Source organism: Marmoricola sp. RAF53 (genome assembly GCF_052114005.1).
Classification (GTDB): Bacteria; Actinomycetota; Actinomycetes; order Propionibacteriales; family Nocardioidaceae; genus Marmoricola.
The window spans coordinates 279,690-336,450 of sequence record NZ_JBFRDX010000001.1 but is presented as its reverse complement, the minus strand read 5'-3'; the positions used below and the strand labels follow the sequence as shown (position 1 = coordinate 336,450).

Annotated in this window: 52 protein-coding genes (2 of these 52 only partly in view); 27 read left to right on the top strand and 25 right to left on the bottom strand. The window is 71.5% G+C overall.

What is annotated here, in order from left to right; translation table 11 throughout:
- Together AB4Y76_RS01615 and AB4Y76_RS01610 are read left to right on the top strand one after the other, a co-directional pair.
- Positions 1–284, top strand: partial view of a LytR C-terminal domain-containing protein gene (locus AB4Y76_RS01615; RefSeq protein WP_441921739.1) — the 3' portion only. 235 nt of this gene lie to the left of the window's left edge; only the last 284 of its 519 coding nucleotides appear in the window; its start codon lies off the left edge, out of view; it ends in the stop codon at positions 282–284.
- A gap of 61 nt (positions 285–345) precedes the next feature.
- Positions 346–1,092, top strand: a complete 747-nt coding sequence (locus AB4Y76_RS01610) for a hypothetical protein (protein WP_441921738.1) — start codon at positions 346–348, stop codon at positions 1,090–1,092.
- Between the two features lie 241 nt (positions 1,093–1,333).
- On the opposite strand, the gene AB4Y76_RS01605 is transcribed toward AB4Y76_RS01610, so the two are convergent.
- Positions 1,334–2,830 carry a potassium/proton antiporter gene (locus tag AB4Y76_RS01605; RefSeq protein ID WP_441921737.1) on the bottom strand — a complete coding sequence of 499 codons (1,497 nt, stop codon included), beginning with the start codon at positions 2,828–2,830 and terminating at the stop codon, positions 1,334–1,336.
- A 107-nt stretch (positions 2,831–2,937) separates the two neighbouring features.
- Here AB4Y76_RS01605 and AB4Y76_RS01600 point away from each other — a divergent pair, with 107 nt between their 5' ends.
- The 3 genes from AB4Y76_RS01600 (at position 2,938) to AB4Y76_RS01590 (ending at position 6,590) form a co-directional block, all read left to right on the top strand.
- Positions 2,938–4,389 carry an FAD-binding protein gene (locus tag AB4Y76_RS01600; RefSeq protein ID WP_441921736.1) on the top strand — a complete coding sequence of 484 codons (1,452 nt, stop codon included), beginning with the start codon at positions 2,938–2,940 and terminating at the stop codon, positions 4,387–4,389.
- A gap of 141 nt (positions 4,390–4,530) precedes the next feature.
- Positions 4,531–5,736, top strand: coding sequence for a pyridoxal phosphate-dependent aminotransferase (locus tag AB4Y76_RS01595; protein WP_441921735.1), 1,206 nt, complete (start codon positions 4,531–4,533; stop codon positions 5,734–5,736).
- Entirely contained in the window at positions 5,733–6,590 is an 858-nt protein-coding gene (locus AB4Y76_RS01590; protein WP_441921734.1) for an MOSC domain-containing protein, read from the top strand. Before AB4Y76_RS01595 ends, AB4Y76_RS01590 begins: the two co-directional genes overlap by 4 nt.
- Here the strand turns inward: AB4Y76_RS01590 and AB4Y76_RS01585 are convergent.
- Both AB4Y76_RS01585 and AB4Y76_RS01580 read right to left on the bottom strand, forming a co-directional pair.
- Positions 6,587–7,498: a polysaccharide deacetylase family protein gene (locus AB4Y76_RS01585; protein WP_441921733.1), complete on the bottom strand. Its 912-nt coding sequence runs from the start codon at positions 7,496–7,498 to the stop codon at positions 6,587–6,589. The genes AB4Y76_RS01590 and AB4Y76_RS01585 overlap by 4 nt on opposite strands.
- A gap of 13 nt (positions 7,499–7,511) precedes the next feature.
- The gene (locus AB4Y76_RS01580) at positions 7,512–8,111 is read right to left on the bottom strand and encodes a TetR/AcrR family transcriptional regulator (RefSeq protein WP_441921732.1); all 600 of its coding nucleotides are present in this window, start codon (positions 8,109–8,111) and stop codon (positions 7,512–7,514) included.
- Between the two features lie 55 nt (positions 8,112–8,166).
- On the opposite strand from AB4Y76_RS01580, the gene AB4Y76_RS01575 reads away from it, so the two are divergent.
- Both AB4Y76_RS01575 and AB4Y76_RS01570 read left to right on the top strand, forming a co-directional pair.
- The gene (locus AB4Y76_RS01575) at positions 8,167–9,399 is read left to right on the top strand and encodes a cytochrome P450 (protein WP_441921731.1); all 1,233 of its coding nucleotides are present in this window, start codon (positions 8,167–8,169) and stop codon (positions 9,397–9,399) included.
- 84 nt (positions 9,400–9,483) lie between these two features.
- Positions 9,484–10,059, top strand: a complete 576-nt coding sequence (locus AB4Y76_RS01570; protein ID WP_441921730.1) for a hypothetical protein — start codon at positions 9,484–9,486, stop codon at positions 10,057–10,059.
- A gap of 88 nt (positions 10,060–10,147) precedes the next feature.
- On the opposite strand, the gene AB4Y76_RS01565 is transcribed toward AB4Y76_RS01570, so the two are convergent.
- The 10 genes from AB4Y76_RS01565 to AB4Y76_RS01520 form a co-directional block, all read right to left on the bottom strand.
- The gene (locus AB4Y76_RS01565; protein WP_441921729.1) at positions 10,148–10,894 is read right to left on the bottom strand and encodes an enoyl-CoA hydratase-related protein; all 747 of its coding nucleotides are present in this window, start codon (positions 10,892–10,894) and stop codon (positions 10,148–10,150) included.
- A 109-nt stretch (positions 10,895–11,003) separates the two neighbouring features.
- Entirely contained in the window at positions 11,004–12,170 is a 1,167-nt protein-coding gene (locus tag AB4Y76_RS01560; RefSeq protein WP_441921728.1) for an acyl-CoA dehydrogenase family protein, read from the bottom strand.
- On the bottom strand, positions 12,167–14,152 hold the full coding sequence (locus AB4Y76_RS01555) for an ATP-binding protein (RefSeq protein ID WP_441921727.1): 1,986 nt from the start codon (positions 14,150–14,152) through the stop codon (positions 12,167–12,169). Before AB4Y76_RS01555 ends, AB4Y76_RS01560 begins: the two co-directional genes overlap by 4 nt.
- An 8-nt stretch (positions 14,153–14,160) precedes the next feature.
- Positions 14,161–15,741, bottom strand: a complete 1,581-nt coding sequence (locus AB4Y76_RS01550) for an acyl-CoA carboxylase subunit beta (RefSeq protein ID WP_441921726.1) — start codon at positions 15,739–15,741, stop codon at positions 14,161–14,163.
- Complete coding sequence (locus AB4Y76_RS01545) at positions 15,738–16,880, bottom strand: acyl-CoA dehydrogenase family protein (RefSeq protein ID WP_441921725.1); 1,143 nt, start codon at positions 16,878–16,880, stop codon at positions 15,738–15,740. Before AB4Y76_RS01545 ends, AB4Y76_RS01550 begins: the two co-directional genes overlap by 4 nt.
- A complete protein-coding gene (locus AB4Y76_RS01540; protein ID WP_441921724.1) occupies positions 16,877–18,643 on the bottom strand; it encodes an acyclic terpene utilization AtuA family protein in 1,767 nt (588 codons plus the stop codon). The genes AB4Y76_RS01545 and AB4Y76_RS01540 overlap by 4 nt, the downstream gene beginning before the upstream one ends.
- Positions 18,640–19,458 (bottom strand): TIGR03084 family metal-binding protein, encoded by an 819-nt coding sequence (locus AB4Y76_RS01535; protein ID WP_441921723.1) that lies wholly within the window; start codon positions 19,456–19,458, stop codon positions 18,640–18,642. Before AB4Y76_RS01535 ends, AB4Y76_RS01540 begins: the two co-directional genes overlap by 4 nt.
- Entirely contained in the window at positions 19,455–20,072 is a 618-nt protein-coding gene (locus AB4Y76_RS01530) for a TetR/AcrR family transcriptional regulator (RefSeq protein WP_441921722.1), read from the bottom strand. Before AB4Y76_RS01530 ends, AB4Y76_RS01535 begins: the two co-directional genes overlap by 4 nt.
- 45 nt (positions 20,073–20,117) lie before the next feature.
- Positions 20,118–20,705 (bottom strand): VanZ family protein, encoded by a 588-nt coding sequence (locus AB4Y76_RS01525; RefSeq protein ID WP_441921721.1) that lies wholly within the window; start codon positions 20,703–20,705, stop codon positions 20,118–20,120.
- A 29-nt stretch (positions 20,706–20,734) separates the two neighbouring features.
- A complete protein-coding gene (locus tag AB4Y76_RS01520) occupies positions 20,735–21,115 on the bottom strand; it encodes a hypothetical protein (RefSeq protein WP_441921720.1) in 381 nt (126 codons plus the stop codon).
- A gap of 151 nt (positions 21,116–21,266) precedes the next feature.
- Between AB4Y76_RS01520 and AB4Y76_RS01515 the strand changes: the two genes are divergently transcribed.
- The 3 genes from AB4Y76_RS01515 (at position 21,267) to AB4Y76_RS01505 (ending at position 23,556) form a co-directional block, all read left to right on the top strand.
- Positions 21,267–21,668, top strand: coding sequence for an RDD family protein (locus AB4Y76_RS01515; protein ID WP_441921719.1), 402 nt, complete (start codon positions 21,267–21,269; stop codon positions 21,666–21,668).
- A 65-nt stretch (positions 21,669–21,733) separates the two neighbouring features.
- On the top strand, positions 21,734–22,747 hold the full coding sequence (locus AB4Y76_RS01510; protein WP_441921718.1) for an ATP-binding cassette domain-containing protein: 1,014 nt from the start codon (positions 21,734–21,736) through the stop codon (positions 22,745–22,747).
- Positions 22,744–23,556 carry an ABC transporter permease gene (locus tag AB4Y76_RS01505; RefSeq protein ID WP_441921717.1) on the top strand — a complete coding sequence of 271 codons (813 nt, stop codon included), beginning with the start codon at positions 22,744–22,746 and terminating at the stop codon, positions 23,554–23,556. Before AB4Y76_RS01510 ends, AB4Y76_RS01505 begins: the two co-directional genes overlap by 4 nt.
- 77 nt (positions 23,557–23,633) lie before the next feature.
- On the opposite strand, the gene AB4Y76_RS01500 is transcribed toward AB4Y76_RS01505, so the two are convergent.
- Positions 23,634–26,768, bottom strand: a complete 3,135-nt coding sequence (locus AB4Y76_RS01500) for a BTAD domain-containing putative transcriptional regulator (RefSeq protein WP_441921716.1) — start codon at positions 26,766–26,768, stop codon at positions 23,634–23,636.
- Between the two features lie 50 nt (positions 26,769–26,818).
- On the opposite strand from AB4Y76_RS01500, the gene AB4Y76_RS01495 reads away from it, so the two are divergent.
- The 4 genes from AB4Y76_RS01495 (at position 26,819) to AB4Y76_RS01480 (ending at position 29,879) form a co-directional block, all read left to right on the top strand.
- The gene (locus AB4Y76_RS01495; protein WP_441921715.1) at positions 26,819–27,391 is read left to right on the top strand and encodes a hypothetical protein; all 573 of its coding nucleotides are present in this window, start codon (positions 26,819–26,821) and stop codon (positions 27,389–27,391) included.
- A 112-nt stretch (positions 27,392–27,503) separates the two neighbouring features.
- Positions 27,504–27,932, top strand: a complete 429-nt coding sequence (locus tag AB4Y76_RS01490; RefSeq protein ID WP_441921714.1) for a Crp/Fnr family transcriptional regulator — start codon at positions 27,504–27,506, stop codon at positions 27,930–27,932.
- A gap of 11 nt (positions 27,933–27,943) precedes the next feature.
- Positions 27,944–29,314: an adenylate/guanylate cyclase domain-containing protein gene (locus tag AB4Y76_RS01485; RefSeq protein WP_441921713.1), complete on the top strand. Its 1,371-nt coding sequence runs from the start codon at positions 27,944–27,946 to the stop codon at positions 29,312–29,314.
- A gap of 28 nt (positions 29,315–29,342) precedes the next feature.
- A complete protein-coding gene (locus tag AB4Y76_RS01480; protein WP_441921712.1) occupies positions 29,343–29,879 on the top strand; it encodes a gamma carbonic anhydrase family protein in 537 nt (178 codons plus the stop codon).
- Positions 29,880–29,908: 29 nt separating this feature from the next.
- Here the strand turns inward: AB4Y76_RS01480 and AB4Y76_RS01475 are convergent, their stop codons facing one another.
- Complete coding sequence (locus AB4Y76_RS01475; protein WP_441921711.1) at positions 29,909–31,342, bottom strand: phytoene desaturase family protein; 1,434 nt, start codon at positions 31,340–31,342, stop codon at positions 29,909–29,911.
- A gap of 4 nt (positions 31,343–31,346) precedes the next feature.
- A complete protein-coding gene (locus AB4Y76_RS01470; RefSeq protein ID WP_441921710.1) occupies positions 31,347–32,981 on the bottom strand; it encodes a DUF3556 domain-containing protein in 1,635 nt (544 codons plus the stop codon).
- Between the two features lie 309 nt (positions 32,982–33,290).
- Between AB4Y76_RS01470 and AB4Y76_RS01465 the strand changes: the two genes are divergently transcribed.
- The 13 genes from AB4Y76_RS01465 to AB4Y76_RS01405 all read left to right on the top strand — a co-directional run bounded on the left by AB4Y76_RS01465 (position 33,291) and on the right by AB4Y76_RS01405 (position 47,266).
- On the top strand, positions 33,291–34,607 hold the full coding sequence (locus AB4Y76_RS01465; RefSeq protein WP_441921709.1) for a PucR family transcriptional regulator: 1,317 nt from the start codon (positions 33,291–33,293) through the stop codon (positions 34,605–34,607).
- Positions 34,608–34,780: 173 nt separating this feature from the next.
- Complete coding sequence (locus AB4Y76_RS01460; RefSeq protein WP_441921708.1) at positions 34,781–35,107, top strand: DUF3817 domain-containing protein; 327 nt, start codon at positions 34,781–34,783, stop codon at positions 35,105–35,107.
- 76 nt (positions 35,108–35,183) lie between these two features.
- Positions 35,184–36,653 (top strand): hypothetical protein, encoded by a 1,470-nt coding sequence (locus tag AB4Y76_RS01455; protein WP_441921707.1) that lies wholly within the window; start codon positions 35,184–35,186, stop codon positions 36,651–36,653.
- 122 nt (positions 36,654–36,775) lie between these two features.
- On the top strand, positions 36,776–38,284 hold the full coding sequence (locus tag AB4Y76_RS01450) for an aldehyde dehydrogenase family protein (RefSeq protein WP_441921706.1): 1,509 nt from the start codon (positions 36,776–36,778) through the stop codon (positions 38,282–38,284).
- On the top strand, positions 38,281–39,024 hold the full coding sequence (locus AB4Y76_RS01445) for a carboxymuconolactone decarboxylase family protein (RefSeq protein ID WP_441921705.1): 744 nt from the start codon (positions 38,281–38,283) through the stop codon (positions 39,022–39,024). Before AB4Y76_RS01450 ends, AB4Y76_RS01445 begins: the two co-directional genes overlap by 4 nt.
- A 112-nt stretch (positions 39,025–39,136) precedes the next feature.
- Complete coding sequence (locus AB4Y76_RS01440; RefSeq protein WP_441921772.1) at positions 39,137–39,985, top strand: 3-hydroxybutyryl-CoA dehydrogenase; 849 nt, start codon at positions 39,137–39,139, stop codon at positions 39,983–39,985.
- Between the two features lie 38 nt (positions 39,986–40,023).
- Entirely contained in the window at positions 40,024–40,374 is a 351-nt protein-coding gene (locus AB4Y76_RS01435) for an MmcQ/YjbR family DNA-binding protein (protein ID WP_441921704.1), read from the top strand.
- A gap of 106 nt (positions 40,375–40,480) precedes the next feature.
- Positions 40,481–42,316 carry a phosphoenolpyruvate carboxykinase (GTP) gene (locus AB4Y76_RS01430; protein WP_441921703.1) on the top strand — a complete coding sequence of 612 codons (1,836 nt, stop codon included), beginning with the start codon at positions 40,481–40,483 and terminating at the stop codon, positions 42,314–42,316.
- A gap of 164 nt (positions 42,317–42,480) precedes the next feature.
- Positions 42,481–42,717, top strand: a complete 237-nt coding sequence (locus tag AB4Y76_RS01425; RefSeq protein ID WP_441921702.1) for a ribbon-helix-helix domain-containing protein — start codon at positions 42,481–42,483, stop codon at positions 42,715–42,717.
- Positions 42,717–43,031, top strand: a complete 315-nt coding sequence (locus tag AB4Y76_RS01420) for a type II toxin-antitoxin system PemK/MazF family toxin (protein ID WP_441921701.1) — start codon at positions 42,717–42,719, stop codon at positions 43,029–43,031. The genes AB4Y76_RS01425 and AB4Y76_RS01420 overlap by 1 nt, the downstream gene beginning before the upstream one ends.
- 28 nt (positions 43,032–43,059) lie before the next feature.
- Complete coding sequence (locus AB4Y76_RS01415; RefSeq protein ID WP_441921700.1) at positions 43,060–44,781, top strand: aminotransferase class V-fold PLP-dependent enzyme; 1,722 nt, start codon at positions 43,060–43,062, stop codon at positions 44,779–44,781.
- Between the two features lie 374 nt (positions 44,782–45,155).
- Positions 45,156–46,439 carry a LamG-like jellyroll fold domain-containing protein gene (locus tag AB4Y76_RS01410; protein ID WP_441921699.1) on the top strand — a complete coding sequence of 428 codons (1,284 nt, stop codon included), beginning with the start codon at positions 45,156–45,158 and terminating at the stop codon, positions 46,437–46,439.
- Between the two features lie 14 nt (positions 46,440–46,453).
- Complete coding sequence (locus AB4Y76_RS01405) at positions 46,454–47,266, top strand: LamG-like jellyroll fold domain-containing protein (protein WP_441921698.1); 813 nt, start codon at positions 46,454–46,456, stop codon at positions 47,264–47,266.
- 54 nt (positions 47,267–47,320) lie between these two features.
- Here the strand turns inward: AB4Y76_RS01405 and AB4Y76_RS01400 are convergent, their stop codons facing one another.
- From AB4Y76_RS01400 to AB4Y76_RS01360, 9 genes are all read right to left on the bottom strand, one after another.
- Positions 47,321–48,304: a hypothetical protein gene (locus tag AB4Y76_RS01400; RefSeq protein WP_441921697.1), complete on the bottom strand. Its 984-nt coding sequence runs from the start codon at positions 48,302–48,304 to the stop codon at positions 47,321–47,323.
- 118 nt (positions 48,305–48,422) lie between these two features.
- A complete protein-coding gene (locus tag AB4Y76_RS01395) occupies positions 48,423–49,787 on the bottom strand; it encodes a glycosyltransferase family 2 protein (RefSeq protein ID WP_441921695.1) in 1,365 nt (454 codons plus the stop codon).
- Positions 49,774–50,784, bottom strand: a complete 1,011-nt coding sequence (locus tag AB4Y76_RS01390; protein WP_441921693.1) for a polysaccharide deacetylase family protein — start codon at positions 50,782–50,784, stop codon at positions 49,774–49,776. The genes AB4Y76_RS01395 and AB4Y76_RS01390 overlap by 14 nt, the downstream gene beginning before the upstream one ends.
- Complete coding sequence (locus AB4Y76_RS01385; protein ID WP_441921691.1) at positions 50,781–52,058, bottom strand: nucleotide sugar dehydrogenase; 1,278 nt, start codon at positions 52,056–52,058, stop codon at positions 50,781–50,783. The genes AB4Y76_RS01390 and AB4Y76_RS01385 overlap by 4 nt, the downstream gene beginning before the upstream one ends.
- Positions 52,055–52,828 (bottom strand): WbqC family protein, encoded by a 774-nt coding sequence (locus AB4Y76_RS01380; RefSeq protein ID WP_441921689.1) that lies wholly within the window; start codon positions 52,826–52,828, stop codon positions 52,055–52,057. Before AB4Y76_RS01380 ends, AB4Y76_RS01385 begins: the two co-directional genes overlap by 4 nt.
- Positions 52,825–53,445, bottom strand: coding sequence for a PIG-L deacetylase family protein (locus tag AB4Y76_RS01375; protein ID WP_441921687.1), 621 nt, complete (start codon positions 53,443–53,445; stop codon positions 52,825–52,827). Before AB4Y76_RS01375 ends, AB4Y76_RS01380 begins: the two co-directional genes overlap by 4 nt.
- A gap of 175 nt (positions 53,446–53,620) precedes the next feature.
- Complete coding sequence (locus tag AB4Y76_RS01370) at positions 53,621–54,652, bottom strand: phosphotransferase (protein ID WP_441921685.1); 1,032 nt, start codon at positions 54,650–54,652, stop codon at positions 53,621–53,623.
- Positions 54,649–55,116 (bottom strand): hypothetical protein, encoded by a 468-nt coding sequence (locus AB4Y76_RS01365; protein WP_441921683.1) that lies wholly within the window; start codon positions 55,114–55,116, stop codon positions 54,649–54,651. Before AB4Y76_RS01365 ends, AB4Y76_RS01370 begins: the two co-directional genes overlap by 4 nt.
- 382 nt (positions 55,117–55,498) lie before the next feature.
- Positions 55,499–56,761, bottom strand: the 3' portion of a protein-coding gene (locus AB4Y76_RS01360) for a response regulator (protein WP_441921681.1). It continues 99 nt past the right edge of the window; only the last 1,263 of its 1,362 coding nucleotides appear in the window; its start codon lies beyond the right edge, outside the window — the gene reads right to left on this strand; it ends in the stop codon at positions 55,499–55,501.

The window sequence follows — 56,761 nt, the reverse complement described above, 5'->3', positions numbered from 1 at the left end:
GCAAGACCCTGGACCTGCTGGAGAACGCCGGCTTCGAGGCGGGCGCGATCGGCAACGCCGACGCCGATGACAACGTCCCCCGCGCCGAGGTCCGCACCACCAAGCAGAACGACAAGGCCGCCCAGCTGGTCGCGCTCGCCCTCGGCAAGAACACCCGGGTCGTCGTCGTGACCGACGACTACGGCCCGGGCGTCGACGTGTTCATCGGCGACCGCTTCGGCGGGCTCGACCCGAAGGCCCCGCGCCGGGTGGCGCTGACCGAGCCCAGGACCACCTGCAAATAACCCGTTGTGCCCCGGGCTCGAGCCGCCCGCTGCGCTCCGCGAACTGGATACGTTGACGCGCATGCGCGTGGGCATCTACATCGACGGGTTCAACCTCTACTACGGCGGCCGTGGGCTCGCCGGCGGACGGGGCGTCGCGGGCTGGCGTTGGCTCGATGTGCGGACCCTGGCCCTGAACGCGCTGTCGGCACGATCCGGGTGGGCGCCGACGACGTCGGCGAGAGTCGTCTACTGCACCGCCCGGATCAAGGCCGACGCGAGCCACCCGGATGCGCCAGGTCCCCGCGAGCAGGACATCTACCTCCGGGCTCTCCGGGCTGCCGGCGCGGTCGATCAGATCGAGATGGGCACCTACGTCAGCCGGGTTGCGACGCTGCCTCTTGCGGTCAGGAACCGCCGCGACAAGCCCGTCCTCTGCCGCCCGGCTTGGCCGATGATGGTCAAGGACGCGACCTGCCAGAACGACATCCCCGACGCGACGTTCATGGCCTCGGTCGCCCGACGTGAGGAGAAGGGCAGCGATGTCAACGTGGCCTCGCACCTCCTCATCGACGTCCTCGACGGAAGCGTCGACGCCGCAGTGGTCATCAGCAACGACAGTGATCTCGAGTTCCCGGTCAAGCAGGCGCGCGAGCGAGTCTCCGTCGGCACGATCAATCCCACGAAGGGCTACACCGCAGGCGCGCTCAACGGGGCGCCGACCGACGGGGTCGGGGGTCACTGGTGGTACCAGCTGACGGCCGATGACCTCTTCGCGGCCCAACTGCCGGCATCCGTGGGGAGGCTGCAGAAGCCCTCGCCCTGGTGACAGCCTGAGGCGTCACCGCGACCGTGAGGCAGCCCTTGCTCGTCTGCGCGACTCACAGCCGCTCCGCAGTGCCCGCTTGTGCCTATACTTCGGTGCATACAGCCCGTCTCCTTCGTGGGACGGGTTTAACTCTTCCCCCGCGGCCCGAGATGCCGAGCCGACGTTCGACGAGATCGGCGCCACCACGTCGCCCAACCGCCGCCGTGGCGGGGGTCTTCGGGACAGGCGCTGCGCGCCTTCCTCAACCTCCGGGGTCGGTGAGCCACTGGGCGAGCCGGCCGGAAAGCGAGACCGCCCGCAACCGTGCCTCCGTCCGCTCGCGCGAGCGCCGGGTGGTGACCACGAGCAGCTCGTCGCCGCGCCGGAGCACGGTCCGGTCCTGCGGGACCAGGGTGGCCCCGTCGCGGACGACCAGCGAGACCGAGGATCCCCTCGGCAGCCGCAGCTCGCCGACCTCGACGCCGTGCATCCGCGACTTCGGCGAGATGGTGACGATGAGCAGGTCGGCCGCGATCCGCTCCAGCGGTGCCGCCTCGACGTCGAGCTCGCGGGGCTCGCTGCGCCGGGCGACCTTGAGCATGCGGGCGACCCTCGGCAGGGTCGGCGCGGTGATCAGGGTGTAGAGGACCACCATCACGAAGACGACGTCGAACAGGTCGTTCGCGTCGGTCACGCCTTCGGCCAGCGGGATGGTGGCGAGCACGATCGGGACCGCGCCCCGCAGCCCGGCCCAGCTGACGAAGGCGAGCTCGCGCAGCGGCATCGGTTGCACCAGCGAGGACACCAGCACCGAGACCGGGCGGGCGACGAAGGTGAGGACCAGCCCCGCGGCGATCGCCAGGCCGACGTGGCCCCAGGTGATCCGGCTCGGCGAGGCGAGCAGCCCGAGCATGACGAAGAGTCCGATCTGGGCCAGCCAGGCCATCCCCTCGGAGAACGACCGCGTGGCCGCCCGGTGCGGCAGGTCGGAGTTCCCGAGGACCAGCGCGGCGACGTACACGGCGGCGAAGCCGGAGCCGTGGATCGTCGCGGCCAGCGCGTAGGCGAGCACGCTCATCGAGAGCACCGCGAGCGGGTAGAGGCCCGAGGACGGCAGCGCGGCCCGGCGCATCAGCCAGGCACCGCCGAAGCCGATCGCGAGGCCGATCACGGCGCCGACGACGAGCTCGAGCAGCACCTCGCCGACGAAGCCGGCGAAGCTGTGGTGGCCGCCCATGCTGACCACCGTGACCAGCACGACCGTGGGGGCGTCGTTGAGGCCGGACTCGGCTTCGAGGACCGAGCTCAGCCTGCGCGGGAGCGGCACCCGGCGCAGGACGGAGAACACCGCGGCGGCGTCGGTCGGCGAGGTGAGCGCGCCGAGGAGGACGGAGAGCTGCCAGCTCATCCCGAAGAGGGTGTGCGCCGCGACCGCGACGATGCCGACGCTGACCGCGACCCCGATCGTGGCCAGGGAGAGGCCCATCGGGAGCACCGGCCGCATCTCCGACCAGTGGGTGGTGAGCCCGCCCTCGGCCAGGATGATCACCAGGGCCGCGAAGCCGAGGGCGTTGGCCACCTCGGCGTCGGAGAAGTCGATCCCGATCCCGGCCTCGCCGAGCGCGACGCCGATGAGCAGGTAGAGCAGCAGGCTGGGCATCCCGACCCGGACCGACGCCCGGACCGCCAGGATCGCGAGGAGCAGCACGCCGCAGCCCGCCAGGAGTCCCTGGTTGAGCGTCTCGACGTCGAGTGTCACGGACGGCACCTCGGCGGTGGGGGCTACGGGCGGTCAGCCTATCTGCACTGGTCCCTGAGCCCACCGAAGGGTAGAACTTGTTCTAGTTTCCGCCTAGGCTGTGCCCCATGACCACTGCGCTGCCCGAGCTCGTCCCTGCCTCCACGCTGCCCGCGGACGTCGAGGAGACCGACGTCGTCGTGATCGGCTTCGGCATCGCCGGCGGTTGCGCCGCCCTCGAGGCGGCCCGGGCCGGCGCGAAGGTCGTCCTGCTCGAGCGCGCGGCGACGTACGGCGGCACCAGCGCGATGTCCGGCGGCCACTTCTACCTCGGCGGCGGCACCGCCGTGCAGCAGGCGACCGGCCACGAGGACTCGGCCGACGAGATGTACAAGTTCCTGATCGCCGTCAGCGAGGACCCGGAACCGGAGAAGATCCGCGCGTTCTGCGACGACAGCGTCGAGCACTTCGACTGGATCGAGGCGCTCGGCTTCCAGTTCGAGCGCTCCTACTTCCCCGGCAAGGCCGTCATCCAGCCCCACACCGAGGGCCTGATGTTCACCGGCAACGAGAAGGTCCACCCCTACCGCGACCTCGCCGTCCCCGCGCCGCGCGGCCACAAGGTCCCGGTCCCCGGCGACACCGGCGGCACCCAGATGGTGATGGACCTGCTCGCCGAGCGCTGCACAGAAGCAGGCGTCGAGGTGCGTTACGAGACCGGCGCCACCAACCTCGTCACCGACGAGTCCGGCACGGTCGTCGGCGTCGCCTGGAAGAAGTTCTCCGAGACCGGCTTGCTCAAGGCGAAGTCCGTCATCGTCGCCGCCGGCGGCTTCGTGATGAACCCCGACATGGTCGCCGAGAACACCCCGGCGCTCGGCGAGAAGCTCTTCGTCCTCGGCAACACCTACGACGACGGCCTCGGCATCCGGCTCGGAAAGTCGGTCGGCGCCGAGCTCAAGTTCATGGACGAGCCGTTCATCACCGCGCCGTTCTACCCCCCGTCGATCCTGGTCACCGGCATCGTCGTGAACAAGGACGGCAAGCGCTTCGTCGCCGAGGACAGCTACCACTCGCGGACGTCGTACCACGTGATGCACCAGCCGGAGCAGAAGGCGTACCTGATCGTCGACTCGGCCCACATCGAGCACCCGTCGATGCCGCTGTGCCCGTTCATCGACGGCTGGGAGACCGTGGAGGAGATGGAGCAGTCGCTCGGCATCCCGGCCGGCAACCTCGCCGAGACGCTCGACTCGTACAACAAGCACGCCCACGACAAGCAGGACCCGGAGTTCCACAAGCACCCGGACTGGGTCGAGGCGCAGGACGAGGGCCCGTGGGGCGCCTACGACCTGACCCTGGGCAAGGCGCTGTACGCCGGCTTCACCCTCGGCGGGATGCGCTGCACCCTGGACGGCGAGGTCCAGCGCGAGGACGGCCAGGTCGTCCCCGGCCTGTACGCCGCCGGCGCCTGTGCCGCGAACATCGCCCAGACCGGCGCCAGCTACGCCTCCGGCACCCAGCTCGCCGAGGGTTCCTACTTCGGTCGCCGGGCGGGTCGGCACGCCGCTTCCCGCTGACGGTTTCCCAAGGGAAGAGGGGATTCCGACCGAACAGCCCGAAGCATCAGGTCGGAAGCGACAGGAACGGGCTGGAAGCCCGCCTGGACCGACGGGGGCCTTCGTGCGTACGGCGGCGACCCGGTCGCCTACCGTGAGCCTGTGACCGTCTCCCCCCAGCGCCTGCACGTGGCCAGTCGCGCGAACGTCCCGCCTTTCCACGTGATGGACCTGCTCGCGGCGGCGCAGGCCCGGCAGGCGAGCCACGGGGACCTGGTGAACTTCGTGGCCGGCCAGCCGTCGACGGGGGCGCCGCGCGCCGTGCGCGCGGAGGCGAAGCGGCTGCTCGACGAGGACCTGCTCGGCTACAGCGTCGCCACCGGCATCCCGGAGCTCCGCCGCGCCGTCGCCGACCACCACCGGCGTACGTCGGGCATCGACGTGACCGCCGACGACGTGGTGATCACGACCGGCTCCTCGGGCGGGTTCCTGCTCGCCTTCCTGGCCGCCTTCGAGCCCGGCGACCGCGTCGTGATGGCCCGGCCCGGCTACCCCTGCTACCGCAACGTGCTCACCGCGCTCGGCTGCGAGGTCATCGAGATCGACTGCGGTGCCGAGACCCGGTTCCAGCCGACGGTCGAGCAGCTGGAGGCGGTCCCCGGGAAGGTCGCCGGCCTGGTGATCGCCTCGCCCGCGAACCCGACCGGCACGATGATCCCGGCCGCCGAGCTCGCCGCGCTGGCGGCCTGGTGCGAGCGGAGCGGCGTACGGCTGATCTCCGACGAGATCTACCACGGCATCACGTATTCACCGGAGGTTGAGGGGGTGGCGCAGCAACCGTCTCGAAACCAGACGGCCTCGGCCTGGCAGACCTCGCGCACCGGGGTGATCTTCGGGTCGTTCTCCAAGTACTTCTCGATGACCGGCTGGCGGCTCGGCTGGATGGTGGTCCCGGAGGACCTGCGCCGCCCGGTCGACGTACTCACCGGCAACTTCACGATCTGCCCGCCGGTGCTCTCCCAGTACGCCGCCCTGGCCGCGTTCACGCCCGAGTCGTACGCCGAGCTCGACGGCCACGTCACCCGGTACGCCGGCAACCGGGCGCTCCTGCTGGAGGGCCTGCCCCGCCTCGGGATCGACCGGCTGGCGCCCGCCGACGGAGCGTTCTACGTCTACGCCGACGTCCGCCACCTCACCGACGACAGCTACGCCTGGTGCCACGACACCCTGGCCGGGACCGGGGTCGCGATGGCGCCGGGGATCGACTTCGACACCGCCGCCGGGCAGCACTTCGTCCGGATGTCCTTCGCCGGCAGCGAGCAGGAGATCCTGCGCGGCCTCGACCGGCTCGAGTCCTGGGTCCGATGACGGTCACCCTCACCGGGATCGGGATCCACCCGGTCAAGAGCACCGCGATCCGGCCGGTCCCGTCGGCCACCGTGCTGCCGTGGGGGCTGGACGGCGACCGCCGCTGGATGGTCATCGACTCCGACGGCGTCCTGGTCAGCGCCCGCGAGCTGCGCACCCTGTTCCGGGTGGTCGCGGACACCGCGGCGACCGACCCGGCGCTGGCGGCGCCGCTGCGGCTGCGGGCGCCGGGGCTGGCCGACCTGGAGCTGGCCGAGCCGGAGTCGGACCTCGTCCCGGTCCGGCTGCACGGCAACGACCTGCTCGCCCGGCCGGCGGCTGCGGAGGCGGGGGCCTGGTTCGACGCCGCCACCGGCGCCGCGGGGCTCCGCCTGGTCTGGTGCGACGACCCGTCCCGACGGGTGCTCAACCCGGCGCACAGCAGGGCGGGCGACCACACCGGGTTCGCGGACGGCTACCCGGTCACGCTGGCTTCGCTGAGCTCGCTGTCCCGGCTCAACGACTGGATCGCCGAAGCGGCCCTGGAGCGCGGCGAGGAGCCGCCCACGCCGCTTCCGGTCGAGCGCTTCCGGGCGAACGTGGTGATCGACGGCGTCGCGCCGTTCGACGAGGACTCCTGGGAGACCGTCACGATCGGCGAGGTGCGGTTCCGCAAGGCGAAGATGGTCGACCGCTGCGTGATGACCACGATCGCCCCGGCGGACCTGGCCTCGGGCAAGGAGCCGATCCGAACCCTGGCCCGGCACCGCCTGATCGACCACAAGACCTGGTTCGCGGTGCACCTGATCCCGGAGATCGACCCTGGCGGCAGCGGCCGGATCGCGGTCGGCGACCGGGTCGTGGCGGGCGGTTAGCGCAGGGCGAAGAAGGGGTCGAACGCAGCGACGCGGACCTTCGAACGCGGCGACGGGGCCGTCGGGGCCGACGGGGCCGAACGTCCCGCGCCCTGGGCTCCGGCGGGTGCGAACAGCGCGCCCGGACCAGGTGCGCCGGACCCTAGGCTCGGGATGATCGAGCGCGCCGAGGGCAGGTGGATGCGGGCGTCGTCGTCGAGGTCGGCGAAGCAGAAGCCACGCTGCCGGGCCTTGCGGATGACGATCGGCACGGCTCCGACGGAGTTCGGCGAGTTGTTGATGCCGTCGTGCTGGAGGACGACGTTGCGCTGGTGCGGACGGAGCTGACGCAGGATCCGGTCGGCGATCTGGCCCGAGGTGCCGCCGGTCCAGTCGCGGGAGTCCACGGTCCAGAGCACCGGCGTCAGGTGCACCTGCGCGATGTCGCGGCGGACACGGGCGTCGATCGCGCCGTACGGCGGCCGCATCAGGCGGCTGTGCGGGATCCGGGCGCGCCGGAAGGCCATCCCGGTGTCGACGAGCTGCTTGTGGACCGCCCCGTCGCTCAGTGACGGCAGCTGCGGGTGCGACCAGGTGTGGTTGCCGACTACGAAGCCCTCGCGGGCGACCAGGCGGCCGGCGGCGGGGGCGCTGTCGACGCGGCTGCCGACCATGAAGAAGGTGGCGGGCACCCGCCGGTCCTTGAGGATCTGCACCAATCGCGGCGTCTGGGTCTTCGACGGGCCGTCGTCGAAGGTGAGCGCGATGTACCCGGCCGAGCACGGGGCGGCCGCGACGGCGGCGGGCGCGACGGCGGGCACGGCATCCGGGGTGGCCTGGGCCGGTCCGGGCAGGAGGGAGGAGGAGACGACGAGGCCGCCGAGCAGTGCCACTGCCCGGCGGAGCCGAGCCCGACCTGCCAATTTCATCGGGCCAAGGATCTCAGGCCGAGAGCGCTCCGGTGAGCACATCCGCGACGTGGCGGACGAATCGGTCGTGTCCGAGGCGCTGGCGGGCGCCGCTCTCGCGGGAACGGGCCCGCTCAGCGAGCGCGGCGGTGAGGAACGTCACCATGAGCGCAGCCCGCTCCCGGGCCAGAACCGAGCCCAGATCGGGCTCCAGGAGCGCGTGCAGGCGGTCGAGCTGGGTGCCGAGCACGGTCCCGGCGAGGACGTCGTTGGGGTGCGCGGTGCCGACCCCGGACCAGAACGCGAGCTGCTCCATGATCCGCAGGAAGTCGCGCCCGTCCTCGGTGGCGAGCAGGGCCGCGGTCGGCGCGACGATGGCCTCCACGACCGCGTGCAGGTCGGCGTCCGCGGCGGGGACGGTGCGCTGCTCCTCCATCACCACCATGTGCTTGCCGACGATCGCGGTCAGCAGGCCCTGGCGAGACCCGAAGTGGTAGCCGACGGCGGAGTCGTTGCGCTGGCCGGCGTCGCGGACGATGTCGCTGAGCTTGGCGCCCTTCACCCCGTCGTGGGCGAAGCGGCGCTCGCCCGCACGGAGCAGGCGGGCACGGGTCTCGGTTGCGTCGCGGGCCACGAGGACAGATACTAGGGCCTTCCGTTAATAACAATGTCCGTTAGAAGGAGCGCCGATGAGCACGCTGGCCTACGACCCGCTGGACGTGGAGTTCCTCGACGACCCCTACCCGACGTACGCGTGGCTGCGCGAGCACGACCCGGTGCACTACCGGCCCCGGGACCACCGGGCTCCGGGATTCTGGGCACTCTCCCGCTTCGAGCACATCTGGGCGGCGGTGCGGAACCCCGAGGTCTTCTCCTCCGCCGGCGGCCTGACCTTCTTCCCCGACGAGATCGCCCAGCTCGGGCTGCCGCCGAACCTGGTCATGCTCGACCCGCCACGGCACACCCGCCTGCGCGGCCTGATCGGCCGCGGGTTCACCCCGCGCCAGGTCACCCGGCTGGAGGAGTCGGTACGACGCTTCGCGCGCACCCGGCTCGACGAGATCGCCGCCCTGGCCACCGACGGCGAGCAGGTCGACCTGCACCAGGACTACTCCGCCACCGTGCCGACCTTCATGCTGGCCGAGCTCTTCGGGGTTCCCGAGGAGGACCGCACCCGGTTCGGCCCGTGGGTCCAGCAGGTGACGGCGCTCCAGGACCAGACCCTCAACGGCGGCGGGCTCGACGACAAGCCGGACGGGATCGGCGCCGTCGCCGAGCTGCTCGGCTACTTCGACGAGGTCATCAAGGCGCGCCGGGCCGCGCCGCTGACGGACTCCGACGACCTGATCAGCGCTCTCGTCGAGGCGGAGATCGACGGCGAGCGGCTGAGCGACTGGGACATCCTCGGCTTCTGCTTCGTCGTCACCGCCGGCGGCAGCGACACCACCGCCGGCCTGATCTCCAACGCGGTCATGCTGCTGAGCGACGCCCCGGACCAGCGTGCGCTCGTCGCCGAGGACCCCGGGCTGATCTCGGCCGGGCTGATGGAGTTCCTGCGGCTGGAGTCCTCGGTCCAGGGTCTGGCCCGGACGACGACCCGGGACGTCGAGATCGACGGGGTCACCATCCCGGCCGGCGAGAAGGTGATGATGCTGTACGCCGCCGGCAACCGGGACCCCCGCGAGTTCGGCCCGGACGCCGACCGGCTCGACCTGCGTCGTACGTTCACCCGGCACCTCTCCTTCAGCAGCGGGCCGCACTTCTGCATCGGCAACCACCTGGCCAAGCTCCAGGCCCGGATCGCGCTCGAGGAGCTGCTGGCGGCCCATCCGGGCATCACCGTCGACGCGGCGGCCGGGACCCGGCACCACTCGGCCTTCGTCCGGGCGTGGCTCTCGCTGCCGGTCGCCGAGCTGGGCTGAACGGCCGCTTCTCGCAAACCCGAAGGGAAAGCCGACATTTCGGTTAGTGTCGGCGGACCACGCACCCACTCGGAAGGTTCCTCCATGCGCATCACCCGCGTCCTCGCCGCGACCGCCGCCGCCGCGGCGCTCGTCGTCGCCCCCGCTGCCGCCTGGGCCGGCAGCGACACGCACACCGACCCGTCCGCCGACGTCGTCTCGGTGAAGGTCCAGCCCACCACCGTCACCTCCGAGCCCACCCAGGCCCGCGGCGACATCGCGTCGATCCGGGTCAGCCACCTGAAGAGCACCGTGCGCGTCAAGGTCCGCTTCCGCGACCTGTCCCCGTCCGGCGACGGCGCCGGCCACTACTTCGCACTGCGGTCGAACAACACGCTGCGCTACATCGACGTCGAGGCCGGCCCGGGCAAGTGGCGCGGCGAGCGGACGGTCTACAACGCGAAGGACAAGAAGACCACCTGCCGCGGCGCCAGCCACAAGATCGACTACACCGCGAACACGGTGCTGCTGGTCGTCCCGCGCGCCTGCCTCGGCAACCCGAAGTGGGTCCGGGTCGCGCAGTACTCGATCGTCGCCGAGAACGACAAGGTGTTCGCCGACGACGCCCGCGTCACCGGCTACAAGGACGGCTTCTTCTACGGCCCGCGGGTCCGCCGCTGACGCGGATCTCCCCCAGAAACGACCCCAGAACGACCCCTGAACGACGCAGCGCCCGCCGGGACTTCCCGGCGGGCGCTGTGCTTCGTGGCTACTTCTTGGTCAGGAACGCCAGCATCGCCTCGCGGGCCTCGTCCGACCCGAACAGCCGGGCGCTGAGCTCGACCATCGCGTCGGCGTTCGCCTCCAGGTAGGCGACCGCGTCCCGGGCCAGCAGCCCCTTCGTCTCCCGGAGCCCCTGCGGGTGCGCCTTCAGCAGCTCGGCGCACGCCTCGGCGACGGCGGTGTCGACGTCGGCCCCCGGGACCGCCCGGGTGACCAGGCCCATCGAGGCCGCCTCCGCGGCGGTGAAGGTGCGGCCGGACAGGAAGGTGTCGTACGCCGACCGGACGGTGAGCCGCGGCACAAGGGTGAGCGAGATGACCGCCGGCGCGAGCCCGAGCCGCGACTCGGTGAGTGCGAAGGTGACCTCCTCGGCGCAGATCACCAGGTCGCTGGCCGCGACGATGCCGAGCCCTCCGGCCCGCACCGGGCCGACCAGCCTGGTCACCACCGGCTTGGGGTGGGTGAGGATCAGCCGCTGCAGGTCGACCAGAGCCCGGGCGCCCTCGGTCATCGACCCGCCGGCGGCCTCGGACAGGTCCGCCCCGGAGCAGAAGACCCGGTCGGCGGAGCGCAGCACGACGACCCGGGCCGTCTCGTCGCCGGCCGCCCGCTCCAACCGCTCGACCAGCTCGGTGACCAGCTGGCGCGACAGCGCGTTCCGGTTGTGCGGCGAGTCCAGGGTGATCGTCGCGACGCCGTCCGCGACCTCGAAGTGCACCAGTTCGTCCGTCATGCCTTCTCCGTTGAATTGGGAGTTTCGGTTGGTTGAGTTGGGACTTCCGGTCGTCGTAAGGGAACCGCAACTCCCATGTCGACGGACCGGAAGTCCCAACTCAACGGTCTCAGTAGGACTTGGGCAGGCCCAGCGAGTGCATCGCCACGAAGTTGAGGATCATCTCGCGGCTGACCGGGGCGATCCGGCCGAGGCGGGCGGCCAGCAACATGTTGCCGAGACCGTACTCCGAGGCGAGACCGTTGCCGCCGTGGGTGTGCACGGCGACGTCGAGGGTGTTGCACGCGACCTCGCCACCGGCGTACTTGGCCATGTTGGCGAACTCGCCGGCGCCGGCGTCGTCGCCGGCGTCGTACAGCGCCGCCGCCTTCTGCATCAGCAACCGGGACTGCTCGAGCTCGATCTTCGCCTTCGCCAGCGGGTGCGCGATGCCCTGGTGCGTCCCGATGACGTCCTTCCAGACCTTCCGGGTCTTCGCGTAGTCCACCGCCTTGGCCAGCGCGAACCGGGCCATCCCGTTGGAGAACGCGGCCCCCATGATCCGCTCGGGGTTGAGCCCGGCGAAGAGCTGCCAGATGCCGCCGTCCTCGTCACCGACCAGCGCGTCCGCGGGCACCCGGACGTTGTCGAAGAAGAGCGTGAACTGCTTCTCCGGGGCGTGGAAGTCCATCGGGATGACCTGCTTCTCCAGGCCCTTCGCGTCCGTCGGTACGACGATCAGCGCAGGCTTGAGCTTGCCGGTCTTCGCGTCGGCGGTCCGGGAGACGACCAGGATCGCGTCGGCCTCGTCGACACCGGAGATGTAGGTCTTCTGCCCGGTGAGCACCCACTCGTCGCCGTCCCTGGTGGCGGTGGTGGTGATCTGGTGGCTGTTCGAGCCGGCGTCCGGCTCGGTGATCGCGAACGCCATGATCATCGACCCGTCGGCGATCCTCGGCAGCCAGCGCTTCTTCTGCTCCTCGGTGCCGCAGCGGGTGATGATGGTGCCGCAGATCGCCGGGCTCACGACCATCATCAGCAGCGGTGCGCCCGCGGCGGCCGCCTCCTCCAGCACCGCGGCCAGGTCGGCCATGCCGCCGCCCCCGCCGCCGAACTCCTCGGGGATGTTCACGCCGAGGAAGCCGTGCTTGCCCATGTCCTGCCAGAGCTCGGTGAGCTTGCCCTCGCTGCGGGTCTTCTCCGTGACGTACGCGTGCCCGTAGCTCGAGGCCAGCTTGAAGACGGACTCCCGCAGGGCGATCCGCTCGTCAGGCTCGGTGAACATCGTGGCGGTCATGCTTGCTCTCCTTCTGCCCCCGGGTCAGGGACCTGTACGACGGCGAGCACGTCGCCCGCCGCCACCTGCTGACCCACCGCGACGGCGACGTCGAGGACGCCGTCGGCGGGGGCACTGATGGTGTGCTGCATCTTCATCGCCTCGAGGACGACGACGGTCTGGCCGGCGGTCACGGCGCTGCCGCTCTCCACCGGGGTCGCGATCACGGTGCCCGGCATCGGCGCGAGCAGCGAGCCGGCGGACACCTGGTCGGCCGGGTCCACGAACCGCGGCACCACCCGGTACGACGCGCTCCCGCGGCCCGAGTCCACGTGCACCGTGCTCGTGCCCGCCTCGCCGGCGAGGACGACGTCGTAGCCGACCTGGACCCCGTCGACCTCGAGCACGACCCGGTCCGGAGCGGCCGCGAGGACGGTGACGCCCCCGCCGTCGAGCCGATAGCCGTCGCGGCCGCCGTGCCAGAGCACCTCGACCTCGTCGTCGGCGGGCGTCGCCAGCACGGTGCGCTGCGGCTGGGAGACCACGTTGCGCCAGCCGACCGGGATCGCGCGCTGCACCACCCGGGCGGCGCGGTCGCGCTCGGCGAGGGCGAGCGCCGCGGCAGCGGCGGCGTACGGGTCGGCCGGTGCGGCGCTGAGGTCGAACGTGCCGAGGAAGTCGGTGCTGACCTCGCCGGCGAGCACCTTCTCGTCGCGCAGCAGCCGGACCAGCAGGTCCCGGTTGGTCACCAGCCCGTGGATCCGGGAGCGCTCCAGCACGCCGGCGAGCGACCGGAAGGCCGAGGCCCGGTCCGGGCCCCAGGCGATCACCTTGGCGAGCATCGCGTCGTAGTGGGTGCCGACCTCGCTGCCGGTGGCGAACCCGCTGTCGAGCCGGGTGCCGTAGGTGAGCAGCTGGTCGAACTCCAGGTCGGCCGGGACCTCGAAGGTGTCCAGGCGCCCGCTCTGCGGCTGGTAGTCGGCGGCCGGGTCCTCGGCGTACAGGCGGACCTCGACGGCGTGCCCGCGCGGGTGCGTCGGCGCCGCCGGGACGGTGCCGCCCTCGGCGACCCGGAGCTGCGCCTCGACCAGGTCGACGCCGAAGACCGCCTCGGTGACCGGGTGCTCGACCTGGAGCCGGGTATTCATCTCCAGGAACGAGACTCGGCTCTCTCCGGAGGTTGAGCCTGTCGAAACCATGAACTCGACCGTGCCGGCGCCGACGTACCCGATCGCGCGCGCGGCCAGCCGGGCGCCGTCGTGCAGCCGCTGCCGCACGTCGTCGCTCAGCAGCGGCGCGGGCGCCTCCTCGACGACCTTCTGGTGCCGCCGCTGCAGCGAGCAGTCGCGCTCACCGAGGACCAGCACGTTGCCGTGGGTGTCGCCGACGACCTGGACCTCGACGTGGCGACCGTTCTCCAGGTAGGGCTCGCAGAACACCGTCGGGTCGCCGAACGCCGAGGCCGCCTCGTCGGAGGCGAGCTGCACCTGGCCGGCGAGGTCGGCGAGGTCGCGGACCACGCGCATGCCGCGCCCGCCGCCGCCGGCGGACGCCTTCACCAGGATCGGCAGGTCGGCCTCGGTGACGGCGGCCGGGTCGAGCTCGGCGAAGACCGGCACGCCGGCGTCGCCCATCAGCTTCTTCGCGGCCACCTTGGAGCCCATCGCGTCGATCGACTCCGCGGTCGGGCCGATCCAGGTGAGGCCGGCCGCGACGACGGCGCGGGCGAACCCGGCGTTCTCCGACAGGAAGCCGTAGCCGGGGTGGATCGCGTCGGCCCCGGCCTTGCGGGCGGCCTCGATGACGAGGTCGGCCCGCAGGTAGGTCTCGGAAGGCGTGCTCCCCGGCAGCCGCACGGCGACGTCGGCCTCGCCCACGAACGGCAGCCCGGCGTCGGCGTCGGAGAAGACCGCGACGGTGCCGATGCCGAGGCGGCGACAGGTGGTGAAGACGCGGCGGGCGATCTCGCCGCGGTTGGCGACCAACACTCTGCTGATGCTCATGGCGCCCCTCACATCCGGAACACGCCGAAGCGGTCCGTGCCCTCGACGGGCTTGTTGTTGATCACGGACAGGCAGATGCCCAGGACGGTGCGGGTGTCCCGCGGGTCGATGACGCCGTCGTCGTACAACATCCCGGAGAGGAAGTACGGCGCGCTCTGCTCCTCGATCTGGGCCTCGACCATCTGCTTCACCGCGGCGAAGCCGTCCCGGTCGAACTCCTGCCCCTTCGAGATCGCCGACTGCTCGGCGACGATCTCCAGGACGCCGGCGAGCTGGGCCGGGCCCATCACCGCGGACTTGGAGCTCGGCCAGGTGAAGAGGAACCGCGGGTCGAAGGCGCGGCCGTTCATGCCGTAGTTCCCGGCCCCGTACGACGCCGCCATGATCACCGACAGGTGCGGGACCTTCGAGTTGGAGACGGCGTTGATCATCTGGGCGCCGTGCTTGATGATGCCGCCCTGCTCGTACTCCTTGCCGACCATGTAGCCGGTGGTGTTGTGCAGGAACAGCAGCGGGGTGTCGGCCTGGTTGGCGAGCTGGATGAACTGGGTGGCCTTCTGCGCCTCCTCGGAGAAGAGCACGCCCTGGGCGTTGGCCAGGATGCCGACCGGGTTGCCGTGGACCTTCGCCCAGCCGGTGACCAGCGAGCTGCCGTAGAGCGGCTTGAATTCGTCGAAGACGGCACCGTTGGTGGCACTGCGCCCATCGGCGATGCGGGCGATCACCTCGCGCGGGTCGAACGGCTCCTTCAGGTCGGTGGGGATCAGGTCGAGCAGTCCGTCCGGGTCCTGCTCGGGCTCGGCGAAGTCCGGCTCCACGACCCGGGCCTTGGTCTGGTTCAGCCGGGCCACGATGCGTCGGCCGATCCGGATCGCGTCGTACTCGTCGACGGCGAGGTAGTCGGCGAGACCGGAGGTGCGGGCGTGCATCTCGGCACCGCCGAGCGACTCGTCGTCGGACTCCTCGCCGGTGGCCATCTTCACCAGCGGCGGACCGCCGAGGAAGACCTTCGCCTGCTCCTTCACCATCACGGTGTAGTCGCTCATGCCGGGCACGTACGCACCGCCGGCGGTGGAGTTGCCGAAGACCAGCGCGATCGTCGGCTCCTTGCGGGCGCTGGCCCGGGTGATGTCGCGGAACAGCTTGCCGCCCGGGATGAAGATCTCCTTCTGCGTCGGCAGGTCGGCACCGCCGGACTCGACGAGCGAGACCGTCGGCAGCGCGTTCTCCTCGGCGATCTGGGAGGCGCGGAAGATCTTCTTCACCGTCCACGGGTTCGAGGCTCCGCCCTTCACCGTCGGGTCGTTGGCGGTGATCATGCACTCGACGCCCTCGACGACGCCGATGCCGGTGACGACGGAGGCGCCGACGGTGAAGTCGGAACCCCAGCCGGCCAGTGGCGACAGCTCGAGGAACGCGGTCCCGGGGTCGATGAGCAGCTCGATCCGCTCGCGCGGCAGCAGCTTGCCGCGCTTGCGGTGCCGGGCGATGCTCTTCTCGCCGCCGGCGACCACGGCCTTGGCGTGCTCGGCATCGAGGTCGGCGATCTTGTCGAGCATGGCGGTACGGCGCGTCGCTTCCGCGGTCATGACGCGTACCCCAGCAGCCGGGCGGCAAGGTCGGTGAGCACTTCGGTCGCTCCTCCTCCGATGGGCAGGATCCGCGAGTCGCGGTAGTGACGTTCCACTTCGGTCCCGTGCATGTAGCCGGTGCCGCCGTGCAGCTGGACGGCCATGTCGACGACGGCCTCGCACGCCTCGACGGCGGTCTGCTTGGCGAGGCAGGCCTCGGCGATCACGCTCTCACCGGCGACGTGCCGGGCGATCACCTCGTGGGTGTACGACCGGGAGATCTCCACCAGGCGGCGCATCTCCACCAGCTTGTGCCGGACGACCTGGTTGGCGATCAGCGGCTTGCCGAACGTCTGCCGGTCGCGGCAGTACTGCGCGGTCAGGTCCAGGCTGCGACCGGCGATGCCGTAGGCGTGCACGGCGAGGCCGATCCGCTCGACGACGAACTGCTCGGCGATCTGGTAGAAGCCCGAGTTCTCGGCGCCGACGAGGTTCTCGACGGGGACCCGGACGTCGACGTACGCGAGCTCGGCGGTGTCGGAGCAGTGCCAGCCCATCTTCTTCAGCGACCGGTCGACGGTGAAGCCGGGGGTGCCCTTGTCGACGACGATGAGCGAGATGCCGGCGTGCCCGGGGCCACCGGTGCGGACGGCGGTGGTGACGAAGTCGGCCCGGACACCGGAGGTGATGAACGTCTTGGCGCCGTTGACGACGTAGTGGTCGCCGTCGCGGACCGCCGTGGTGGTGATCCCGGCGACGTCGGAGCCGCCGTTCGGCTCGGTCACCGCGAGCGAACCGATCAGGTCACCGGCCAGCGTCGGGCGCACGTAGCGGTCGATCAGGTCCGGGCTGCCGTTGGCGATGATGTGCGGCAGCGCGATCCCGTGGGTGAAGAGGCCCGCGGCCAGACCCGAGGAACCGCCGGCGGCGAAGAACGCCTCCTGCATCGCGGTCGCGTCGCCGAGGTCGCCACCCTCGCCGCCGGCCTCCTCGGGAAAGCCGAGCGCCAGGATGCCGGCCTTCGCAGCGGCGAGGTGGAGCGAGCGCGGGATCTCGCCGGCGTCCTCCCACTCCTGCAGGTGCGGCACGATCTCGCGCTCGACGAACGTGCGCGTGCTGGCCTGGAGGGCCAGGCGGTCCTCGTTGTAGAACTTCACAGGAGCTCCTCGGGGATGTGCACGTACCGGGACCGCAGCCACTCGCCGACCGCCTTGGCCTGCGGGTCGAACCGGGTGCTGGCGGCGACACCGTCGCCGAGCAGCCCCCGGATCAGGATGTTGACGCCGCCGAGGTTCGGCAGCGGGTAGACCTCGACGTCGAGGTCGGCCGCCTCCGGCAGCAGGCTCTTCACCGCGTCCGGGGTGACCAGGTGCAGCAGCCAGCCGACCCGGCGCTCGCGCAGACCGGGCTCCCTCCCGGGGTCGCCGGTGCTGCCGACCCAGAGACCGACGTTGGCGTCGCCGCCCTTGTCGCCGCTGCGGGCGTGCACGAACGTGCCGAGCGGGACGTTGCGGGTCGGCGCGTCCATCGCAACCGCTGGTTGAGGAAGGCGCTCCGCGCCTGTCTCGAAACCTGCCACGTTCGGCGGACCGGGGATCGTCTCGGTGGTGCCGTCGGGCAGGTGCACCGTCTCGGTGACCTCGCTGCGGTCGACGTACGCCGGTCGGTAGATCCCGTACGGCGACGGGCGTCCCGGCGGCGCGGTCAGCGTGAAGCCCGGGTAGGACGCCAGCGCGAGCTCGACCGCCGCGGCCGTGAAGGGCTTGCCGACCACGTCGGCCGACGGGTCCTTCACGGTGACCCGGAGCAGGCAGGACGCCGCCTCCTCGGTGTCGGCGTCGGGCACGGGCCGGGAGCCGAACGACCAGTCGACCTCCGCCGGCGGCTGAGCGGCGAGACGCGCCTCGAGCTGGGTCCGGAGCCAGTCCGCCTTCGCGTCGACGTCGAGCCCGGTGAGCACGAACTCCATCTGGTTGCGCATCCCGCCGAGCTCGTTGACGCAGACCTTGAGCCGGTCCGGCGGAGGCGAGCCGACCACCCCACTGACGCGGACCCGGTCCGGGCCGTCGTCGGTGAGCGTGATCGAGGTCAGGTCGGTGGTGACGTCCGGGCCGAGGTAGTGCGTCGACTGGATCTCGTAGACGAGCTGCGCGGTGACCGTGTCGACCGAGACCAGACCGCCGGTGCCGGCGTGCTTGGTGACCACGAAGGACCCGTCGGCGGCGACCTCGGCGAGCGGGAAGCCCAGCGGAGTGGCGTCGCGGGGCAGGTCCAGGAAGCCGGAGAAGTTGCCGCCGGTCGCCTGGGTGCCGCACTCGATGACGTGGCCGGCCACGACCGCGCCGGCGAGCTCGTCGTACGACGTGGGCGTCCAGCCGTGGTGCGCGATCGCGGGCCCGACGACGACGGAGGCGTCGGTGACCCGGCCGGTGACCACGATGTCGGCGCCGGCCTCCAGCGCGCGGGCGATGCCGAAGGCGCCGAGGTAGGCGTTCGCGGTGAGCGCGTTGCCGAGGCCGAGCTCGGCGGCACGCGGGGCGAGGTTGTCGCCGTCGACCCAGGCGATCCTGGTGGGCAGGCCGAGTGCCTCGGCCACCTCGGTCAGCTTGGCGGCGAGCCCGGCGGGGTTGAGGCCGCCCGCGTTCGCGACGATCCGGACGCCCTTCTCCTGGGCGAGTGCGAGCGAGTCGGCGACCTGGGCGACGAAGGTCCGCGCGTAGCCGAGCGACGGGTCCTTGAGCTGGTCCTTGCCGAGGATGAGCATGGTCAGCTCGGCGAGGTAGTCGCCGGTCAGGTAGTCGAGCCCCTGCCCGTCGGGACCTGCGCCTTCGAGCATCTCCCGCATCGCGGAGAGCCGGTCGCCGTAGAAGCCGGAGCAGTTGCCGATCCGTGCGGGTTTCGAGACGTTCGCTGCGCTCACTCCGCAACCCCCGTGCCCTGAGGAGACCGTCCGGCACCGGTCGGGCCGGCGAAGGCCTGAGCGATCCCGAGCCAGCGCTCGGCGTCCTCGCCGACGGCGACCAGGTCGGTGTCGGCGCGGTGCGTCCGCTGGGTGACCAGCAGGCAGAAGTCGTACGCCGGCCCGGTGACCTTCTGGGCGGCGTCCTCGGGGCCCCAGGTCCAGAGCTCGCCGGACGGCGCGGTGAGCTCGACGCGGATCTCCTCGGCGGGCGCCTCCAGGCCGTGCACGCCGAAGGCGAACCCGCGGGTGCGGACGCCGAGGTGCGCGATGTGCTTGATCCGGTCGGTCGGTTCGGGACGCGCACCCATCCCGATCGACTCCAGCGCGTCCGCGACGTCGAGCGCGTGCGCCCAGGTCTCCATGAACCGGGCGGTGGCCATCGAGGTCGGGCTCATCGGCGGGCCGTACCAGGGCAGCTTCTGCCCCTCCGGGTAGGCGCGCAGCATCGCTCCGAGGGCCGGGCGGGACGCGGTCCAGCGGGCGTAGATCTCCGCGCCGGTGGCCTTCGCGCCGGCGAACGCCTCGTCGTCGACGAAGCCCTCGGGGTTGGCCATCGCCCGCAGGACGAGGGCGTCCCAGGCCTCCTTGTCGGTGCCGGCGGCGATCGCGCACTCGTCGGTCCAGGCGAGGTGGACGACCGTGGTGGCGATGTCCCAACCGTCGGCGGGCGTGAGCGTGCGCCAGCCGCTCTCGTCGAGCGGCGCGACGAGGGCGTCGAGCGCGTCCCCCTCGGCGGCGAGGTCGGCGAGCACCTGCTCCAGCACGTCGTTCATCCAGCTTCCTTCGTTCGTCGGGGCAGCTCGGCGTCGAGGACGTCGGCCCACCGGTCGAGGATCCGGCGGCGCCGGGCCCGGTCGTCGGAGATCGTGTTGGCCAGTCCGAGGCCGCGGATCAGGTCGAGGGTCGCCTGGACCAGCTCGCGGGCGCCGGCCCGGGACTCGTCGACGTCGAGCATCTCGACGGTGAGCCGGTGCGTCTCGCGGCCGGTGGTGCGCTCCAGCGGCCCGAGCGCGGCGAGCAGCTGGGCGTCCGCCCGGGCGGCGACCCAGAGCTCGAGGGCGGCGACGAAGACGTCGGAGGTGAAGTGCTCGCCGAGCATGGCGAGGACGGCCCGGGTCCGGCCCGGTCCTTCCGGGAGCGCGGCCGCGGCCTGGGCGAGCTCGTCGCGGCGGAGCACGGCGAGGTGCTCGACGGCGGCGAGGACGAGGTCGGTCTTGGTCGGGAAGTGGTGCAGCTGGGCGCCGCGGCTCACGCCGGCGCGCTGGGAGACCAGGGTCGTCGAGGTCCCGCTCCAGCCGTACTCGACCAGGCAGGCGACGGTGGCTTCCAGGAGCCGCTGGCGCATGGCGCGCGTGCGTTCCTCCTGGGACACCCGGACGGTGGTCATGGGCCCATCCTGACCAGGAGAACAACAAACAGTCAAGACTGACTTTTAGTTTCCGGGCTGGTCAGCCATCTGGGCTGTGACGTGGCCGCGGGTGATCCGCCCGAACGCAACGAGCCCAAGTGCCGTTCCCACGGCAGCCAGCACGATGTCGTCGACGGAGCTGACTCGGCCGGTGCCGATGACCCACTGAAGCACTTCGACGACCAGACCCGCCGCCGCACCGACGATGAGGCCGAGCCGAAGCCGCCCTCCTCCCGCAACCGCAACCCCAAGCATCCCGAGGCCGATCCCGAGCGGGAGGAACAGGGCGACGTTGCCGACGACCTGCTCGACGAACACGTGCGCGGAAACGCTGTTGAACGTCGACGCAACAAGCTCCCGTCCGGGAACGACGTCGATCGACCGGGTCACGGTCTCACCTGAGGCGCTGACGAGTGCGGGGCGTGGACGAAGAGTGACCAGGCTTACGCCGGCCGCCCAGATACCGCAGAAGGTCAGTGCGAGTGCACGGGCGGCGCGGTGACGACCGATCTGCACCAGCCGCCACCACCAGACGAGAGCGCAACCGAGCGCGGCAACGGCCACGACGCCGATCGGGAGAAGTGCCTGGAACGCGCGCCAGAGATCACTCATCTCATCCGACCTCGGGTTCCGTCCCCGAGTCACGGATAGGTGACACTGCCACTGCCCGTGATCGCCACTCCGTCGTTCGCCTTGCTCAGATGGAAGTGGTAGGTCCCGCTGGGCAAACCCGTCCAGGTATACCGCTGGCCGCTGCCGCAGGAGTACCTAACTCGCCCGTAGCTCTTGTCGATCAGCTGGTTCTTGTAGAGCTCGACGTAGTAGCCGTTCGTGTTCGGGTCGCAGCTGATCTTCGCCGTGATCGTCGTGCTTCCTCCTGCCTGGGTCCACGTGCGCGAGTCGAGGCCGCCCTTGAACGTCGCGGTCCAGGTGAACGAGCCCGATGCGAACGCCGGAGCCGCCGTTGCGAGGACCGCGACCAGGGCAATCGCCTGGTTAGCCAGAAACCATCTCACCTTCATCTCTCCTCCTCCGATGATCGTTGGGGCCGCCGCGCAGGGCCCGATCGGCCCGGCGTCCCTCACAGGTAAGACACCGGCGGTCGACCGGCGATTACGCGCCCGACCGCGGCCGTCGCCGCCCGGGTACCAGCCGGCCCTAGGCTCGACCCTCGTGAACGACTACGCGCCCTGGGCCCGGCGGGCGGCCGCGACCGCGTTCGACCTGCTGCTGCTCGCCCCGTTCCTGGTGGTCGGCCTGATCGGCTCGACCCCGCCCGCTGTCCTCGTCGTCCTGCTCGCGGCCGCCGTCGTCGTCGACGTCTGGAACCGCGGCGTCCGGCAGGGCCGCACCGGGGCCAGCCTCGGCAAGCAGGCGGTCGAGATCGTCGTGGTCGCCGAGAGCGACGGCCTCCCGCTCGGCGCCTCGGCGTCCCTGGTCCGGCACGTGGTGCACGTGGTCGACGCGCTGACCTGCTTCGTCGGGTTCCTGTGGCCGCTCTGGGACGAGAAGCGGCAGACCTTCGCCGACAAGATCATGGCGACCGTGGTGCTGCACCTGCCCGCGGAGGCCTGAGCACCCGCCCTCCCGTGAAACCGGCGCGAAGCCACCGTGAAACCGGCGGGTCGGATGGTTCCTCCATGACCTACCTCCCCGCAGTCCAGGCCCACGGCCTGGTCAAGACCTTCGGTTCCGGACCCGACAAGCACTTCCGTGCCGTCGACGGCATCGACCTGACCGTCGGCCAGGGCGAGATCTTCGGCGTCCTCGGGCCGAACGGCGCCGGCAAGACGACGATGCTCAAGATGCTCGCCACCCTGCTCACCATCGACGGCGGCAACGCCGAGATCTTCGGCGTCGACGTCGCCCGCGAGCCGCACCGGATCCGCCAGCTCCTCGGCGTCACCGGCCAGTACGCCTCGGTCGACGAGAACCTGACCGCCACCGAGAACCTCTGGCTCTTCGGGCGGCTCCAGGGCGTCTCCGGCAAGGAGGCCAAGGCCATCGCCGCCCGGCTACTGGAACAGTTCGCGCTCCAGGAGGCGGCCGACAAGCCGATCTCGCAGTTCTCCGGCGGTATGCGCCGCCGGCTCGACCTGGCCGCGAGCCTGATCACCCGGCCGCCGCTGATCTTCCTCGACGAGCCGACCACCGGCCTCGACCCGCGCACCCGCGGGCAGATGTGGGACACCATCCGGGCACTCGTCTCCGACGGCAGCACCATCCTGCTGACCACCCAGTACCTCGACGAGGCCGACCAGCTGGCCGACCGGATCGCCGTCATCGACCGCGGCGTCAAGGTCGCCGAGGGCACCCCCGACGAGCTGAAGGCCTCGGTCGGCAGCTCGACCCTCCAGCTCCAGCTCACCGTGGGCTCCGACCAGGACCTCGCGATGGACGTCGTACGCCGCGTGCTCGGCGAGAGCCCCGTGCTGACGCCCGAGTCCGGCCGGATGCAGGTCGCGCTCGCCGAGGCCGACCGGGCCGCCGACGTCCTCATCGGCCTGCGCCAGGCCGACATCAGCATCACCTCGGTCAGCGTCGACAAGCCGACGCTCGACGAGGTCTTCCTCGCCCTCACCGGTCACGACACCGCCGAGGGCACCGACTCCGCCGACGAGGCGGACCTGAACGAGATGGAGGTGGCGCGATGAGCACCCTCACCTACGAAGACGCGCTGTCCCGGACCACCTCCGGGAACGGCCTGCGCGACACGGTCAGCCAGACCTTCTCGATGGCCTGGCGGGCCACGAAGAAGATGCGCCGCAACCCGGAGCAATTCTTCGACGTGACGCTGCAGCCGATCCTGTTCACCGCGATGTTCGCCTACATCTTCGGCGGCGCGATCGCGGGCGACGTGAAGAGCTACCTGCCGATCATGATCCCGGGCATCCTCGCCCAGACCGTGCTGACCACCTGCATGGCCACCGGGGTCCAGCTCCGCGAGGACATGGACAAGGGCGTCTTCGACCGCTTCAAGTCGCTGCCGATCGCCCGGATCGCGCCGCTGGCCGGGCCGATGGTCGCGGACCTGCTGCGCTACACGATCGCCGCGACGCTCACCTTCGGGATGGGCATGGTGATCGGCTACCGCCCCGAGGGCGGCGTCCTCGGCGTGGCCGCCGCGATCGTGCTCGCGATCTTCACCGGCTGGTGCCTGGCGTGGGCCTTCACCTACATCGGCACCATCGCCAAGAGCGCCCAGGCGGTCCAGGGCATGTCGATGCTGATCCTGTTCCCGCTGACGTTCCTCTCCAACGCGTTCGTCGGCGTCGACACGCTGCCGTCGCAGCTGGCCTGGTTCGTCCGGATCAACCCGGTCTCGCACCTGGTCACCGCCTCCCGCGACCTCGCCAACCACGGCCAGGTCACCGGCCAGGTCTGGCTCACCCTCGCCGCCGGCCTGGTGGTGATCGCGATCTTCGCGCCGCTGTCGGTCCGGAGCTACAAGAAGCACCTGTAGTCGCCGTCGCGGGTACGTCCACCCCGTCTCGACAGGCTCGACGACCAGAGCTGGGCGACAGGGCTCGACGGCCGGGACTAGGAGCCGACCTTCTCGACGAACCGCCGCGTCTCGTCGAGGAGGTCGGGGCCGCGACGGTCGCCGTACTCGGCCTCGGTGCTCGCCAGCAGCCCCGGGGCGAGGTCCTCGGCGCGGGCGCTGATCCGGTCCCAGGACATCGTCGGGACGCTGCGGTTGTAGGCGAACCGGTCGGCCAGCACCAGCAGCCGGACCGCGTCCGCGGCCGGCAGTACGTCGCGCAGCAGTCCCCAGGCGCCGAGCGCGAAGAGGGCCAGCCCGCAGACCGGGTAGTCCAGGTAGGGGTACTCCGGGTCGAGGACGGCGTCGAGCCGGTCGGTCCCGCGGGCGAACAGCTCCTCCCCGTACGCCGGGTCGGTGGCGTAGTACGCGTGCGCGGTCAACGCCGTCGCCTCGGCGAAGAGCACCCACGGCTCCAGGCCGGTGGCCGCGATGCCCGGGAACTGCAGGTCCCGGACCCGGATCACCGCGTCGCGGTAGCGGGCCAGCCCGACCTCGGTGTCCCCGCTCGCCAGCGCGAACTCGGCGTGCCCGAGCTCGACGACCAGGCGGCCGCCGAAGACCGTGTCCGGCTCGTCGCCCTGGCCGAGCCGCTCCATCTCGACCGCCGCGCGGCCCAGGTCGCCGGAGGCGATCGCGGAGAGTGCCAGCATCGCGCGCAGCTGGAGGATGTCGTCGTGGGCGCCGAGCCGCTCCAGGACCGGGAGGGCCTCGTGCGCGTGCACCACCGCCGCCTCGGGGTCGCCGAGCTGCATCGCGAGCTGGGCGGACTGGGTGTGCAGGATCGCCCGCAGCCACGGCCCGTCGGACGTCTCGGTCAGGTCCAGCGCCTCCTCGGTCGCGCGCAGCGCCCCGGCCGGGTCGCCGCCGTTCTCGCGGGCGTGGCCGGTCCACTGCAGCGCGCCCATCGCCAGGTGCCGGTCCGGGCTGGTGGCCAGGTCCTCCAGCCGGGCCACGAACGCGGCCGCGTCGCCGGGGTCGAAGTCCTGCATGATCGTGACCAGCGCCGCGACCCGGGGATCGCTCTCGCCCGGACCGAGCCGGCGCAGGTGCTCGCGCAGCTCCTCGGTGTACCCGGCGTTGCCGATCAACGCGTTGTTCGCCGTCATCGCGATCGCGATCCGGGCGGCGTCCGCCGACTGCGGCGCCGGGGTCCAGTCCCGGACCGCGTCCGCCACCGCCTCGGCGAGCACGAACAGCCGGCTGTGGTCGCCGAGGATCATCCAGTAGGAGCCGATCCCGGCGAGGATCCGCACGACCGTCTCCGGGTCCGGGGCCGACAACGCCTGGCGGAGCACGTCGGCGAGGTTGTTCTCCTCGGCCCGGAAGGCGTCCACGGCGGCGAACTGCCCGGGCCCCATCAGCGCGGCCGTGTGCATGTCGGCGTACGCGACCGCCCAGCCGCGGTGGGCGGACTCGGCCTCGGCCTCCTCGCCGGCCCCGGTGAGCTGCATCCGGCCGTACTCGCGGACGGTCTCGAGCATCCGGTACCGGACACCGCCGGCGACCTCGACGACGCTCAGCAGCGACTGGTCGGCAAGGTCCTGCACGACGTCGAGCGCGCGTGGGCCGAGGACGGTCTCGGCCGCGGCCAGGGTGAACCCGTCGTGGAAGACCGAGAGCCAGCGCAGCGCCCGGCGCTCGGGATCGCCGAGCAGGTTCCAGGACCAGTCGATCACCGCGAGCAGGGTCCGGTGCCGGTCCGGGGCGCTCCGGTCACCGCCGCGAAGCAGCGCGAACCGGTCCTCCAGCCGGGCCTCGATGTCGGCGACCGCCATCACCCGGACCTTCGCCGCGGCGAGCTCGATCGCCAGCGGCAGCCCGTCCAGGCGGCGTACGACGGCCGCGACGGCGGCGCGCTCCAGCGCTACGTCCGGCCGGGCCGCCACGGCGCGCTGCTCGAAGAGCTCGATCGCGTCGGCCTCGCCGAGCTCGCCGAGCGCGTAGACCCGCTCGGCGGCGATCGCCAGCGGCGACCGGGTGGTGGTGAGCACGCGCACGCCCCGGGTGGTGGCGACCAGGTAGGCGACCAGGTCTGCGACCGCCTCGACCACGTGCTCGCAGTTGTCCAGGATGAGCAGGCTGGGCGAGGAGTCGAGGTGCTGGGCGACGCGGGCCCGGACGTCGGCGCGCTGCTCAGGGGTCAGCGCCCGGCGGCTGCTCACCGAGTCCCGGACCCCGAGCGCGGAGCCGACCTCACCGACCAGGTCCTCGGGCGCGGTGACGCCGACGAGCTCGACGAAGTGCACGTTCGGGACGGCCGCCTCCCGGCCGAGCACGTGCGCCAGCCGGGTCTTGCCGAGACCGCCGGGGCCGAGGATCGAGACCACCCGCGCCGTGCTGAGCAGCCCCTGCAGCCGGCGGATGTCGTCGTCGCGGCCGAGCAGCTCGTTCGTCTCGAAGCGCAGCCCCTCGCGCACCGGGTTGTCCAGCGCCAGCAGCTCGGCCTGCACCCGCTGCAGCTCCGGGCCGGGGTCGGTGCCGAGCCGGTCGCGCAGGTCGGTGCGGTAGCCCTCGAACCGGCCGAGCGCGGCGCCCGGACCGTGCACGGCCGCCTCGCTGCGCAGCAGGTCGGCCAGCAGGGCCTCGTCCTCCGGGTGCCGGCGGACCTCTGCCTCCAGCCCGGGCAGGGCGATCGCGTGCGCCCCGGACCGGCTCGCCACCCGCGCCCGGATGGTCCGGGCCTCGTCGAGCCGGGCGAACGCGTCCCGACGCAGGTCGGCGAGCGGGCCCTCCTCCTCGCCCGGGTCGACCAGGCCCTCGCCGAGCGAGAGCGCCTCGGCCGCGGCGCGCTCGGCGATCTCGGGGGCGTCCTCGAAGGTGCTCCGGGCCCGGCTCATCCGCTGGCCGAACAGGAACACGTCGACGTCGCCGACGCCGAGCCGGTAGCCGTCGCCCTCACGGACGATCACCTCGGGGCCGCACGCGTTCCGGGTGCGCGAGACCAGCACCTGGAGGGCCTTCGCCGGGTTCGCCGGGAGGTCCTCGCCCCAGACCCGCTCGACCAGGGTCTCTGCCCGCACCGTCCGGCCGCCGGCCGCGGCCAACGCGGCGAGCAGCGCCTGCGGCCGCTCCCCGACCACCGGCTCGCCGTACCAGCGCACACCGTCGAGGAAGGTGAGAGCGAGAGGCACCCGGCCAGTCTAGGGAGCAGCGCGCACCGCGGAGCCAGTAGATTTCCGCCATGGGAGGTCGACGGACGGACGGGTCCGACATCCGTCGCTTCCTCAACGTCCTCGTCTCCACCGGTTTCCTGGTCGGCGCCGCCGGCGTCGTCTGGGGCAAGGAGATCGCCGACGCCCTCGACAAGACGGCGACCACCGAGTCCGGCTGGCTGATGATCGGCTGGCTGATCTCCGGGCCACCGCTGCTCCTCGCCGTGCTCGCCTGGCACGACCGGCGCCGGCTGAGGCCGCAGCGCCGTCTCGACCTCAGCATCTACCTGGGCGTCTGGATCGGTCTGAGCATGCTGGTCCTGCCGGCCCGCATCGACGGGCCCGCGCAGCACTTCGGGAAGGGTTCCGCGGTCGCCGAGCCGCTCAGCACCGGGTGGGCGTGGGGCGTGGCCGGCAACCTGGTCGGCCTGCTCTTCCTCGGCATCGTGCTCTGGATCTTCCGCACCTCGGTGCGCGGGCGGCCGACCGCCGAGCAGGAGTCCGTCACCTACCGGTTCCTGGAGATCGGCTGGCTGCTGATCCTGCTGGTCTCGCTCGGGTTCGCCCTGTACGCCGACCCGACGACCCTGGTCCTGCTCTGATTCCCGGCGTTTCTGCTGCCGGAGTGTTGTGGACAGGCGACCCGTCCGCCCCGCAGAATCTCCCTGGGGGAGGAACCGTCTCGGCCGGTAGCCGTGCGAGAGGAGTTCCGCAATGCGTGGCAAGCACTCCGATGAGGACGCCCGTATCCACCAGCTGGCGAAGATCGCGCGGTTCAGCGACTTCACCGACGCCGAGATCGACCTGGTGATCGAGCAGGCCACCTACCTGACCGTCCCGGACCACTGGGCGCTCATGGTCGAGCAGACTCCGGCCGACAAGGCCTACCTGATCCTCTCCGGCGAGGTGACGGTGAAGCGGCACGGCGAAGAGGTCGCCCGCCTGGGTGCCGGCGAGGTGATCGGCGAGATGGCGCTGGTCAACCACAAGCTGCGCTCGGCCACCGTGATCGCCGAGACCCCGCTCGAGGTGCTGCACTTCACCGGCGAGACGGTCGAGGCGCTCACCCAGAAGATCCCGCACTTCCGCGAGGCCCTCACCGGCGCGACGGCGGAGCGGGCCGGTCGCGACTCGGGTGCCTGAAGCCGGCAGCCATGACCCGCCCCGAGGGATGGCCCATCGTCTCGGAGCTCACCTCACCTGACACCTGGTGGGGTCTTCGCTTCACGGACTCCGACGTGGAGCGCGACTACCAGTCCTGGCGGATCGGGCACGTGCGCCCGTTCGCCCAGTTCGCCATGTACGCCGCCGCCGGCGCGGCCTTCTGCGCCTGGGTCGCGGTCGTCTTCGGCGCCCTCGACGAGTTCCGGACCACCGCCCTGGTGCTGATCCCGCTGATGATCGTCTCCCTGCTGGTGGCGGCCGCCCTGATCCGGCTCGACCACTACCAGCACCTGGTGACGCCGCTCAGCTCGCTGGTCAACCTGCTCGGCGGCGGGCTGGCGGTCGCGATGACCTGGAAGACCTACTCCCCCGAGCTGACCGGCGCCTGCGTGACGATGGCGGCGTACTTCGGGCTCACCGTGTTCCGGCTGCCGCCACGGATCGCGCTGCTCTCGGTCAGCCCGTACGTGCTGCTCGCGTCGTACGCGACCTGGACCTGGCACCAGAACGGCCGGATCACCGACCAGCAGCTGGCCGTCGGGCTGTTCATCCCGGTGACCGCGCTGCTGACCGGGATGGTGCTGAACCTGGCGATCGAGTGGATCACCCGGCAGACCTACGTCGACCACCTGATCATCGAGTCGCAGCAGGACCTGCTCATCGACGAGCGCACCGCGATGGCGCGGTTCGTCTCGCCCGACATCGCCGAGACGGCGCACCGCGCCGGAGCCGACGGCCTCGACGTCCGGACCGAGATCTACAGCCTGACCGCGGTCAGCATCGATCTGCGCGGCTTCACCACCTTCACCCAGCGGCACGGCGCCGAGTACATGGTGCAGGTCCTCCAGGAGTACTACGCGGTGGTGATGGACGCGGCCAAGGAGTACGGCGCCGCGGTGAAGGACTTCGCCGGCGACGGCGCGCTGATCCTGGTCGGGGCGCCGTACCCGCGCCCGGACCACACCCGGGTCGGGCTCCGGCTGGCGCGGCACCTGATGGAGCGCGCCCGCGAGGTGACGAGCCGGTGGACCACCGAGGAGACCCCGCTCGGCGCCGGCATCGGCATCTCCAGCGGGGAGTGCGCGGTGGGCGCGATCGGAACCGCCGCGCAGCTCCAGTACGCCGCCATCGGGACCACCGTGAACCTGTCGGCCCGGCTGTGCAGCATCGCCCAGGACGGGCAGATCCTGATGGGCCCCGGGACCGCGCGAGCGCTGGAGGAGTCGGCCGGGTGGAGCCGCGAGGTGGTCACCCTGGCCGGCATCGCCGAGCCGGTCGAGGTGACGATCGAGGACACCCTGGCGCCCAAGCCGCCGCCCCCGACGACCCCGGGAGAGGCCGCAGTAGCGTTCTCGGGGTGATCCTCGCTGCGCTCGTTAGGCTCCGCTGGTGAATCTTTTCGAGTTCGAGGGCAAGCGCCCCACCGTGCACGCCGACGCGTTCGTCGCCCCGACCGCCACCCTGATCGGTGACGTGACCGTCGAGAAGGGCGCCAGCGTCTGGTACGGCGCGGTCCTGCGCGGCGACATCTGCACGATCGTCGTCCGCGAGGGCGCCAACGTGCAGGACAACTCCGTCGTCCACGGCGCCCCGGACGCGGTCGTCGAGATCGGCCCCGGCGCCACCGTCGCGCACAGCTGCATCGTGCACGGCGCGGTGATCGGGGAGCGCGCGCTGCTCGGCAACGGCAGCACGATGCTCGACGGAACCCGCCTCGGCGCCGGCTCCCTGGTCGCCGCCGGCTCGCTGGTCACCCCGGGCACCGAGATCCCGGACGGCGTCCTCGCCGCCGGATCGCCGGCGCAGGTCCGCAAGCCCATCGAGGAGGGTTCGATGGCCCAGTTCTGGGTCGACGGCAACCCGCCGTACTACCAGGAGCTCGCCCAGCGCCACCGCGACGGACTGGCCGAGATCCCCGCTGGTTGAGGAGGTCGCGCAGCGACCGTCTCGCAACCTCACAACCGCTTCAGTGCCGCCTCGGCCGCGTTGAAGCCGCACATCCCGTGCACCCCGCCGCCGGGCGCGGCGGCCGAGGAGCAGAGGTAGACCCCCGGGACGCCCAGCGTGTAGGGGTTCATCGCCGGTCGCGGCCGGAAGACGATCTGCCGGGCGGTGTTGGCGCCGGAACCGATGTCCCCGCCGACGTAGTTCGCGTTGTACGCCGCCATCGCGGCCGCCGGCCGGACGAAGATGCCGACGATCCGGTCGCGGAAGCCGGGGGCGAACCGCTCGATCTGGGCGGTCAGCGCCTCGGTCGCGACCTCGGGCGGGCCGTCGTACCCGGCGGGGACGTGCGCGTAGGCCCAGAGCGGGTTCACCGAGCCGGCCGAGCGGGACGGGTCGGCCAGGTACTGCTGCCCGACCAGCGCGAACGGCCGCTCCGGCAGGGCACCACGCACGGTGGTCTCCTCGGTGGCGACGATCTCCTCGGCGGTGCCGCCCAGGTGCAGCGTGCCGGCGCGGCGGCAGTGCTCGTTGACCCAGGGCACGTCGCCCTCGATCGCGTAGTCGACCTTGTGCGCGGCCGACCCGTACCGCCAGCGGGTGAAGGCGCGGCGGACGTACCCGGGCAGGTCGTCGCCGAGCAGGTCGAGCACCCCGGCCGGGGCCAGGTCGAGCAGGACGACGTCGGGATCGTGACCGGCCTCGTCGCGCAGCTGGGCGCGGGAGGTCACCCGGACCCCGGTCCGGACCGTGCCGCCCATCGAGGTGAGCAGCCCGACGAGCGCGTCGGCGATGGCCTGGCTCCCGCCGACCGCGACCGGCCACCCGGCGTGGTGGCCGGCGGCCGTGAGGAGCAGGCCGACCGAGCCGCTGAGCGGCCGGTCCAGCCGGCCGAACGCGTGCGCGGCGACGCCGGTGTAGAGCCCCCGCGCGGGGTCGTCCTTCCAGTGCCGCACGGTCCAGGTCGCCGGCAGCAGCGCCTGCGGGCCGAACCTGCCGAACGCGACCGGGTGCTTCGGCAGGTGCACCGCCGGGCCCATCGCGTCGGCGGCGATCTTGTCGTAGGTCCGCACCAGCGGCTCGAAGACACGGCGCCACGCCCGGGCGTCGGCACCGATGGTCGCGTCGGTGTCGGCCATCCGCCGGGTGACGATCCCGGCGCGGCCGTCGTCCAGCGGGTGCGCGAAGTCGATCTCCGGCCAGGCCCAGGTCAGCCCGAACCGCTCCAGGTCGAGGGTGCGGAAGAAGGGCGACGTCACCCCGGTCGGGTGGAACGCCGAGCAGTCGTCGTGCAGCAGCCCGGGCAGGATCCGCTCGGTGGTGCGCGTCCCGCCGCCGACGGTGCCGGCCGCCTCCAGCACGGTGACGTCCAGGCCTGCCTGCGCCAGCCGGACGGCGCCGGCCAGCCCGTTCGGTCCGCTCCCGACCACGACCGCTGTGCTCACCCGATCAAGGGTGCCGCATCCACAGCCGCTTCGGTTGGTCGGGCAGGGCCCAGATCACCTCGACCGGGATCGGACCGTCTCCCCGCCCGGGGTCGTGCGCGACCGCGTCGGCCACCTCCCAACGGCCCCGCCGGAGGACTCCGAGGGCGGCATCGACGACCCGGTACTGCTGAGTGCGCCGCTGGACCGACGGGGCCTCCGCGACGATGACCCTCAGCTCGCCCGGTTCGAAGGCGAGCCGCCGTTGGAGGGCGGCTACCAGGGCTTCGTCGTGCAGGTGGCCGGCCTCGGGGACGAGCCCCATCAGGGCGCTGCAGAGCGGCCCCGCCTCCCGGACGGTGACGGTGCCGAGGTCCGGTCCGAGCTCGCGGGCGAGCACCGAGCGCAGCCCGCACCCCTGGCTCTGCAGCGCGCGCCAGGCCAGCGCCTTGTGCGCGCCGGCACCCGCGGGCCCCGCGATCCGCACCTCCGCGGTCGCCGCGAGCGGATCGGCCGTGCACGCCTGCGCCAGCCGACGCTCGACCCCGGGCGCCATCACCCACAGCGACGACGGTCCGATGCCGGCGGGGCTGCGCAGCGAGGGCAGGAAGGAGACCAGGTGCGGGCGCAGGTGCCCCAGCACGGGCAGGATCGCGAGCGCGAGCACGAAGAACGGCAGCATCCACGGTTGCGAGAGGTCGAGCACGGCGTAGCCGTCGTCGGCCGGGTAGCCCAGGAAGAGCACCACCGCGCCGAACGCGAAGAAGAGGTGCAGCTCCAGGGGCACCGCGCGCCCGTGCGCGGCGGCGGTGTAGACGTGGAACGCGAGCATCACGCCGACGGCGACGAGGACCACCGTGGGGTCGGTCGCGAGCACCAGGGCGAGCGGGACGGCGAGCTCGAGGGCGGTGCCGACCAGCTCCGCCGCCGGGACCCGGCGGGTCCGCCCGGCAGCCAGCTCGGCCAGGCGCCGGCCGAGCCGGAGGGCTCCGGTCCCGAGCCAGACCACCACGACAGTGAGCTTGAGCGCGATGACGAGGTCGGTGAAGCCGAGGAGGACCGAGAGCACGACCGCGGGGATCAGCAGCTCGGCGCGCGCCGCCATGAAGACGATCTTGTCGCGCAAGCCGAGGAAGAAGGTGAGGACGACGACCCCGAGCAGCACGCCGGGGCCCACGAGTCCGCCCACGGACTGCGGGCGGGCGACGAGCAGGTGCTCGTCCGGAACCCCGGGGAGGATCACGGCGAGCGCCAGCGCGACGACCAGGGCGAGGTACAGGGCGACGTCGAGCAGGGTCCGGGTATCCGGGTCCTGGAACTTCGGCTTGCGCGGCCACGGGGCGATCCGGACGGTGCCGCGCCGCAGCCAGGACCCGACCACCTGGTACGCCGGCCGGCTCCCGCCGCACAGCGGCACCCAGGTGCCGGCCAGCCCGAGCAGCTCCAGGAGCATCGTCCAGCAGACCAGCTTCTGGTAGACGACCGGCTCGTCCCACCACGCCTGCCAGGAAGCGAGAGTGCCGAGGCCGGAGGTCCACGCGATCAGCGCGAGACCGCCGAGGAAGTAGAGCAGCAGTGCCCGCGCGAGCACGGAGAGCGTGAGGCGTCGTACGGGCCGGGCACGCCAGTCCCTGTCGACACCTGCCTGTCGCTTGGCCACCCCGAGAAATTGAGCCAACCCTGCCTCCTGGACCGGACGGACGTGGGGCTCGGCCCCGCGTCACCTGTCTGCAAGCAATTTCACATTAAAGCGAAAAGAGATTGTTTCTCCTGGTTTCACGCAACGAAGTTCGGGGCATCCCGTTAGTTTTCGAGAACAGGTTCCCCGTTGTCCGTGAACCTGCCACGATCCAGCCGACGGAGTCCCCGCGCCGGGTCGTGGGCGCAGGCTTCCGCACCCCGCCGCGGCCTGAGAACATCGACCCGTCCCACTCACTCCTGTTCAGCCCCCGGACAGAGGAGCCCTCCCATGGTGACGATGCCGCAGGCGCGCCGCGAGGAGCTCGTCGCTGCCCGGGTGGCGGCGACGGCGCTGGACATGGCCGAGAACCTGGACCTGCTCACCTCGACGCTCTACGAGGTGCTCTCGGAGACGATCACCGAGCTGCGCGGCGACCAGCTCATCCTCGACCTGCTCCGGACCAGCGTCGAGAGCAACCTGGGCACGCTCGTGCACGCGGTCCGGATGGGCATCCCGATGGACGACGTCCCGGCTCCGCCCCCGGCGGTCGAGTACGCCCGCCGGCTCTCGCAACGGGGAATCTCCTCCAACGCCCTGCTGCGCGCCTACCGTCTCGGCCAGGAAGGGGCACTCGGCTGGATCCTGGACCGGATCAGCACCACCGAGCCGGACCCGTACGTCGCCTTCGCGGCCGGCCAGCAGTTCATGTCGCTCACCTTCCGCTACATCGACGCGGTCGCCGAGCAGCTCATCGACGTCTACGAGGCCGAGCGCGAGCGCTGGCTGGCCAACCGCAGCACCGTCCGGACCGCGACGCTCACCGACCTCCTCGCCAGCCGCCCGGTCGACCTCGGGGCCGCGGAGAAGGCGCTCGGCTACCGGTTGCGCCAACCGCACCTCGGCGTGGTGCTGTGGCGCGCGGACGTCCCGGTCGCCAGCGACGACCTGCACGACCTGGAGCAGCTGCTCGCGACGGTGGCCCGGACCGTGCAGCCGTTCGCGCAGACCTCCGGCCAGCCGTTGTTCGTGCAGCGCGACCTGGCCACCGCGTGGGGCTGGATCCCGCTCGCCCGCGAACCCGGACCGGGCTACGAGCTGCCGACCACCGCCCTCGTGACCGCGCTCGCCGCTCTGCCCGAGCTCGGGTGCGGCCGGCTGCTGCTGGCGCTCGGGGTCCCGGCCAACGGGCCCGACGGATTCCGTCGTACCCACCTCGACGCCGTGCGGGCGCAGGAGGTCGCGATCGCCGGGAGCGACTCCGACCACCGGGTGTTCTCCTACACCGATGCCGGCGTCCGCGCGGCGGCGCTGCTCGCCGCGGACCTGCCCGCGACCCGGCGGCTGGTCTCCGAGGCCCTCGGCGGCTTGGCGCTCGACACCCCGGCCGCGGCCCGGCTGCGCGACACCCTCAAGGTCTTCCTGCAGACCCGGAACAGCTTCGCGGCGACCGGCCAGCAGGTCCACCTGCACAAGAACACTGTCAAGTACCGGGTGGACAAGGCGGTCGCCGCCCGCGGCCGCTCGCTGGACGAGGACCGGCTCGACCTCGAGCTCGCGCTGACCGCCTGCCACTGGCTCGGCTCCACGGTGCTGAGCCGGCCCTGACACCCGGGGGCCTTTGTCCTCCGAGCACGAGACCCGGACGGTTTTTCGTTCCCGGCACGCCTGACGCCGACCCGTCGGGCGGGAGACGATTCGGTCAGGTTCCGTCACGGATCCGTCCACCAGTCCCGAGCGGGGCCACTACCCCCCTAGGTGGCCCCGCTACGGTGGCCGGCGTGAACGATCCCGCCCGCGTCCGGTTCTGGTTCCGGACCATCGCCATCGCCGAGGCCTTCTCCTGGCTCGGCCTGCTGATCGGCATGTACTTCAAGTACGTGCCCGAGACCACCGAGGCCGGGGTGAAGATCTTCGGCCCGATCCACGGCACGGTGTTCCTCGCCTACCTGCTGATCAGCCTGGTCGCCCGGAACACCTTCGGATGGTCCTTCAAGGTGTTCGCGCTCGCCCTGGTCGCCAGCATCCCGCCGTTCGCGACGGTGCTGTTCGAGGCGGTCGCCGACCGTCGCGGCCTGCTCGGACGCGAGGCCGACGTACCCGCCTGATCCGGACAATTGCGGAGGCACCCGGATCCTTCGACGTTCCACCGACGAGACGCAACGGTCCGTGCCACGGTGACGCATGCGCACCCGCCCGATGCTCTCCTCGACGGTGCTCGGCGCCGTCGTCGCCGCCCTCGTCGCGGCCGTCGTGACGCTCGCCCCGGCCGTGCCCTCCCAGGCCGCTGCCTCCTCGGCCGACGCGCCGTCGCCGACGGCTCCGTGCGACGCCGTCAGCCCGGTCGCGATCCCCTGCGTCGCCCTCGGCAAGACGACGGACGCGATCGGCACCGAGTGCCGCCGGGTCGGCATCCCGGACGCGCTCTGCGTGCTGCCGCTGGCGCACCAGGTGACGCAGGCGGCGCGGGACGCCTACCTGCAGTCGTGGGCGCACCGCACCGCGCAGTTCCAGTACCGGCTCGGTGACCCGCTGCCGTTCCGCGACGTGCAGTGGCTCGGCACCCACAACTCGTTCAACAGCCTGACGAACTCCTTCACGCTGTCGCACGCGGACTCCAACCAGCAGCTGACGCTGACCCAGCAGCTGGACCTGGACGTCCGCGCGCTCGAGCTGGACCTGCACTACATCCCGCGCCTGCTGGGCCTCCTCGGGCCGCGCGCGGTCACCGTCTGCCACGGCCAGGGACCGGAGATGCTCGACCTCGGCTGCACCACCGAGCCCGTGTTCAGCGCGGTGCTCCCGGAGATCGCGACCTGGCTGAACGCACCCGGCCACGCCGACGACGTGGTGCTGCTCTACCTCGAGGACAACCTGAAGAACGCTCCCGCCTACGCCTCCGCCGTCGCCACCCTGGAGCAGGTCCTGCGGCGGTCGGACGGCAGCAGCCTGATCTACCGGCCGGACCCGGCGCAGAAGGCCGCGAACGGCTGCACGCCGCTGCCCACCGGGGTCTCCCGCGAGGACGTCCGCGCCAGCGGCGCCCGGGTGGTCCTCGTCGGCGCCTGCGCTCCGGGCTGGTCGGCCGACGTCTTCGACTGGAACGCGGTGCACGTCGAGAGCGGCAGGACCTCGGCGTACCGGGCCTTCCCGGGGTGCGACGCCACCTACGGGCCGCTCACCTACGCGACCCAGCTGGTCCGCTACTTCGAGGACAGCACCCTCGTGTCCGCGCTGACCGACCCCAGCCGGGTCCCGGTGAACCCGGAGGCGCTCTCCCCGGAGAAGGTGCGCTCCATGACCGGCTGCGGGGTCAACGTGTTCGGCTTCGACCAGCTCCTCCCCGAGGACGGCCGGATCCAGGCGACGCTGTGGAGCTGGGCCCCGGACGAGCCCCGGGCCGACGGGGGAGCCTGCACGGTGCAGGGCGCCGACGGCCGCTGGTACGCCGCGGGCTGCGTGGAGCTGCACCCGGCGGCCTGCGTAGCGGCGGGGACCTGGACCGTGACCGCCCCGGTCACCTTCGCCGACGCCGCCACGGCCTGCACCGCCGCCGGGTCCACCTTCGCCCTGCCCCGCTCCGGCGAGCAGAACGCGCGGCTGCACGCCGTCGCCGGAGCCGCAGGGGCCTGGGTGAAGCAGACGCTGCCGTAGCGGCTCACCGGCCGGCATGGAACACCCGCGGAAGTCGTCGCTAGAACCTGTTCCACTTCGGGCCCGGGCGGACTACCGTTTGTTGACACGTGTCAACCCCGCGCACTCACCGAGGACCTGCGATGACCCAGACCGCCGAGCCGACCACCGGCCCCACGACCTTCACCGTGACCAACCCGGCGACCGGCGAGGACGTCGGCACCTTCCCCGTGCACACCGCGGAGGACGTCGCCGAGCGCCTCGCGGCCGGCCGCGAGGCGCAGATCTGGTGGGCCGGGCTCGGGTACGCCGAGCGCAAGCGCCGGCTGAACCGCTGGATCGCGGCGATCGCGCAGCAGTCGGACGAGATCTGCGACCTCGGTTTCCAGGAGACCGGTCGCCCCCGCGGAGACGTCCAGTTCGAGCTCATCGCCGGGCTGGAGGACCTGCGCTGGGCCGCGGCGCACGCCAAGCGGGTGCTGAAGCCGCGCAAGGTCGCCCCCGGGATGGCGATGTTCAACTTCGGTGCCGAGGTGTCCTACCCGCCGCTCGGCGTGGTCGGCGTGATCGCGCCCTGGAACGTCCCGATCTACACGGTGCTCTGCGGCCTGGCCTACGCGCTCGCCGCCGGCAACGCCGCCATCGTCAAGCCGAGCGAGTACGCCGCCGCCAGCTCGGTGCTGGTGATCGACGCGTTCTACGACGCCAACCCGGACGCCCCGCGCGGCCTGATCACCTGGATCACCGGCTTCGCCGAGACCGGCTCCGCGCTCTGCAAGGCCGGACTGGACAAGATCGCCTTCACCGGGTCGGTCCCGACCGGCCGCAAGGTGATGGCGGCCTGCGCCGAGAACCTCACCCCGGTCCTGCTCGAGCTCGGCGGCAAGGACGTCACGATCGTCGCCGAGGACGCCGACGTCGAGAAGGCCGCCACCGCGGTCGTCTGGGGCGGCTTCTTCAACGGCGGCCAGGCCTGCGTCGGCATCGAGCGCGTCTACGTGACCCGCGCCGTGCGCGAGCCGTTCCTCGCGAAGGTCGAGGAGATCGCCTCGCAGGTCACCGCGGGCCTGGAGGAGGGCGACTCCTACGGCCCGATGATCGTGCCCGCGCAGATCGACATCGTCCGTCGGCACGTGACCGCCGCGATCGAGGCCGGGGCGACCGCGCTGGTCGGCGGCGTCGACTCCGTCCGGGCGCCCTTCGTCGACCCGGTCGTGCTGGTCGACGTACCCGAGGACAACCCGGCGGTGCAGGAGGAGACCTTCGGTCCCGTCATCGTGATCAACACCGTCGCCGACGTCGACGAGGCGATCCGCAGGGCGAACGCCACCAGGTTCGGGCTCGGCTCGTCGGTCTTCTCCGCCAAGCGCGGCAAGGAGATCGCCCGCCGGATCCAGGCCGGCGGCACCACCATCAACTCGGCCCTCACCTTCGTCGGGATGCCGTCGGTGCCGTTCGGCGGGATCGGCGACTCCGGCTTCGGCCGCTTCCACGGCGACGACGGCCTGCGCGAGTTCGCCGCCCCGAAGGCGACCACGAACAAGAAATTCCAGCTCGGCCCGGACATGCAGTCCTTCCCGCGCCGCCCGGAGGACTTCGAGCAGGTGCGGAAGATGGTGAAGTTCCGCTACGCCAAGCGCCGCGGGGCGTGAGCACCGCCGAGGCGCTCGGGCTGTTCGCGGCCGTCGCCGGCATCCCGGCGCCGGACCTGACCGACCCTGCCGTCGCCGAGCTCGCCGCCCAGTTCACCCTCGACGTCTCCGCGGTCGACGACGGCCAGCGGGCCGCGTTCTTCGCGGCGACCGGCGACCAGGCCTTCCCGGTCGTGCAGCGGATCTACGCCCACGACTTCGTCCCCCGGGTCCGCGCGGTCCTCGGCGCGGTGCTGCCCGGCGTCGCGCTCCCGGAAGCCGTCCCGCACGACGGCGACGCCTGGCCGCTGCTGGAGGAATTCATGGTCACCGTCGCGCGGCTCCGGGCGCTCGACCCGACCGTGACCGAGCTGGTCCGGCTGCGCGGCGCCCGGCTGCACGACTGCGCCGTGTGCAGGTCGCGCCGCAGCCAGGACGCGATCGACGCCGGCGCCGGAGAGGCAGAGTTCGCCGCCGTCGACGCCTGGGCGACCAGCACGCTCCCGGGACCGGCCAAGGCCGCCCTCGCCCTCACCGACGCCCTCGTCCTCACACCGGACGACGTCCCGGCCGCCGCCGCGGCCGCCGCCCGCGCCCACCTCACCGAGGACCAGGTCGTCGAGGTCGTGCTCGACGTGATGCGCAACGCCGCCAACAAGATCGCCGTGGCACTCGGCGCCGACGCGGCCACCGTCACCGACGGCGTCGAGCTGTTCACCACCGACGCCGACGGGAACCTCGCCGTTGTCGGCACCGCCTGACCGGTCCGGATCCGACCGGGTCCGACCGGGCCCGACCTCCGGGTCTAGCCTGCTGGGGAGCGCGCCGCCGGGAGGGCGGCGTACGGGAGTGACAGGGAGAAACATGGGCGAGATCGAGCAGGTCGGCGTCGTCGGCTGCGGGTTGATGGGGTCGGGCATCGCCGAGGTCTGTGGCCGGGCCGGCCTGGACGTCGTCGTGGTGGAGTCCTCGGACCAGGCCGCGGCGGCCGGACGCGCCCGCCTGGAGGCCTCGCTGCGCCGCGCCGTCGAGCGCGGCAAGCTCGAGGACGCCGACGTGGTGCTGGACCGGATCCGGGTCCTGACCGACCTCGACGCGCTCACCGACCGCGACCTCGTCGTGGAGGCGATCCTCGAGGAGGAGACCGCCAAGACCTCGCTCTTCCGCGACCTCGACAAGATCGTCGCCTCGCCGACCGCGATCCTGGCCTCGAACACCTCCTCGATCCCGATCATGAAGCTCGGCGTCGCGACCGAGCGGCCCGCCCAGGTGATGGGCATCCACTTCTTCAACCCGGTCCCGGTGCTGTCGCTGGTGGAGCTGGTGCCGAGCCTGCTCACCTCCGCGGAGACCACCGAGCGTGGCCGTGCCTTCGTCCAGGACAAGCTCGGCAAGCGCGCGATCGACTGCCAGGACCGGGCCGGGTTCGTGGTGAACGCGCTGCTGATCCCGTTCATCCTCTCCGCGATCCGGATGATGGAGTCCGGGTTCGCGACCGCCGAGGACATCGACCAGGGCCTCGTCCTGGGCGCCGCGCACCCGCAGGGGCCGCTCGCGCTGGCCGATCTGATCGGCCTGGACACCACGAAGGCGATCGCGGAGTCGCTCTACGACGAGTTCAAGGAGCCGCTCTACGCGGCCCCGCCGCTGCTGGAGCGGATGGTCAGCGCCGGGCTGCTGGGCCGCAAGACCGGGCGCGGCTTCTACACCTACACGCGCTGAGCGGACGGCTGTCGGTCCGCGCTGGCAGGATTCGGCCCGTGCCCTGCGTGATCCGCGACTTCCTCGAGCTGGTCGAGCAGCTGCCCGGACTGACCCAGCGCGACCGGGACAAGTGGATCTCCTACGACGTGGCCGGGCGCACCTTCGGCTACCTCTGGCCGGCGACCGCGACCGTCGGGCTCAAGCAGACCATCACCGAGCAGCGCGCGCTCGTCGGCGAGCGGCCGGACGTCTTCGAGGTCCAGTTCACCTCCGCCGGGTTCGGCTGGGTGGTCGTCCACCTCGACGGCGTGGAGCGCGACGAGCTCGCCGAGCTGACCTTCGAGGCCTGGCGGCTGACCGCTCCGGAAGAGATGGTCGTCACGCGCGCGGACGTGCTCCCCGCGTGACGTCGTACGGTGGCGTTGGTCGTTGCCTGGACACCGGCAACACCCCGGACGCGAGCCTGTAACCTCAGGCCCACCCGCCCCGCCCGCACACGAGGAACGAGCACCCATGGCAGACGTCGACACCGTCCTGGACGCCGCAGGCGTCACGAACCCGAAGGTGCGCGAGTACGTCGCGTACTGGGCCGAGCTGACGGGGGCCGCCCGTGTCGAGGTCGTCTCCCCCGCGGACGACGCCCGGCTGATCGCCGAGTGCCTCGAGGCCGGCGAGCTGGAGCCGGCCGGCGAGGGCCGCTACTACTCGCGCAGCTACCACAAGGACACCGCCCGCTCCGAGGAGCGCACGGTCGTGGCGACCAGCCGCGAGACCGACAAGGGCGAGTACAACAACTGGAAGCCCGCCGCGGAGATGACCGCCCTCCAGAAGGAGCGGATGGCGGGCGCCTCGGCCGGCAAGACGATGTACGTGATCCCCTACCTGATGGCGCCGGTCGGCAACGCGCTCGCGCCGTGGGCGACGGGCGTCGAGCTGACCGACTGCCGCACCGTCGTGCTGCACATGATCCGGATGGCCCGCGTCGGCGTGCAGTACGTCAACGACCTCGAGGACCCGAACAGCTTCGTCCGCGCGGTCCACGTGACCGGCGACCTGGAGAACCTCGGTCAGGGCACCCCCGAGGACCAGCGCTACTTCGTCACGGTGGCCGACGAGCGCACGATCCTGCACTACGGGTCGTCGTACGGCGGCAACGCGCTGCTCGGCAAGATCGCCCACGGCCTGCGCCAGGCGGCGTACGACGGCTGGGTCTCGGGCAAGTTCCTGGCCGAGCAGTACATGCTCATCGGGATCCACGACAAGCAGACCGGCAAGGACTACCACATCTGCGGCGGCTTCCCGAGCGCCTCGGGCAAGACCAACCTCGCGATGATGCTGGCCCCGGACGCCCTGGGCGACCGGTACCACGTCTCCTTCTACGGCGACGACATCGCCTGGCTGTGGGTCGGTGAGGACGGCCGCCTCTACGGCATGAACCCGGAGTACGGCGTCTTCGGTGTCGCGAAGGACACCAACGAGGGCACCAACCCGACCGCGCTGGAGTCGATCGCCGAGGGCACCGGCACGATCTTCACCAACATCGCCTACAACCCCAGCACCGGTGAGGTCTGGTGGGAGGGCCGCACCAAGAACCCGCCGGCCGACGTCACCGGCTGGCTGGACTGGCTGGGCAACCCGATCGCGGACCGCGAGGCGGGCGACGACTCGCCGTGGGCGCACCCGAACAGCCGCTTCACCACCACCCTGGCCAACGTCCCGAACGTCGCGAAGGACTACGACGAGCCGGCCGGCGTGCCGATCGACGCGATCATCTTCGGCGGCCGCACTCGCGACCGCGAGCCGCTGATCCGGGCGATCCACGACCTGGCCGAGGGCGTGTACGACGGCCTGACCCTGGGCGCCGAGGCGACCGCCGCGGCCGAGGGCAAGGAGGGCGTGCTGCGCTACGACCCGATGTCGAACCGGCCGTTCATGGCCTACGGCGAGGGCGACTACGCCCAGCACTACCTCGACGTGGTCGGCGCCGCCAAGGAGCAGCCGATCTTCGCGCACGTGAACTGGTTCCAGCGCGACCCCGAGGACGGCCACTTCCGCTGGCCCGGCTACCGCGACAACCTGCGCCCGCTGCTGTGGCTGCTGCAGCTGAAGGCCGGCGAGGTCAAGGGTCGCGAGACCGCGGTCGGCATCATCCCGACCCGCGAGGAGCTCAACCTCGAGGGTGTCGACATCAGCGACGCCGACCTCGAGGCCATCCTCACCATCGACACGGACCGCTGGAAGCAGGAGATGGGCTACCGCGAGGAGCACCTGAACGCCTTCGAGCGCCTCCCCGAGGCGATCTGGGAGGCCCACCGCCGCGTGGCCGCCGCCCTGGAGAACGAGGCCTGAGCCTCCGCTTCCCCGGCTCGCACGAGCACCCGGAGCTCCCGGTCAGGTACGCCTGGCCGGGAGTTCTGTTTCTCGGGCCTGTGGACGGACGGTTGCGGTCCTGCGGGGGCGCCCCCCAAAGTTTCCGGATGACCGTTGCATCCCAAATCGCTACCATCGAGCACATGAGTACGCAGATCGCCGTCCGACTGCCCGATCACCTGGTGGCCTTCCTCGACCGGCTGGTCGTGGACGGCTCGGCTCGGTCACGGGCGCACGCTGTCACCAAGGCCTTGATGAAGTACGAGCGACAGATCTCCGCGGAGCGCGACGCGGAGATCTACCGGACGACCGGGCCTGACCAGGACATGCAAGCGCTCGCGGAGTGGGGAGCGCGCCAGCCGATGCCCGAGCTCGACTGATGCGACCAGTGCACCTGGCCCGGTTGGACAAGACCCGCCCGGTCGTCGTGCTCACCCGGGAGCGCGCCCGTGGATCGATGACCAGCGTGACCGTCGCGCCGGTGACGTCCCGCATCCGGGAGCTGGACGTCGAGGTGCCCATCGGCACGGCCCACGGCGTCGACGGCCCCTCGGTGATCTCGTGCGACAACATTCGGACTATCCCGGTCTCCGACCTCGGCCGCCAGATCGGATACCTACGGCACGAGGACGAGGTCGCGCTGACGAACGCGCTGATCCATGCGTTCGACATGTGCGTCGAAGAACTTCCCTGAACCCGCGCCCGGCAGGATCATCGGTTCCATGACCGAATCGTCCGCCCCGTCCGAGACGCCGCTGCTGCGCCGGGTCCGGGAGGCCGTGATCGGGGACGACCAGATCATGCTGGGGCCGTTCGGACCTCGCCGGGTGACGTACGCCGACTACACCGCGTCCGGGCGCGCGCTCGGGTTCCTGGAGGACTTCCTCCGCGACGAGGTGCTGCCCAGCTACGCCAACACGCACACCGAGTCCAGCGGCACCGGGCTGCAGACGACCCGGCTGCGCGCCGACGCCAGGGCGATCATCCACACCGCCGTCGGCGGCAGCGACGACACCGTGGTGATCTTCGCCGGCTCCGGCTGCACCGGCGCGATCGACAAGCTGATCGGCATCCTCGGCCTGCGGATCCCCTCCGCGCTCGAGGACCGCTACCGGCTGAGCGACCACGTCCCCGCGGACGAGCGCCCGGTGGTGTTCATCGGCCCCTACGAGCACCACTCCAACGAGATCCCGTGGCGCGAGTCCATCGCCGACGTGGTGGCGATCCCCGCGGACACCGACGGGCACATCGACCTGGCGAGGCTGGAGGCCGAGCTGGAGCGGTACGCCGACCGCCCGCTGCGGATCGGCTCGTTCTCCGCGGCCAGCAACGTGACCGGGATCCTCAGTGACACCGCCGCGATCTCGTCGCTGCTGCACCGGCACGGCGCGCTGTCGTTCTGGGACTTCGCCGCGGCCGGCCCGTACGTCGACATCGAGATGGACGGCCCGGACACCGCGGACCCGCTCTGTTTCAAGGACGCGATCTTCCTCAGTCCGCACAAGTTCATCGGCGGACCCAGCACTCCCGGCGTCCTCGTCGTACGCCGCTCGCTGGTCACCAACCGGGTCCCCGACGTCCCGGGCGGCGGGACGGTCGCCTACGTGAACCCGGACGAGCACCGGTACCTGACCGACATCACCCAGCGCGAGGAGGGCGGCACGCCGGCGATCGTCGACTCGATCCGCGCCGGGCTGGTCTTCCAGCTCAAGGAGGCGGTCGGGGTGGACGTGATCCGCGAGCACGAGGAGCACTACCTGCAGCGAGCGCTCGCGGCCTGGGCGGCCGAACCGGCGGTCGAGATCCTCGGCAACCTCGACGCCGAGCGGCTCTCGATCGTCTCGTTCGTGGTCCGGGCGCCCAGCGGGCAGTACCTGCACCACAACTTCGTGGTGGCGCTGCTCAACGACCTCTTCGGGATCCAGTCGCGCGGCGGCTGCTCGTGCGCCGGCCCCTACGGCCACCGGCTGCTCGGCATCGACCTGGACCGGTCGCACGAGTTCGAGCGCGAGATCACCCGGGGCTGCGAGGGGATCAAGCCCGGGTGGGTCCGGGTCAGCTTCAACTACTTCATCTCCGAAGCGGTGTTCGACTACATCGTCGAGGCGGTCCGGCTGGTCGCGCGCGACGGCTGGCGGATGCTCGGGCAGTACCGGTTCGCCCCGGCGACCGGGATCTGGGTGCACCGCGACGGGGTCGTCGAGCCGCCGCTGCGGCTCGGCCAGATCAGCTACGGGCCCGAGGGTGAGATGCGTTACCCCCACCTGCGCCGAGCGGCGCCGGAGTCGGCCCTCGCCGGCTACCTGGCCGAGAGCGCCGAGCTGCTGCGCACGGTCGTCCCCGCGGAGCCGGGCGACCTCGCCGACCGGACCTCGCCGGACTTCGAGCACCTGCGCTGGTTCGATCTCCCCGCCTGCTGTGTCTCACCGACTGAACAGATTTGAGAACGCCCACGTTTCGCAGTTAACGTCGGCCGCTGAACGCGCCCCGGACCCCGGCGCACCGCACGTCACCGTGCGTCAGACGTGCCCGCTCGGGCGCACGTAGGGCCACTTCGCTCAAGCCCGTCGACGACGACGGACTTGACTTACGGACCCCCCGACCCCATTAATGGTTCGTAATCGGCACGTCCTTTTTGTCCTCGAATGTACAGATTGTGATGTGCGTCTCATCCCGCGGGCACTGCGCGGGAGGGAGTCCTGCATACCGAGGCAGGTCGGGTTCCGCCGGCACTTGGCGGGACCAACACACCAAGCAGAGGGTCGCGCCACACCCCCACACCACCGGCGCGGTTCCAAAACCTTGAGGAGTTTCACCTATGCGCCGTTCCGTCGCATTCGCCCTGGCCGCCACGACCATCGGGGCTACCGCCCTGGTCCCGGCCCTGGCCACGTCCGCAACCGCCGCGACGACCGCCGCGCCTACCGGCTCGGCCTACGCCCAGGCAGTCCTGAAGGACGACCCCACCGCGTTCCTGCAGGGGCTCGACGACGTCACCGGCAACACCGCCAACGGCACCGTGGTCGGCGGTTCGACCGCCACCAAGCTGCCCAACGGCGACCCGGCCCTGGCCTTCAACGGCAAGGGCCAGTACGCGCAGTTCTCGGACAGCAAGGCCTTCGAGGTCGACAACACCGGTGTCCTGACCGCGGAGTACTGGCTGCGTCCCGACGCGCTGGAGTTCTCCGACGTCGAGGGCTCCGGCTACGTCTACACCCTCGGCAAGGGCACCGGGAACCAGCACGAGTGGTACGCCCGGATGTACTCCAAGACCAACCAGGAGAACCGGCCCAACCGGATCTCCGGCTACGTGTTCAACCCGGCCGGCGGGCTGGGCTCGGGCTCCTACTTCGAGGACCCCGTGAAGACCGGTGAGTGGATCCACGTCGCCCTGGTCATCAACGCCAGGGCGAAGAGCTCGGCGTACCCGATGGGCTACGTGAAGATCTACAAGAACGGCGTCCTCCGCGACACCGACTCGCTGCAGAACTACGACATCACCCCGCGGTCCGGCACCGCCCCGCTGCGGGTGGGCACCGGCTACCTGAACTCGTTCTTCCAGGGCGCCCTCGGGGACATCTCGTTCTACGACCGTGAGCTGACCCAGGCCCAGATCGCCGACCACCAGAAGGCGATGAGCGCGGCGGCCCCGAGCGGGTCGAACGGCTCCACCGGCCCGACCGGCTCGACCACGACCCCGTCCGGCGCGACCACCACCAAGCCGGCGACCCCGGCGGAGCCGGCCGGGCCCGTGGCCCCCGTCAGACCGACCACCCCCGTCGCCCCGACGATGCCGACACAGGCCTGGACGCACGAGATCGACGGCACCGACGTCCGCCGGCGCACCGACCAGCTGATCCGGTACACCCCGGACCGCGGGCCGAGCACCGGCACGAACCCGTACGGCGCCGAGGTCACCGTCGTCGACGGCCGGATCACGGCCGTCACGAACGGCGCCGGCAACGCCGACGTCCCGGAAGGCGGCTACGTCCTCTCCGGCCACGGCGCCAGCCGGACCTGGCTGCGGGACTACGCCCGGATCGGTTCGACCGTGGAGATCGCCGGCAGCACGGTGACCATCACGTCGCCGCAGTCCAAGTGAGCCGGAGGATCACCATGCGATACACCCTCAAGATCGTGCTCGCGCTCGCCCTCCTCGGGACGGGCATCCAGCTCCTCGCGCCCGCCGGCCCGGCCGCCGCGGCCACCAAGCGCTCGGCGTACGTGCGCTCGGTGCTCCGTGACCGGCCGAGCGCGCTGCTCCAAGGGGTCCGCGACCTGACCGGCCACCGGCACCGCGGCACCGCCGTCGGCAGTCCCGGCTTCGCCCGGATGCCGAACGGCGACCGGGCCCGCCGCTTCAACGGTCGTGGTCAGTACCTCCGGTTCGCCGACAGCAAGGCGTTCGAGATCGACGCCACCGGCGCGCTCACCGTGGAGTACTGGATGCGGCCGGACACCCTGCAGTTCCGGGACACCGAGGGCAGCGGCTACGTGTACGTCCTCGGCAAGGGCAACCCCGGGTCGCAGGAGTGGCTGACCCGGATGTACTCCCGGCAGAACCAGGAGTCGCGGCCCAACCGGATCAGCGGCTACTCGTTCAACCCGCAGGGCGGGCTCGGCGCCGGCTCGTACTTCCAGGACCCGGTGGCCGCCGGCCGCTGGATCCACGTCGCGCTGGTCGTCAACAGCAGGGCCAGGAGCTCGGCGTACCCGATGGGCTACGTCAAGATCTACAAGAACGGCGTCCTGCGCGACACCGACTCGCTGCAGGGGTACGGCATCGTGCCACGCAGCGGAACGGCGCCCCTGCGGGTCGGCACCGGCTACCTGAGCAGCTTCTTCCAGGGCGCCGTCGGCAACATCGCGTTCTACGGCCGCGAGGTCAGCGGGAAGCGGCTCCGGGCGCACTACCTCGCCGGCCGCTGACCGGGTCGTGTGCCCCACGACGCGCCGGAGCGCGTCCTCAAGCACACGACCCGACTAGTACGCGATCTCCCGCACGCTGGCCCACTTGTAGACCAGCCCGTTCTCGCCGATCCCGTCGCTGCGGAAGTACACGCTGACGTTCGGCCGCCCCGACTCGGACCCCTCCCGGGTCGGGGCGGACGTCAGCGGCATCCGGGGGTCGATCCCCGGGGCGCACGGCACCTTGCCGAAGACGTGCCCGTTGTCGACGACCTCGCCGAGAAGCTCCCAGCTGCCGCCGTCGCGGCCGTCGGTGCGGTCCAGCCACAGCTGCAGGTGGACGCCGTCCTGGCGGTCGAAGACCAGGTACTTCACGCCGAACCACTGCCCCACCGGCAGGCCGTCCGGGAAGACCTCCTTGTTGCCGATCGCCTGGTTCTCCGGGTGCGCCGTCTCCTTCTCGAAGTCGGTGTTCCCGTCGAAGCGCAGCCGGGCGCCGTACCCGCGGGTGTCACAGCGGTCGGAGTCGCCCTCCTCCGTGACCAGGTGGTTGGCCCGGGCGACGACGGTGACCCCGGCGAACGGGATGCCGGAGTCCCGGACCCGCTTCGCGTAGACCGTCACCTCCACGTCGCGCCACTGCCGCTGCAGGGCGGGGTCGTGGACGTACATCCGCGGGTTCTCGCCGCTGATCTGCAGCCGGCCGCCGCCGGCGACGAACGAGCCCGACCCGTGGTCGGCGTCGAACCACCGATCCTCCGGGTCGACGCCGGAGAACTTCCGCGGCGGGCCCCAGCGGGAGATCCAGTAGGTCCCGTCCGGCAGCGTCGGGTGCAGGTACCTGATGCCGAAGACGTCGGAGGAGGCCTTCACCTCCGCCGCCGTCGCCTGGTTCACCAGCCGCGCCGTGGGAGTCCGGGCCGGGCCACGCCGGGAGTCAGGAGAGTCGTCGGAGACGACGCGCTCGAGCACCAGCACCGTGAGGACGATCAGTACTGCGACGAGGGCGAGCGCACCCGCGCGGACCTGTCCACGCGTGAACGCTGTCCTGGACGACACGGCTCCTCTCTCCTGACTCCCGGTGGTGGGCTCCGGCGACCTGGTACCGGAACCCCCGGGTCGCGGCGGGCGGCATCACCGCGACGTGCTGGACCACAGGGAATCACCTTCTCCGACGTCAGTGCGGCCCGGTCCCCCGGGCGTGCTTGGGCTGGTGTCCGGTCACCTCGTCGAGCTCGGCGTCCAGGTCGATCGGCGTAGCGGCGCCCAGGTCGACCGGCGCCACCTCGCGGGTGTGCCACGACGTCGACTTCAGCTTGGTGAGCGCCCAGTACGCCGCCGGCCGCAGGATGACCAGGCCGAGGATCGGATAGATCGGCGAGAGCGCGAACTGCTGCAGCCGGGTCTTGAGATCGAAGCTCGGCCGGTAGATCGCGTACACCGCGGTCTGGGTGATCGAGCAGACGATCCACCAGACGACGCCGTGCATGAACACCGGGTTGTCGTACTTGATCGCCAGCGTGATCAGCGCGCCGGCCACGAACGGCCACAGGAACGTGAACACCAGCGGCATCACGTAGAAGAACACGATCAGCGGCCGCAGGTTCGTCATCACGAAGCCGACGCCGAGCCACGCCGACTTCGACCATCTCAGCCGTTGGTGGAAGGCGCCGCCCCAGGTCGTCGGCAGCTGGGTGGCCGCGATCGCCTCGGTGACGCCGACGACGTCGCCGCGCATCAGCGCGTAGAAGGACAGCCGCCGGTCGTCGCCGGCCGTGCCGGAGGTCAGGTAGTCCTCGAGGTTGTCGTAGACGACCGCCGCCCGGTAGATCGCCAGCGCCCCCGAGGTCGGGCTGACGATGCCCATCCAGGAGCGCAGCATCCGGAAGAGCAGGCAGGACGTGACGACGTTGATGTCGGTCAACCGGGACAGGAAGTTCGCGTCCCAGTTGCGGACCAGGATCATCCCGGTGGCGGCCTGGACCCGCTCGTCGCGCATCGACCGGAGCATGTGCTCCAGCGCGTCGTCGTCGAGCACCGAGTCCGAGTCGACCGTGAAGATGTAGTCGAACTCGGTGGGTTTGAACATCTTGAGCACGTGCGCCTGCGCGTGCCGCTTGCCGGAGTTCTCGATCCGGTGCCAGGTGACCAGCGGATCGTCGAAGGTCTCCAGCGGCACGGCCGAGCCGTCGTCGACCACGTGGATCGCGTCCGGCAGGATGGTCTGCCGCAGCATCGAGCGGATCACCGCGTGCACGAGGTGCGGTTCCTCGTTGTACGACGGCACGAGGGCGAGCACCCGTCCGGTCGCCGGAGGTAGGTGGGTGAAGCTCTTCCAGAAGATCCCGGACGCCAGGTAGCAGAGGATCATCACCGCCACCAGGCCGAAGAAGGTGGACAGGTAGATCGTCGCCGTGGCGAAGCCCCAGGCGATCTGCGACCAGAGGACGTAGCCGAGGAACACGGCCACGGACAGCAGCGCGAGCGCCTTGCGGCCGCCCCGGAACGGCCGGCTGCGGCCGATCAGCTCAGTGCTGTACATAGCGGTTCCCCCGGGACGCGATCCGGAACGTCACGACGATGATGATGCTGATCGCGATACCGCCGAAGAGCAGCTGGGCCTGGCCGATGCGGAGCCCGAAGACGTTCCACGCCGCGGCCTTCGACAACGTGCCCGGTTCGCTGATCGCCGCCGACGGGTCCGGGACGAGTCGCGGCACCGGATCGCCGCTGACCTTCTTGAACGACCCGCCGACGACCTCGTCGACGGTCCGCACGACCGTCGTACCGGGACGCGCGGCGAGCCACTCGACGAACGCGTTGAACTCGCCGGGCGTGATCGAGCCGCCCTTGATCCCGATGCACACGCACACGTTGGTGAAGACGAGCGGCAACCAGCCGCCGCCGTCCCGCTCGGCCATGGTGACGAGCTTCTGCAGCGCCGCGAGGCGCGTCCGCGTCGGCGCGGTCCGGATCCGGAAGTCGTCGTCCGGCGGCAGCGACTCGGCGTGCGGGCAGCTCGAGCAGTCGGTAGCGGACCCGTAGAGACCGGCGAACGCGCGGGCGCTGTTGTAGCCGCAGTCGCGCGCGGTCGCCTTCGACCACGCCGCCGTCTCGTCGCCGTACGGGTAGGCGAAGCTGGTCACCTGGAACCCCAGCTGGGCCAGCGTCGCCCGGTCGTCGCAGACCTGCCGCTGGGCCTTGCCGAGACTCAGGTCGGCCAGGTTGTTGCCGTAGAGCGAGGCCCCGCCGACCTCGTTGCGGGCCCGCGCGATGCTGCGCAGCTGGTCCACGCTCAGGTAGCCGGGGAAGTCCAGGTAGCCGGAGTTCACGTAGAACGTGCCGGCCATCTGGTTGGCCGCGAGCACCTGCGCGGCCATCACCTGCGACTTGTAGGTGCCGTCGAAGGTGAAGGTGACGACGGTGACGCCGTCGTCCGCCGAGGGTGCGGCGGTGGCCGGGCCGAGTCCCGTCCCGAGCACCGCCATCACCAGGGCGAGCAGCGCAAGGCCAGATCTGCCGAGTGCGCTACGGATCACAGGCCCACCACGTTGGAAGAGGCCCGGACCGCGTGCCGGCAGTCCAGCACCAGCCGCGCCCGCGTCGCGATCTTGTCGTAGTCGAACTCGGCGTGGTCGGTCGCGACCACCACGACGTCGAACCGGTCGATCTCGCCGGTGAGGTCCTCGATGCCGATCGTCGGGGTCATCGTCCAGTCCGTCACGTGCGGGTCGGCGACCGTCACCCGGGCGCCGTACCCGGCGAGGGCCTTGACGACCTCGACCGACGGCGACTCGCGCATGTCGCCCACGTTCGGCTTGTAGGCGACCCCGAGGACCAGCACGTCGGCGCCGCGCATCGGGATGCCGCGCTCGCCGAGCAGCGCCATCGTCCGCTGCACCACGTACTGCGGCCGGCTGTTGTTGATGTCCTGGGCCAGCTCGGCGAACCGGAACGGACGGCCGAGCGACGTCCGGGTCTGCCAGGCGAGGTACATCGGGTCGATCGGCAGGCAGTGCCCGCCGACACCGGGCCCGGGCACCCACCGGGCCATCGAGTGGCCCTTGGTCATCGCGGCGTCGATCATCGCGTGCACGTCGATGCCGAGGTCGTGGCAGATCTCCGCCATCTCGTTGACCAGCGCGATGTTCACGCAGGCCTGGGTGTTCTCGAAGACCTTCGCCATCTCCGCGACCCGCGGGTTGAGGACCGGGACGGTGCACTCGACCACCGACGAGTAGAACCCGTCGATGACCGCGAGCCCCTCCTCGGTGGTGGCCGAGACCAGCTTGGGCGTGTTCTCCAGCGTGTAGCGGGTGTTGCCCGGGTCGACCCGCTCGGGCGAGAACCCGAGGTGGAAGTCGGTCCCCGGGACCAGGCCGGAGGTCTCCGCCAGCGCATCGGCCAGCAGGCCCTCCGTGGTCCCGGGGTAGGTGGTCGACTCCAGCACCACGGCAGCGTCCCGGCGAAGGAGCTGCCCGATCATTCTTCCCGCCGACTCCACGTAGGAGAGATCGGGGACCCCCCCACGCAGAGGCGTGGGTACGGCGATGATCGCGATGTCGAAGTCGACCACCTCGGTGGGATTCTCCCCCGCGGAGTCCCACCCCAGGCGCGCGGAGAAGCGGCCGCTCGCGGTCGCGCGCCTGATGCGTTCGTCAGTGGCATCCTCGATGTAGGTGCAGCCGTTCTGCAGCTGCACGATCTTGCTCGGGTCCAGATCGATCCCGACGACCTGATGTCCGACCTCGGACGCACGCAGAGCCAGCGGTAGGCCTACGTAGCCGAGACCGAGGACAAGTACCTTGCTCATACCCGTACCCCTTCGGTTGCATTGCTCGTGTCGGTGACGTGCTCGGTGGTGCCGGCCGCGTCGTCGAGGCCCTCGCCGGACTCGAGGTCGTGGAGATCGTGGAAGTCGTCGAAGTCGTGCTCGGCCAGGACGACGGAGAGCGGGTCCTCGTAGTCGAAGAGGACCGTCAGGATCGAGTCGCCGGTGACCGCCTGGTGGCGCGACCACAGCACCGGGATGCCGGCGTCGTAGAACTCCTTGCAGTTCCCCATGTACGCGCGGCCACCGGTCCCGGACAGGTACACCAGCGGCGGCGGGAACGCCTGCATCACCGAGATGATGCTGTCCGAGCCGCGGCAGTCCGGCGCGGCCGGACGGCTGAAGGTGATCGGGGTCTCGATGCCCAGGATGTCGCGCACCAGCAGGATCAACCGGAAGTTGAACTCCCACAGCACGTCGGTCTTGATCGAGAGGACCTCGTCGCAGATCCGCGGACCGTGCAGGTCCCAGAACTGCGGCTTGGTGTGGCCGTAGCGGTACTGGCGGGCGATCTGGTCGGCCAGGTGCGCCGGCGCCTCTTCGGTGACGCGCTTGTCGAAGATCGGGTCGGTGACGCTGCCCTTGACCAGCGGGAGCGTCACCCAGGCGTCGCGCATCTTCACCCGGCGCTGGTAACCCTTGTGGACGTACTGGTCCCAGATCTTGAGGTCGAACACGTCCGACTTCGCGAGCTTGTACCAGAAGCCGGAGTACGGCAGCAGGTCCGGCTGGTGGGCCGCGTAGAGCGTCATACCCGGACCCCCCGGACCAGCGAGTAGGGCTCCGCCCAGTCGATCTGGCGGGCGTTCCCGATCACCGCCGCCTGCTGCTTGACGCTGTTGATCGGGTGCGGTCCGGTGACCGCCTGCGAGGAGTATGCGCTGAGCGCGTCGACCTTCTTGTCGATGTCGTCCTCGCGCAGGGACTCGAAGAAGTCCCACTTCAGGTCGGTCGGGTAGAGCGAGAGGTCGTACGCCGCGACGTCGTACACGTAGAGCGACGGCGTGAACCAGTGGCCCTCCGACATCGACAGCCGGCCGGCGCGGATCCCCGCCTCGTAGGCGGCGATGTGGTCCTGGTGCATCGACGGGAACGGCAGGTAGAGCTCGTCCGGCCGCATGTCGGAGACGACCTGGTCGAGGATCCCGACCAGGCGGTGCATGTCCTCGCCGATGTTCCCGTCGCACAGGCCCAGGAAGATCGCCGACTCGTAGCCGAGGATGTCCTTGGCGACGTTGAACTCCTTGCGGCGCACGTCGTCGGGCATCGCGATCACGACCACCGACGTCTCACCCGGGTACTTCGCGAGAAGCCCCCCGCAGCCCAGTGTCTCGTCATCGCAGTGCGGTGCGAGAACGACCCTTCTCATCTTCCGACCCCCGTCAGAAGTGCGTGCACAAGACGCCCGAACATCATCTCTTCCCCCTTGGATGAGTACCCGTCAAACGTAGGGACGGCAGCGTTGCGGCTGCCTCCTGCGCGATGGCTATATCTGCCTACGCCATTTGCACGAGCGGGCGTGCGCACGACGTACACGGCGGCGCTCACTCGGGCAGATCGGCGAGCGCCGTGAGGTGACCCTCGGCGATGCGTGGCTCGTGCGACGTCGCCGCCACCTCGCCCGTCGCCGCGACGAACACGTCGCCCGCGACGGCCGGATCGAGGCCCAGACGGACCAGGCCGTCGGTGAGGTACGCGCGGACCACGCGGGCGTACCAGGTGCGTCCGAGGAGCGTGTAGTGCAACCCCGGCAGCGCCGGCGTCCCCTGCGTCCCCGGCATGCGCCGGAGACCGGGATGCCCGAGCACGCTCGCGCCCGGTCGGGTGCCGCGATCCAGCGCCGCGGAGTAGGTCACCGCGAAGCGGCCGAGGTCGCGCAACGGCGAGGCCTCGAGCTCGCCGCGCGACCAGTTCAGCACCCCGGTGACGCCGTCGGATCCGACCAGCAGGTTCTCGAAGGTGAAGTCGCCGTGCGCGACGGTGTGCTCGACGGCGCGGCCGTCGAGGGCACCCGCGGCTCGGGCCAGGCGGGACCGGGCCGCCGGCAGCGCGGGGTGCCCGGACCAGCGACGCTCGAGCGTCTCGCCGACCTCGGCGACCCAGGTCGAGGGCGCGGTCACCCCGAACGAGGCGTCCTGGAACCGGGCCAGCCAGGCGCCGGCCAGCCAGTAGTCGCGCCGGACCTGGCCGGGGCGCGCGGTGTGCATCCAGCGGTCGTACTCGACCGCCATCGAGCGGCCGGGCAGGGTGCTGGTCACCACCGCCGGCAGTCCGTCGGAGTAGCGGGTGCCGACGTAGCGCGGGATCGTCGTCTCGACCGCACGTCCCAGCCGGCGGCGGCGGAGCTCGACGAGCATCCGGGTCTCCCGCTCGACGGCTGCGGCCGTGGCCGGACACGTGGCGACCTTGACCGTCAGCGGCTCCAGCCCCTTGCCGGCACCGGTCGCGGGCGCGCCGGCGAGGGCGAAGGTGAGGGCGTCGGCACGACCGGTCTCGATCAGCACGCTGGGTGCGGCCGGTCCGAGCAAGGCCCGTACGTCGGGCAGCGGGCGCCCGAGATCCGTGGGAACCGTCATCGGTGCCTCGCCACGACCACGCGGCCGGTCGCGAGCCGACCGGTCCACTGCCACGGGAGCACCCGGGCTCCGTGCCAGGCCATCGCCGCGGGCAGCGGCACCGGGTGGCACTGCGGGCGCCGCGAGGCGGTCGACCGCCAGAACTGGTGCACGGCCCACTCGACGTCCTCGACGACCGCGAGCGGCGCCGCGAAGTCGGGCAGCACGATGAGCTCGCGCTCGATCTCGAGGCCGCACCGCCGGGCGAGCCGGCGCAGCCGCCAGCGGCTGAGCAGGCGGTCGTCGATCACCGTCACCCAGGTCCCGGCCGGCAGCGCCGCGACCTCGCGCCGGCAGCCGGCAGCACGCCTGCCGCGGGCGTCGACGGCCACGGTGTTCTCGGGCGACAGCACGGCCCACGGTGCCGGGGCGTCGGCCGGCAGCTCCGGGGTGACCCGGTCGGCGACGACGCCCGGGGTCTCCACCGCCGTACGCGGGAGCGGTACCCGAGGGTCCGCGCCCCTGGCCTGACGGCCCAGGCGTGAGCGAGTCACGGCCTGGATTCTTCTCAGGGGGGGCGCCGCCAGATCGCCTCGGGGGTACGGCGATGCGCCAGGGACGCGGACAGACAGAGGCGCGAGCCACGCACGTTTGATCCCGAGGCTCATGATCGGGCCCCGCTGTCGGGTCGCACACGGATCCCGACCTCGCGGTCCGGGTCCTGGACGATCGTTCGCATGGAGTCCCCCCTCCGCCACGGTCTTTCCGCCCACCCGCAGGCTATGTCTGCGCGATACCCGCACGACCCCGTCAGGTGGCTGACTTTCGTACGTCAATCGGGTGGTTCCGGGAGCAGCCGGTCCACGGTCAGCGCACAGCGGCGACCTGGTCGTCGATGCCGCGCACCCCGAGTCCCCGGGCACGCGAGGCGAGGGCCAGCGTGGAGTGCACGTCGGCCCGCTTCAGAAGCTGCTGGACGTGGGTCCGGACGGTGTGCACCGACAGGTTCAGCCGCTCGGCGCACTCGGCCCGGGACATCCCGCTCACGACGCAGCGGAGCACCTCGGTCTGCCGCGCCGACAGGTCGTCGACGAAGCTCGGCTCGGCCTTGGTGGTGCCCTGCTGGAGCAGGTAGTGCAGCACCGGCTTCAGCGACGCCCGGGCCAGGTACATCCGTCCGTGCACCACCTCGCCGGCCGCGAACATCAGCGTCTCGAACGGTGCCGTCTTGCTCACCCAGCCCTGGGCTCCGGCCTCGAACGCCTGCACCGCGAGCTGCGCCCGGTCGTTGCCGGACAGCATCAGCACGAAGGGTCGTTCCGGGAGCCGTTCCAGGTCGGCGAGGAGGTCGAGCCCGACCTCGTCGGCGAGCTGGAAGTCGAGCAGCACCAGGTCCGGGCAGGACCGGTGGATGTAGGCCCGGGCCTCGCTGAGCGAGCAGGCGATGTCGATCCGGTCGACGCTCTGCTCGGCCTGCAGCCGGGCGGCCAGCGCCTCGGCGAAGATGCGGTGGTCGTCGACGAGCAGCACCTTGACCGGGCGCTCCCAGACCGGGCCGCGGGTCAGCACCTCGCGGTCGGCGACGACCGGCCAGCCGTCGGTGTCGCTGGCGTCGATGGTGACCGCGCCCAGGTCGACGGCGATGCTCACCGCCCGGCTGCGGCTGTTCACGCAGAACTTCCGCAGCACGCTCTGCACGTGGGTGCGCACGGTCTGGGTCGAGACCCCGAGCTCGACGGCCATCTCCTCGGTGGACGCACCGCTGACCAGCAGCGAGACCACCGCCCGCTCCCGGCTGCTGAGCCGGGTCAGTCCGGGTGGTCCCGCGCTCCGGGCCACGGCCGGCCGGGTGAACCGTTCCAGCACGCGCTCACCCGCGACGACCCGTTCGATCGCGCGGTTCAGCACGCCGATGTCGCACGCCTTGTTGACCACGCCGTCGACCAGACCGGTCTCGAACGCGAGCCAGACGTCCTCGGTCGCCTCGCCGGTGAGCAGCACGACCTTCACGCCGGGCGCGCGTTCCCGGACCTGCGCAGCCGACTCGACGACCGTGCCCGAATCCGTGCCGGGGTCGAGCACGCACACGTCAGGTTCGTGCTGCACGACCAGCTCGACCACCTCGTCGGG

Coding starts and splice junctions, on each gene's coding strand:
- AB4Y76_RS01370 (WP_441921685.1), bottom strand. CDS start 54,652: ATGACGGTTCCCACGGATCTCGGGCGCCCGCTGCCCGACGTACGGGCC.
- AB4Y76_RS01425 (WP_441921702.1), top strand. CDS start 42,481: ATGAGTACGCAGATCGCCGTCCGACTGCCCGATCACCTGGTGGCCTTC.
- AB4Y76_RS01430 (WP_441921703.1), top strand. CDS start 40,481: ATGGCAGACGTCGACACCGTCCTGGACGCCGCAGGCGTCACGAACCCG.
- AB4Y76_RS01385 (WP_441921691.1), bottom strand. CDS start 52,058: ATGAGCAAGGTACTTGTCCTCGGTCTCGGCTACGTAGGCCTACCGCTG.
- AB4Y76_RS01375 (WP_441921687.1), bottom strand. CDS start 53,445: ATGAGAAGGGTCGTTCTCGCACCGCACTGCGATGACGAGACACTGGGC.
- AB4Y76_RS01410 (WP_441921699.1), top strand. CDS start 45,156: ATGCGCCGTTCCGTCGCATTCGCCCTGGCCGCCACGACCATCGGGGCT.
- AB4Y76_RS01485 (WP_441921713.1), top strand. CDS start 27,944: ATGACCCGCCCCGAGGGATGGCCCATCGTCTCGGAGCTCACCTCACCT.
- AB4Y76_RS01455 (WP_441921707.1), top strand. CDS start 35,184: ATGCGCACCCGCCCGATGCTCTCCTCGACGGTGCTCGGCGCCGTCGTC.
- AB4Y76_RS01525 (WP_441921721.1), bottom strand. CDS start 20,705: ATGAGTGATCTCTGGCGCGCGTTCCAGGCACTTCTCCCGATCGGCGTC.
- AB4Y76_RS01450 (WP_441921706.1), top strand. CDS start 36,776: ATGACCCAGACCGCCGAGCCGACCACCGGCCCCACGACCTTCACCGTG.
- AB4Y76_RS01535 (WP_441921723.1), bottom strand. CDS start 19,458: ATGAACGACGTGCTGGAGCAGGTGCTCGCCGACCTCGCCGCCGAGGGG.
- AB4Y76_RS01465 (WP_441921709.1), top strand. CDS start 33,291: ATGGTGACGATGCCGCAGGCGCGCCGCGAGGAGCTCGTCGCTGCCCGG.
- AB4Y76_RS01510 (WP_441921718.1), top strand. CDS start 21,734: ATGACCTACCTCCCCGCAGTCCAGGCCCACGGCCTGGTCAAGACCTTC.
- AB4Y76_RS01530 (WP_441921722.1), bottom strand. CDS start 20,072: ATGACCACCGTCCGGGTGTCCCAGGAGGAACGCACGCGCGCCATGCGC.
- AB4Y76_RS01570 (WP_441921730.1), top strand. CDS start 9,484: ATGCGCATCACCCGCGTCCTCGCCGCGACCGCCGCCGCCGCGGCGCTC.
- AB4Y76_RS01520 (WP_441921720.1), bottom strand. CDS start 21,115: ATGAAGGTGAGATGGTTTCTGGCTAACCAGGCGATTGCCCTGGTCGCG.
- AB4Y76_RS01380 (WP_441921689.1), bottom strand. CDS start 52,828: ATGACGCTCTACGCGGCCCACCAGCCGGACCTGCTGCCGTACTCCGGC.
- AB4Y76_RS01600 (WP_441921736.1), top strand. CDS start 2,938: ATGACCACTGCGCTGCCCGAGCTCGTCCCTGCCTCCACGCTGCCCGCG.
- AB4Y76_RS01555 (WP_441921727.1), bottom strand. CDS start 14,152: ATGAGCATCAGCAGAGTGTTGGTCGCCAACCGCGGCGAGATCGCCCGC.
- AB4Y76_RS01550 (WP_441921726.1), bottom strand. CDS start 15,741: ATGACCGCGGAAGCGACGCGCCGTACCGCCATGCTCGACAAGATCGCC.
- AB4Y76_RS01395 (WP_441921695.1), bottom strand. CDS start 49,787: ATGTACAGCACTGAGCTGATCGGCCGCAGCCGGCCGTTCCGGGGCGGC.
- AB4Y76_RS01585 (WP_441921733.1), bottom strand. CDS start 7,498: ATGAAATTGGCAGGTCGGGCTCGGCTCCGCCGGGCAGTGGCACTGCTC.
- AB4Y76_RS01495 (WP_441921715.1), top strand. CDS start 26,819: ATGGGAGGTCGACGGACGGACGGGTCCGACATCCGTCGCTTCCTCAAC.
- AB4Y76_RS01590 (WP_441921734.1), top strand. CDS start 5,733: ATGACGGTCACCCTCACCGGGATCGGGATCCACCCGGTCAAGAGCACC.
- AB4Y76_RS01505 (WP_441921717.1), top strand. CDS start 22,744: ATGAGCACCCTCACCTACGAAGACGCGCTGTCCCGGACCACCTCCGGG.
- AB4Y76_RS01560 (WP_441921728.1), bottom strand. CDS start 12,170: ATGACCGCCACGATGTTCACCGAGCCTGACGAGCGGATCGCCCTGCGG.
- AB4Y76_RS01575 (WP_441921731.1), top strand. CDS start 8,167: ATGAGCACGCTGGCCTACGACCCGCTGGACGTGGAGTTCCTCGACGAC.
- AB4Y76_RS01415 (WP_441921700.1), top strand. CDS start 43,060: ATGACCGAATCGTCCGCCCCGTCCGAGACGCCGCTGCTGCGCCGGGTC.
- AB4Y76_RS01565 (WP_441921729.1), bottom strand. CDS start 10,894: ATGACGGACGAACTGGTGCACTTCGAGGTCGCGGACGGCGTCGCGACG.
- AB4Y76_RS01490 (WP_441921714.1), top strand. CDS start 27,504: ATGCGTGGCAAGCACTCCGATGAGGACGCCCGTATCCACCAGCTGGCG.
- AB4Y76_RS01610 (WP_441921738.1), top strand. CDS start 346: ATGCGCGTGGGCATCTACATCGACGGGTTCAACCTCTACTACGGCGGC.
- AB4Y76_RS01420 (WP_441921701.1), top strand. CDS start 42,717: ATGCGACCAGTGCACCTGGCCCGGTTGGACAAGACCCGCCCGGTCGTC.
- AB4Y76_RS01405 (WP_441921698.1), top strand. CDS start 46,454: ATGCGATACACCCTCAAGATCGTGCTCGCGCTCGCCCTCCTCGGGACG.